This is a genomic window from Flavobacterium cheniae, from assembly GCF_004363695.1.
GTDB classification, from domain to species: Bacteria; Bacteroidota; Bacteroidia; order Flavobacteriales; family Flavobacteriaceae; genus Flavobacterium; species Flavobacterium cheniae.
On sequence record NZ_SNZC01000002.1, the window covers coordinates 1 to 57,671 of the forward strand.

General features: G+C 31.3%; 52 protein-coding genes and 2 tRNA genes (1 of these 54 running past the window's edge). 18 read left to right on the plus strand and 36 right to left on the minus strand.

Annotation, left to right across the window (positions count from 1 at the left end; all coding sequences use genetic code 11):
• From C8D80_RS04935 to C8D80_RS04955, 5 genes are all read left to right on the plus strand, one after another.
• Positions 1-377: T9SS type B sorting domain-containing protein (locus C8D80_RS04935; protein ID WP_133608020.1), on the plus strand; the 377-nt coding region annotated here is incomplete at its 5' end.
• Between the two features lie 105 nt (positions 378-482).
• Positions 483-3,320, plus strand: coding sequence for an AsmA family protein (locus tag C8D80_RS04940; RefSeq protein ID WP_133608022.1), 2,838 nt, complete (start codon positions 483-485; stop codon positions 3,318-3,320).
• Positions 3,321-3,369: 49 nt separating this feature from the next.
• Positions 3,370-4,419: a DUF6340 family protein gene (locus C8D80_RS04945; protein WP_133608024.1), complete on the plus strand. Its 1,050-nt coding sequence runs from the start codon at positions 3,370-3,372 to the stop codon at positions 4,417-4,419.
• 96 nt (positions 4,420-4,515) lie between these two features.
• Positions 4,516-6,273 (plus strand): aromatic amino acid hydroxylase, encoded by a 1,758-nt coding sequence (locus C8D80_RS04950; protein ID WP_133609420.1) that lies wholly within the window; start codon positions 4,516-4,518, stop codon positions 6,271-6,273.
• Between the two features lie 68 nt (positions 6,274-6,341).
• Positions 6,342-6,650, plus strand: coding sequence for a rhodanese-like domain-containing protein (locus C8D80_RS04955; protein ID WP_133608026.1), 309 nt, complete (start codon positions 6,342-6,344; stop codon positions 6,648-6,650).
• A gap of 31 nt (positions 6,651-6,681) precedes the next feature.
• On the opposite strand, the gene C8D80_RS04960 is transcribed toward C8D80_RS04955, so the two are convergent.
• The 20 genes from C8D80_RS04960 to C8D80_RS05055 all read right to left on the minus strand — a co-directional run bounded on the left by C8D80_RS04960 (position 6,682) and on the right by C8D80_RS05055 (position 27,362).
• Positions 6,682-8,349: a hypothetical protein gene (locus C8D80_RS04960; RefSeq protein WP_133608028.1), complete on the minus strand. Its 1,668-nt coding sequence runs from the start codon at positions 8,347-8,349 to the stop codon at positions 6,682-6,684.
• Between the two features lie 6 nt (positions 8,350-8,355).
• Positions 8,356-9,288: an OmpA family protein gene (locus tag C8D80_RS04965; protein WP_133608030.1), complete on the minus strand. Its 933-nt coding sequence runs from the start codon at positions 9,286-9,288 to the stop codon at positions 8,356-8,358.
• A gap of 2 nt (positions 9,289-9,290) precedes the next feature.
• A complete protein-coding gene (locus C8D80_RS04970; RefSeq protein WP_133608032.1) occupies positions 9,291-11,690 on the minus strand; it encodes an ELWxxDGT repeat protein in 2,400 nt (799 codons plus the stop codon).
• 74 nt (positions 11,691-11,764) lie between these two features.
• Positions 11,765-12,412: a response regulator gene (locus tag C8D80_RS04975; RefSeq protein WP_317125872.1), complete on the minus strand. Its 648-nt coding sequence runs from the start codon at positions 12,410-12,412 to the stop codon at positions 11,765-11,767.
• 2 nt (positions 12,413-12,414) lie between these two features.
• Complete coding sequence (locus C8D80_RS04980; protein ID WP_133608036.1) at positions 12,415-14,301, minus strand: tetratricopeptide repeat-containing sensor histidine kinase; 1,887 nt, start codon at positions 14,299-14,301, stop codon at positions 12,415-12,417.
• A 39-nt stretch (positions 14,302-14,340) separates the two neighbouring features.
• Positions 14,341-14,523 (minus strand): hypothetical protein, encoded by a 183-nt coding sequence (locus tag C8D80_RS04985; RefSeq protein ID WP_133608038.1) that lies wholly within the window; start codon positions 14,521-14,523, stop codon positions 14,341-14,343.
• 138 nt (positions 14,524-14,661) lie between these two features.
• A complete protein-coding gene (locus tag C8D80_RS04990) occupies positions 14,662-15,468 on the minus strand; it encodes a hypothetical protein (RefSeq protein ID WP_133608040.1) in 807 nt (268 codons plus the stop codon).
• Between the two features lie 4 nt (positions 15,469-15,472).
• Positions 15,473-16,798 carry a hypothetical protein gene (locus tag C8D80_RS04995; protein WP_133608042.1) on the minus strand — a complete coding sequence of 442 codons (1,326 nt, stop codon included), beginning with the start codon at positions 16,796-16,798 and terminating at the stop codon, positions 15,473-15,475.
• A 94-nt stretch (positions 16,799-16,892) separates the two neighbouring features.
• Positions 16,893-18,245 carry a hypothetical protein gene (locus C8D80_RS05000; RefSeq protein WP_133608044.1) on the minus strand — a complete coding sequence of 451 codons (1,353 nt, stop codon included), beginning with the start codon at positions 18,243-18,245 and terminating at the stop codon, positions 16,893-16,895.
• 11 nt (positions 18,246-18,256) lie between these two features.
• Positions 18,257-18,958: a hypothetical protein gene (locus tag C8D80_RS05005; RefSeq protein ID WP_211341869.1), complete on the minus strand. Its 702-nt coding sequence runs from the start codon at positions 18,956-18,958 to the stop codon at positions 18,257-18,259.
• A gap of 100 nt (positions 18,959-19,058) precedes the next feature.
• Positions 19,059-19,706: a response regulator gene (locus C8D80_RS05010; protein WP_133608048.1), complete on the minus strand. Its 648-nt coding sequence runs from the start codon at positions 19,704-19,706 to the stop codon at positions 19,059-19,061.
• Between the two features lie 3 nt (positions 19,707-19,709).
• A complete protein-coding gene (locus C8D80_RS05015) occupies positions 19,710-21,587 on the minus strand; it encodes a tetratricopeptide repeat-containing sensor histidine kinase (protein WP_133608050.1) in 1,878 nt (625 codons plus the stop codon).
• Positions 21,588-21,618: 31 nt separating this feature from the next.
• Positions 21,619-21,891, minus strand: coding sequence for a hypothetical protein (locus tag C8D80_RS05020; RefSeq protein WP_133608052.1), 273 nt, complete (start codon positions 21,889-21,891; stop codon positions 21,619-21,621).
• Between the two features lie 71 nt (positions 21,892-21,962).
• Positions 21,963-22,610, minus strand: coding sequence for a DUF4230 domain-containing protein (locus C8D80_RS05025; RefSeq protein ID WP_133609422.1), 648 nt, complete (start codon positions 22,608-22,610; stop codon positions 21,963-21,965).
• A gap of 77 nt (positions 22,611-22,687) precedes the next feature.
• Entirely contained in the window at positions 22,688-24,766 is a 2,079-nt protein-coding gene (locus C8D80_RS05030; RefSeq protein ID WP_133608053.1) for an OmpA family protein, read from the minus strand.
• A 78-nt stretch (positions 24,767-24,844) separates the two neighbouring features.
• Positions 24,845-26,014: a GNAT family N-acetyltransferase gene (locus C8D80_RS05035; RefSeq protein WP_249038409.1), complete on the minus strand. Its 1,170-nt coding sequence runs from the start codon at positions 26,012-26,014 to the stop codon at positions 24,845-24,847.
• Positions 26,015-26,055: 41 nt separating this feature from the next.
• Positions 26,056-26,538, minus strand: coding sequence for a DUF1761 domain-containing protein (locus tag C8D80_RS05040; RefSeq protein ID WP_133608055.1), 483 nt, complete (start codon positions 26,536-26,538; stop codon positions 26,056-26,058).
• A gap of 58 nt (positions 26,539-26,596) precedes the next feature.
• A complete protein-coding gene (locus tag C8D80_RS05045; protein ID WP_026724150.1) occupies positions 26,597-27,046 on the minus strand; it encodes a KTSC domain-containing protein in 450 nt (149 codons plus the stop codon).
• A gap of 141 nt (positions 27,047-27,187) precedes the next feature.
• Positions 27,188-27,260 (minus strand) — tRNA-Met (locus C8D80_RS05050).
• A gap of 29 nt (positions 27,261-27,289) precedes the next feature.
• Positions 27,290-27,362: transfer RNA gene (locus C8D80_RS05055), tRNA-Met, on the minus strand.
• 117 nt (positions 27,363-27,479) lie between these two features.
• On the opposite strand from C8D80_RS05055, the gene era reads away from it, so the two are divergent.
• A complete protein-coding gene (gene era, locus C8D80_RS05060) occupies positions 27,480-28,364 on the plus strand; it encodes a GTPase Era (protein WP_133608057.1) in 885 nt (294 codons plus the stop codon).
• A gap of 71 nt (positions 28,365-28,435) precedes the next feature.
• The gene (locus C8D80_RS05065; RefSeq protein WP_133608059.1) at positions 28,436-28,900 is read left to right on the plus strand and encodes a hypothetical protein; all 465 of its coding nucleotides are present in this window, start codon (positions 28,436-28,438) and stop codon (positions 28,898-28,900) included.
• Between the two features lie 14 nt (positions 28,901-28,914).
• Here the strand turns inward: C8D80_RS05065 and C8D80_RS05070 are convergent, their stop codons facing one another.
• A complete protein-coding gene (locus C8D80_RS05070; RefSeq protein WP_242004842.1) occupies positions 28,915-29,436 on the minus strand; it encodes a hypothetical protein in 522 nt (173 codons plus the stop codon).
• A gap of 212 nt (positions 29,437-29,648) precedes the next feature.
• Here C8D80_RS05070 and der point away from each other — a divergent pair, with 212 nt between their 5' ends.
• Together der and C8D80_RS05080 are read left to right on the plus strand one after the other, a co-directional pair.
• Entirely contained in the window at positions 29,649-30,959 is a 1,311-nt protein-coding gene (gene der, locus C8D80_RS05075) for a ribosome biogenesis GTPase Der (protein WP_133608063.1), read from the plus strand.
• A gap of 131 nt (positions 30,960-31,090) precedes the next feature.
• Positions 31,091-33,874 carry an outer membrane beta-barrel protein gene (locus C8D80_RS05080; RefSeq protein WP_133608065.1) on the plus strand — a complete coding sequence of 928 codons (2,784 nt, stop codon included), beginning with the start codon at positions 31,091-31,093 and terminating at the stop codon, positions 33,872-33,874.
• A gap of 84 nt (positions 33,875-33,958) precedes the next feature.
• On the opposite strand, the gene C8D80_RS05085 is transcribed toward C8D80_RS05080, so the two are convergent.
• The 6 genes from C8D80_RS05085 to C8D80_RS05110 form a co-directional block, all read right to left on the minus strand.
• Positions 33,959-34,138 (minus strand): hypothetical protein, encoded by a 180-nt coding sequence (locus tag C8D80_RS05085; protein ID WP_133608067.1) that lies wholly within the window; start codon positions 34,136-34,138, stop codon positions 33,959-33,961.
• A 243-nt stretch (positions 34,139-34,381) separates the two neighbouring features.
• Positions 34,382-35,146 carry a TPM domain-containing protein gene (locus C8D80_RS05090; RefSeq protein WP_133608069.1) on the minus strand — a complete coding sequence of 255 codons (765 nt, stop codon included), beginning with the start codon at positions 35,144-35,146 and terminating at the stop codon, positions 34,382-34,384.
• 1 nt (position 35,147) lies between these two features.
• Positions 35,148-35,585 (minus strand): TPM domain-containing protein, encoded by a 438-nt coding sequence (locus C8D80_RS05095; protein ID WP_133608071.1) that lies wholly within the window; start codon positions 35,583-35,585, stop codon positions 35,148-35,150.
• Entirely contained in the window at positions 35,585-36,187 is a 603-nt protein-coding gene (locus tag C8D80_RS05100) for a LemA family protein (RefSeq protein ID WP_133609426.1), read from the minus strand. The genes C8D80_RS05095 and C8D80_RS05100 overlap by 1 nt, the downstream gene beginning before the upstream one ends.
• 33 nt (positions 36,188-36,220) lie before the next feature.
• Positions 36,221-36,553: a MerR family transcriptional regulator gene (locus C8D80_RS05105; protein ID WP_133608073.1), complete on the minus strand. Its 333-nt coding sequence runs from the start codon at positions 36,551-36,553 to the stop codon at positions 36,221-36,223.
• On the minus strand, positions 36,553-37,530 hold the full coding sequence (locus C8D80_RS05110) for a M23 family metallopeptidase (RefSeq protein WP_133608075.1): 978 nt from the start codon (positions 37,528-37,530) through the stop codon (positions 36,553-36,555). Before C8D80_RS05110 ends, C8D80_RS05105 begins: the two co-directional genes overlap by 1 nt.
• A gap of 176 nt (positions 37,531-37,706) precedes the next feature.
• On the opposite strand from C8D80_RS05110, the gene alaS reads away from it, so the two are divergent.
• Together alaS and C8D80_RS05120 are read left to right on the plus strand one after the other, a co-directional pair.
• Positions 37,707-40,343: an alanine--tRNA ligase gene (gene alaS, locus C8D80_RS05115; protein WP_133608077.1), complete on the plus strand. Its 2,637-nt coding sequence runs from the start codon at positions 37,707-37,709 to the stop codon at positions 40,341-40,343.
• 4 nt (positions 40,344-40,347) lie between these two features.
• Positions 40,348-40,848 carry a hypothetical protein gene (locus tag C8D80_RS05120; protein WP_133608079.1) on the plus strand — a complete coding sequence of 167 codons (501 nt, stop codon included), beginning with the start codon at positions 40,348-40,350 and terminating at the stop codon, positions 40,846-40,848.
• Positions 40,849-40,887: 39 nt separating this feature from the next.
• Here the strand turns inward: C8D80_RS05120 and C8D80_RS05125 are convergent, their stop codons facing one another.
• Complete coding sequence (locus C8D80_RS05125; RefSeq protein ID WP_133608081.1) at positions 40,888-41,259, minus strand: RidA family protein; 372 nt, start codon at positions 41,257-41,259, stop codon at positions 40,888-40,890.
• A gap of 80 nt (positions 41,260-41,339) precedes the next feature.
• On the opposite strand from C8D80_RS05125, the gene C8D80_RS05130 reads away from it, so the two are divergent.
• From C8D80_RS05130 to C8D80_RS05155, 6 genes are all read left to right on the plus strand, one after another.
• Positions 41,340-42,329 carry a GSCFA domain-containing protein gene (locus C8D80_RS05130; protein ID WP_133608083.1) on the plus strand — a complete coding sequence of 330 codons (990 nt, stop codon included), beginning with the start codon at positions 41,340-41,342 and terminating at the stop codon, positions 42,327-42,329.
• 79 nt (positions 42,330-42,408) lie between these two features.
• On the plus strand, positions 42,409-42,888 hold the full coding sequence (locus tag C8D80_RS05135) for a YbjN domain-containing protein (RefSeq protein WP_133608085.1): 480 nt from the start codon (positions 42,409-42,411) through the stop codon (positions 42,886-42,888).
• 8 nt (positions 42,889-42,896) lie between these two features.
• Positions 42,897-43,268, plus strand: a complete 372-nt coding sequence (locus C8D80_RS05140; protein ID WP_133608087.1) for a hypothetical protein — start codon at positions 42,897-42,899, stop codon at positions 43,266-43,268.
• 17 nt (positions 43,269-43,285) lie between these two features.
• A complete protein-coding gene (locus C8D80_RS05145; protein ID WP_133608089.1) occupies positions 43,286-45,100 on the plus strand; it encodes an outer membrane protein assembly factor BamB family protein in 1,815 nt (604 codons plus the stop codon).
• 319 nt (positions 45,101-45,419) lie between these two features.
• Positions 45,420-47,192, plus strand: coding sequence for a tetratricopeptide repeat-containing sensor histidine kinase (locus C8D80_RS05150; RefSeq protein ID WP_133608091.1), 1,773 nt, complete (start codon positions 45,420-45,422; stop codon positions 47,190-47,192).
• Positions 47,193-47,211: 19 nt separating this feature from the next.
• Complete coding sequence (locus C8D80_RS05155; protein ID WP_133608093.1) at positions 47,212-47,868, plus strand: response regulator transcription factor; 657 nt, start codon at positions 47,212-47,214, stop codon at positions 47,866-47,868.
• Positions 47,869-48,051: 183 nt separating this feature from the next.
• Here the strand turns inward: C8D80_RS05155 and C8D80_RS05160 are convergent, their stop codons facing one another.
• Entirely contained in the window at positions 48,052-49,968 is a 1,917-nt protein-coding gene (locus C8D80_RS05160; RefSeq protein WP_133608095.1) for an ABC-F family ATP-binding cassette domain-containing protein, read from the minus strand.
• 144 nt (positions 49,969-50,112) lie between these two features.
• Between C8D80_RS05160 and C8D80_RS05165 the strand changes: the two genes are divergently transcribed.
• Positions 50,113-50,526, plus strand: coding sequence for a DUF983 domain-containing protein (locus C8D80_RS05165; protein WP_133608096.1), 414 nt, complete (start codon positions 50,113-50,115; stop codon positions 50,524-50,526).
• 18 nt (positions 50,527-50,544) lie between these two features.
• Here the strand turns inward: C8D80_RS05165 and C8D80_RS05170 are convergent, their stop codons facing one another.
• The 7 genes from C8D80_RS05170 to topA form a co-directional block, all read right to left on the minus strand.
• On the minus strand, positions 50,545-51,597 hold the full coding sequence (locus tag C8D80_RS05170; protein ID WP_133608098.1) for an NAD(P)/FAD-dependent oxidoreductase: 1,053 nt from the start codon (positions 51,595-51,597) through the stop codon (positions 50,545-50,547).
• 65 nt (positions 51,598-51,662) lie between these two features.
• Positions 51,663-52,583, minus strand: a complete 921-nt coding sequence (gene porN, locus C8D80_RS05175; RefSeq protein WP_162845054.1) for a type IX secretion system ring subunit PorN/GldN — start codon at positions 52,581-52,583, stop codon at positions 51,663-51,665.
• 50 nt (positions 52,584-52,633) lie between these two features.
• Positions 52,634-54,163, minus strand: a complete 1,530-nt coding sequence (gene porM, locus C8D80_RS05180) for a type IX secretion system motor protein PorM/GldM (RefSeq protein ID WP_133608102.1) — start codon at positions 54,161-54,163, stop codon at positions 52,634-52,636.
• A 51-nt stretch (positions 54,164-54,214) separates the two neighbouring features.
• Positions 54,215-54,844, minus strand: a complete 630-nt coding sequence (gene porL / locus C8D80_RS05185) for a type IX secretion system motor protein PorL/GldL (protein ID WP_133608104.1) — start codon at positions 54,842-54,844, stop codon at positions 54,215-54,217.
• A 54-nt stretch (positions 54,845-54,898) separates the two neighbouring features.
• The gene (gene porK, locus C8D80_RS05190; RefSeq protein ID WP_133608106.1) at positions 54,899-56,281 is read right to left on the minus strand and encodes a T9SS ring complex lipoprotein PorK/GldK; all 1,383 of its coding nucleotides are present in this window, start codon (positions 56,279-56,281) and stop codon (positions 54,899-54,901) included.
• Between the two features lie 156 nt (positions 56,282-56,437).
• A complete protein-coding gene (locus tag C8D80_RS05195) occupies positions 56,438-57,586 on the minus strand; it encodes a formimidoylglutamase (RefSeq protein ID WP_133608108.1) in 1,149 nt (382 codons plus the stop codon).
• Positions 57,587-57,589: 3 nt separating this feature from the next.
• Positions 57,590-57,671, minus strand: partial view of a type I DNA topoisomerase gene (gene topA, locus C8D80_RS05200; RefSeq protein WP_133608110.1) — the 3' portion only. The gene runs 2,420 nt beyond the window's last position; only the last 82 of its 2,502 coding nucleotides appear in the window; its start codon lies beyond the right edge, outside the window — the gene reads right to left on this strand; the stop codon is at positions 57,590-57,592.

The following is a 57,671-nucleotide window of genomic DNA, read 5'->3' on the forward strand; positions in this document are numbered from 1 at the left end:
GTCCACTACAGTCTTCTAATGTGTTTACAGGAGTAAGTGCTGGGGAACATTTAGTAACTGTTGTTGATACAGAAGGATGTACATTTATGACACAATTAGTAACCATAATCGACTACCCAAATTACTTCACACCGAATGGAGATGGTATCAATGATATATGGAATATCAGAGGATTAAACCAACCAGGAGCTAAGTTATACATTTTTGACCGCTATGGTAAATTAATAAAACAACTAAGCGCTACAGACGATAGCGAGGGTTGGGATGGAACATATAATCAAGAATTACTTCCATCAACCGATTACTGGTTCTCATTAGATTACATGGAAAATGGTGTGGCGAAACAGTTTAAAGCGCATTTTACGATGAAACGTTAATAAAAAAAGAGTTAGTCGCAACTAGCTCTTTTTTTTTACAAATATTTTAAATCTTACAAATAATAATTTGTAGTAATTTTGCCATATCTCGATACAGCTATAAAAATGGAAAAATCAAAGAAAACAATTCTCTCAAAAATTTTAAAAATAACAGGAATAACTTTTGCAATCTCTTTGCTTGCTTTTGTATTATTACCTATAATTTTTGCCGATACTATTACTGAAAAAGTAAAAGTGTTAGCCAATAAAAATTTAGAAGGAGAACTAAACTTTAACGATTCCGAATTATCATTTTTTAAACACTTTCCTTCCTTAACTTTAACCTTACACGAATTAAATCTTAACGGATCAAAACCATATCAAAACAAATCTTTAGTTTCAGCTAAAGAAATTAGTTTTGGAATTGACGTTTGGAGCGTTGTTTTTGGAAGTCAAACACAAATCGAAGAAATTTATATTGATAATGCTAAAATCAATATTTTGGTTAATCAGAAAGGAGACGCTAATTATAACATTTACAAATCAAATTCAAAAGACACCACAACTTCCTCTGAAAGTGCTTCTTTAAAGTTAGAAAACATACAAATCAGCAACAGTCAATTAGTCTATAATGATAAATCTACAAAGATTTCAATTGAAGCAAAAGGTTTCAATTATAAAGGCAAAGGCGACTTACAAGCATCGAATTTCAACTTAAAAACTTCGGCAAAAATTGACAGCTTAAGCTTTGCTTATGACAAAAAAGAATACTTGAAAAACAAGAAAGTAAAAGCCGATTTAATTACAAAAATCAATACCAACTCGCTTTCGTTTGTTTTTGAAAAGAATGATTTAGTCATCAACAAATTACCTGTTGAATTTACTGGGTTGTTCGATTTCTTGAAAAACGGCTACCAGATGGATTTCAAATTAAAAACGGAAGACAGTAATCTTGACGATTTATTCACGGCTTTACCTGCTGAATATGTTTCATGGATGACTGAAACCAAAATGAAAGGAAAAACTTCTGCTTTCTTAACTTTGAAAGGAAAATATATTGCTTCGGAAAACTTGAGTCCCGAATTAAATTTCAATATAAAAGTACGAGATGGTTATGTAAAACACACGAAAGCGCCTTATCCGGTTGAGAATATTTTCTTGAATTTCGATACAAAATTACCAAATTTAGACATCAATCAACTTAAAGTGCGATTAGACTCTTTGTACTTTGATGTCAATAAGAATAATTTAAGTGCGATTTTAATTTCGGATGGTTTTGGAAAAAAGATAACCATCGACTCAAAAGTGAAATCGAAATTAGATTTGGCTTTTTTGAGTAATGCGCTTCAAATTCCGAATTTAAAATTAGCTGGAAATTTAGATGCAGACATTGTTTCCAAAGGAAATTACAGCAAAGAAGATAAAAAATTCCCTATTACAAAAGGAAATTTTGAAATCAAAAAAGGATTAATTCAAACCTCTTATTATCCGAAACCGATTCAGAATATTAATTTAAAAGCTAATTTGAATAGTCCAACGGGTAATTTCAAAGATGCTTCTTTTATACTTTCACCAGCGAATTTCACTTTTGAAGGCGAACCTTTTAACTTAAATGCTTCGTTTAAAAATTTTGATGATATTAATTACGATGTAAAAGCGAAAGGAACTTTAAACGTTGCTCGAATTTACAAAGTTTTCTCGCAAAAAGGATTGGATGTAGATGGTTTCATCAAAGCTGATTTGAGTTTGGCAGGAAAACAAAGTGATGCTTCCAACGGAAGAATTGGCAACTTAAAAAATAGCGGAACTCTTGAAGTAAAAAACATTAAAACCACAAGTGATTATTTAGCAAAACCATTTTTAATAGAAAACGGATTATTCACGTTCAATCAAGACAAGATGAATTTTTCTAATTTCAATGGAAAATATGGAACGTCAGATATTTCAATGAATGGAAATTTAGAAAACGTAATCAATTTTGTCCTTTCAGAAAATCAAATTTTAAAAGGAAGCTTCAATCTTACATCGAATTTCTTAAACATAAACGAATTTATTCCAACTACAACTTATGAAACTGACGAAGAAACTGAAAAAACAGAAGTTTCAGGAGTAGTTGAAATTCCAACCAATTTGAATGTTGCTATCCAAACTAATGCTGCAAAAACAAAATACGACGATGTTACTATTGAAAATTTAAGAGGAAATATACTCATTAAAAACGGAACCTTACAACTTTCAAACGGAACGCTTGATATCATTGGAGCAACTGCAAAAATGGATGCATTTTATAAAAACGAAGGCACTCAAAAAGCTTATTTTGATTATAAAATTAATGCTTCCGAATTTGATATTAAACGCGCTTACAACGAAATTAAAATGTTTCGAGAAATCGTAACGGCTGCCGAAAGTGCCGAAGGAATTGTTGGTTTAAATTATTCGATAAAAGGTGTTTTAAACAATCAAATGGAACCTGTAATGCCGTCATTAGAAGGAAGCGGAACACTTTCTGTAAAGAAAGTAAAAATGAAAGGCTTTAAATTATTAAATGTAGTTTCATCTAAAACCGAAAATCCTGATATTAAAGATCCAGATATCTCTAAAGTAGATATAAAAACTACTATCAAGAACAACATCGTAACTATTGAACGTTTCAAATTTAAAGTAGCTGGTTTTAGATTGCGTTTCGAAGGACAAACCAGTTTAGACGGAAAATTAAACTTAAAAATGCGAATTGGATTACCACCTTTAGGTATTTTAGGAATTCCAATTAAAGTTTTGGGAACACAAGAAAATCCGGATATCAAATTAGGTAGAAAATCAGAAGATTTAGAAGAAACAGAATATGTTGATGGTGTAACTCCTATTAATACAACAGTTCCTACTACTACAACTCCTACTCCAACGATTCAGAATGATAGTGTTCCAAAAATTGAACCAACTGTTCCAATAGAAAAAGTGGAGTAAAAATATTGAAGTGTTATTTTTATTTCTATTTTTAAACAAAATTGAAATTATGAATAAAAATTACCTCCAAATACTAGTTGTTTCAATTCTACTAACACTATTTGTATCGTGCAGTTCTACCAATGGATTAACACTTCCTGTTACAGAACCAGCACCTGTTTTATTAAACAAACAGACTTCTAAAATTGGAATCGTAAACAGAAGTTTACCTGATAAAAAATATGAAGTTTTTGATGCGGTTGATAAAATTTTGTCTGCTGAAGGAAAAAACTTAGATAAATTAGGAAGCTATACGGCTATTGAAAATTTAAAAAGCGAACTTCTGAAAAACAATAAAATTCAAAGTGTTACTTTAATCGACACTTTGGAATCAAAAAAATACGGAATAGACCAGTTCACTAGTGAATTGTCTTGGGAAAAAGTAAACGAAATTTGCAAAGCCAACAACTTAGATGCCATTTACGAACTTTCTTATTTTGACACCGATTCTAAAATAAGTTATAGAACCATTAAAAGCGAAGCTAAAAACGCATTTGGGCTTACAATTCCAGTAATCGAACACGAAGCTACTGTTACTACTTTAATCAAATCAGGTTGGAGAATATATGACAATAATGATAAAGCAATTGTTGATGTATATTATTCTAATAATACGATTCAATTAAATGGAAGAGGAATTAATCCGCTTAAAGCCTTTGAAACTGTAAAGTCAAGAAAAGATGCAGTACTTTCGGTTGCTAAAGATATTGGCGCTAATTATGCTTCTCAAATTATGCCTTATCGCATAAGAGTAAATAGAGATTACTACGTAAAAGGAACTCAAAACTTTGAAATTGCAAAACGAAGAGCTCAAGCAGGACAATGGGATAGTGCTGCTGAATTATGGCTTTTAGAAACAAAAAATCGCGACCCAAAAATTGCCGGAAGAGCTTGCTACAATATGGGAATCATTAATGAAATTAATGGAAATCTTGATGCTGCGATAGAATGGACAACTAAATCTTACACCGATTATGGTGATAAAATTGCATTACGCTACATCAATATCCTTAAAAACCGAAAAGCAAAAAACGAACAACTAATCAGAGAAACGAATTAGTATTGTTTAAATAAAAAACAAACTATCAAATTCTTAAAAAACTTTCCTGCTTTCTGAAAAATTCGTAATTTTACCTCAAACATGACAAGTAAAATTATGGAAACGCATTTTGAAAGCAATCCGCTGATTGACAGATTACCTAAGCATTTAAAACAATTCATTAAACCTCAAGTTTATGATGATTACACTCCAATAAACCAAGCGGTTTGGCGTTATGTAATGCGCAAAAATGTGTCTTATCTTTCAAAAGTAGCGCATAATTCCTATCTAGAAGGTTTAGAAAAAACGGGGTTAGAAATCGATAACATTCCAAACATGTATGGAATGAATCGTATTTTAAAAGAAATTGGTTGGGCTGCAGTTGCCGTTGACGGATTTATTCCACCCAATGCTTTTATGGAATTCCAAGCGTATAATGTTTTAGTTATTGCTTGTGATATTCGTCAATTAGAACACATAGAATATACACCGGCTCCAGATATTATTCACGAAGGCGCTGGACATGCTCCTATTATTGCTAATCCAGAATATGCAGAATATTTAAGACGTTTTGGTGAAATTGGTTGTAAAGCCATTTCCTCTTCTCGTGATTATGAATTATACGAAGCCATTCGTTTGCTTTCTATTTTGAAAGAAGCAGAAGATACTCCTGAATCTGAAATTAAAAAAGCGGAAGAGCAAGTTGATTTCTTACAGAATAATATGGGCGAATTATCAGAAATGTCGCGCATTAGAAATTTACATTGGTGGACAGTTGAATATGGCTTGATTGGAACGGTTGAAAACCCAAAAATTTATGGTGCAGGACTACTTTCTTCGATTGGAGAAAGTGCTTGGTGTATGACCGATAACGTGAAGAAAATCCCTTATGATATTTCAGCGGCAGACCAAAGTTTTGACATTACAAAACCTCAACCACAATTATATGTTACTCCTGATTTTGCTAAATTAAGTTCAGTTTTAGAAGAATTTGCTAATACTATGGCTTTGAGAACAGGAGGATTATCTGGAGTTCAAAAATTAATCAGTTCAAAATCATTAGGAACAATTGAATTGAGTACCGGAATTCAAATTTCAGGAGTTTTTACTAATGTAATTGAAAATGAAGGAAAACCTGTATATGTTCAAACAACAGGAAAAACGGCGCTTTCTTACAGAGAAAAAGAATTAGTAGGTCACGGAACAGAATATCATGCAGAAGGTTTTGGTTCGCCAATTGGAAAACTAAAAGGCATCAACTTGGCTATTGAGGAAATGAGTCCGAGAGATTTACGTGCGTATGACATTTACGAAGGCGAACAAGTTACTTTAGAATTTGAAGGAAATATCAAAGTCACAGGAGAAATCATCACAGGTTCTCGTAATTTACAAGGTGAAATTTTATTGATTAAATTCAAAAACTGTACGGTTACACATAACGATACTGTTCTTTTCCAACCAGAGTGGGGAATTTATGATATGGCTGTGGGTAAAAAAGTAATTTCTGCTTTTTCAGGACCTGCAGATGTGAATAGTTTTGACATGATTAATCACGTTCCATCATCGCAAACTATTAAACAGAAAAAATCTGTTGAAAGAGAAGAATTAGAAAAACTTTATGCAAGTATTCGTAATATAAGAGAAGGAAAACCTGCGACTACCACTTTAAAAGAAGCATTTGCTTCCGTTTCTGCAGGACATCCTAACGATTGGTTGTTATCAGTTGAGATCGCTGAATTAGCTAAAAAAGAAGGAAATTCAGATTTAGTAGATAAAGCTTTAAATCATTTAGAAAAAGTAAAAAGTAATCGCCCAGAAGTTGCACATTTGATTGACAATGGATTGGAATTAATTTTTGAGAAAGCTAATGCTTAACCTAAGTAACTTTTGTTACTGAATAGATTCACAATCGCCTTTATCTTTGTCAAAAAAAAGAAACAATTATGGGAATATTAGATTTTTTAGGATTAGGAAATAAAACGAACGAAGTTCAAGAATACGTTCAAAAAGGAGCTATCATTTTAGATGTAAGAACACTTGAAGAATATAGAGACGGACACATCAAAGGTTCAAAAAATATTGCCTTACAAGTTTTAAATGGAAACATTGAAACCATCAAAAAATGGAATAAACCAGTAATTGCATGTTGCCGTTCAGGAATGCGAAGTGGTCAAGCGACTTCTATTTTAAAACAACACGGAATTGATTGCATCAATGGTGGTGGTTGGCAAAGTTTAGAAAGTAAATTATAAAAAGAAAGTCCCGATTTAATCGGGACTTTCTTTATTCTATTTTTTTAAAATTCATTCCGTCATGATATTTTTTATTATAACGAAAATGAAACATTTCTAGTTTACGCATTGTTAATTTAGCACTTTCAAACCTTCTTTTTTCAATTTCTGAGAGTGGTTCATAACCATTCCAAATATCTACACCTTGATTAAAAAATACATCATTATATCCTTTTAATCTCCAACTTACTGCAGCCAAATAGTTATAAGCAGACCAAGCATAATTTAAATCAACAGCTTTTTTAAAATAAATGAAGCAATTTATTTCTGGTTCATTTGTTTCTCCCGCAGCAACCATTAAACCGTAGGCATTTAACGCAGATGGTTCATTTTCTTGTACTGCTTGATAAATCAAATCTTTAGCTTTACTACTGCTGTGAGGACTGTAACTAAAACCCTTTGGACTATATTTACCACAAGAGAAGCATTCATAAGATCCTTTACACTCTTTTGAAGCATTAAATTTCCCTATTTCATTTCCATCGATAAACTTAAAAACATCAAATAATTCTAACACTTCAATAAAAGAAAGCCCTTTTATTCTTGCGATATAAACAAAATCTTGATACTCAAATTTTTTAAACTCTTTTGATTTCTTTTTTAAAAAATCAAGCATGACTTGATTTCTATAGACATAATTATTAAAACTTTCATTTTGTTCGTAATATGCTTGTGTTGGACAATTTAATTGTTTTAAAAAATAACTCTCTGCAATATCCTCTTTTTTATCTTTTAAAGCTTGTTTAGCGATAACAACATACGGTGAATTATCAAAATTTATTTTGCCAATTCCTATTTTAAAAGCTTCAGAATAGTCTTTTTCCAAACTCAAAAAATAATTCCTAACTTCAACTTTTCTTTTTAAGAATTCTTTAGGATTATTACAGTAATTTAATTCTGAAAATGTTGGATCATCATTTATTGGTTTAACAAAAACACTATGTTCATAACGCATGCCATTAAAAAAAATAGGCATCACCTCGATGAGTAAAAACCTGTTAAGCTCCTCTTTTTTATCAGGATACATTTTTTTTAATTTTTCAATTGAACTAAAAGCTGTCAATGGAAATTCCTTAAAAGTATAAACATAATAAAGCAATTCACCATAATCAGTTGTATTGATTTCATTATTGAATTTTTCAACATAACCCGCTAATTCAAAGGCTTTAGCTCTAAGAATCCTTTTTCCGTTTGAATTATTATCAGAATCATTAACAAACGAGAAAGAACCTAATAAATTGACTAATGCATCACCTTCTTCAACACCAAAGCCCATAATTTCGGGGATATTTTGTCTAATATATTCATTTTCTCTTTTATCATCTTCAATCCTGATTCTCTTCCATTCTTCTCTCTTTAATCTATCTCGTTCTTCTCTATCTCTTGCTTCTGCAGCTAGCTTTACACGATATGCAATATCATCTTTTTGTTTTTGACTCATCATGTAAGGAAAACTTTTACCTGGTGCATAACTACCAGTTGATCCTTGCTTACTATTAATATTAGCTCTATGTGATGCATTATTAATATTAATACGATCCTGGCGCATTTGCTCCAATTTATAAGTATTAGAAGAATGATAAGCATCTCCATATTGGGCAAAAACACCTTTAAAAGAGAGCATTAAAATCAAAAATGAAATAAATTTACAATAATTCATAACCGCTTATTTTACAATAATAAACTCCACACGTCTATTTTTTTGTCTTCCTTCAAAAGTATCGTTTGAATCTACAGGTTTTTCTTCACCAAATCCTATTGCTGTCATTCTAGTTTCTTCAATTCCATTGGTAACTAAATAACTCATAACTGATTTCGCTCTAGCGTCTGATAATTTTTGATTTGCGGCATCGCTTCCAACATTATCGGTATGACCTGAAATATCAATTTTCTTATCTTTATTACGTTTTAAATAACCTACCAATTCATTTAATTCTGAAAAAGAAGATTCTAAAATCACAGCACTGTTAGTGTCAAAAAGTACATTTCTCAATACCACAGGTTGGTCTTCCACAATTTTTAATTTTACTTCTTGACATTCGTAGAATTTAATTCTATCTAAACCAAAATCATTTCCGTCCCAATCAGGATTTTGACTCACAATTCTAATTTCAATTTCTTCTGTTCCTTCTGAGTTCCAAAGGACAAAAAACTGTTCCCATTTGTTTAATTTTTTTGGACATTTAAAAGGCACATCTAACAATTTTCCATTAATAGAAAATTGTAATACAGCCGGTGGTCCTGTCTTCACATTTAAAGTACTAGTCCAACAAGAGAAAAAATAAGTGGTATTCTTTTTAACTGAAATCTTTTGAGACCAAACCGTCATATTTTCTCCGTTTGCACCATCAACCGTCATGAAGTTTCCTTCTCCTTTTCCTTTAAAATAAATAGGTGAAAACTTGTAAGCATCATCGGTAATTCTGTAATTACCTGCTCCCGCCAACTCTTCTTCATTGTAATCGGAATCAAAAGGCGTGCTTCCTTCTTCAAAATCTCCGTTTTTTACTAAGTTTTGTTCACTTGTAATTAGTCCTTCTGGACATTGTGAAAATACTGCCGATGTGGCCAATATCATCAAATAAATTACTTTTCTCATGCTTATTGAATTATGATTTTTTTAGTACTAACTTGATTTCCTTTTTGAATTTGAAGTAAGTAAACTCCTTTTTCAAGATTGGTATTTTGATTCACCTCATCAATAGAAAATTCTTTGATGGATTGACCTAATAAATTATAAATTATAGCTCTACTTCCGATAAAACTATCTGGAACTTGAATCGTGAAATTACCATTTGATGGATTTGGATAAACCATAAAATCATTCGCGTTTTCAAATTGATTACTAGATAACAATTCTTCATTTACCACGATGAAAGGTGAAAAACTCGAAACATTGTTAGTTTGCAAAGTATAAGGTCCGCTACCAGAAAGGGCGCTTGTTAACATGTCCCAACCAGAACCATTGTAGTGACCAATTTTTGCAGTATTTCTATTAAAGTTTGCTAATTCTTGAGAAGCATTCCATCTAAAAGTTAAAGCCACATCGCTTCCTCCTTGAGTTGTTTCGCCTATATGCCAAGTTGTATTTACCGCTTTTTCAGTTATTGCAGTTCCTTGCGTTTCTCCAACATAATTTGAAGCAACTCCATTTTCAACTCTTACACTAAATGTATCTGAAGTGCCATTATTTAAAATTCCAGTTTCATGAAATGAAGTTCCAGTTCCTATTGGTAACAAAACCGTTCCTCTTGAAGCATTCATTTTTTCAATAGTAACTTTTCCAGTTCCATTAGTAACAACATGACTTGTACTTGAGCCCACTAAAGATGAATTAGCTCCTTTTAAATTTAAATTATTTGTATTTAAAGTTATTTTAGCATTGTTGTTCATTAATGCATAGCCATACAAATCTAAATTTCCTGTTACTAAATTTACATTCCCATTTATCATGGCATTTTTAGCATAAGCATTAGCATTCACATTTACATTTTGACCTACTGGAATAGTAACTTCATCTGTTATTCCTGGCTTTAACATACTATTCCAATTGTTCTTATTATTCCAATCGTTACTTACACTTCCGTTAAAAGTAAAATCTCCTGTGTATTGATATAAATAGTGTGAATTATTATTATTCCCTTTTCCAAAAAAATACAATTTATCATTTAACTCAAAAAACGCATTTGGATTACTACTAAAAGGCGTTCCAGATATAACTGTTGGTTCTAAATCCAACGCTAATTCGGTGTTTACTGTTAATCCATCACTTCTCCAAACTTCTGCATTTGCAGGCGTTCCAATATTCGCCGATCTAAACCACAATGCCCCTTTATAAGTTGTTAAATTTTGTGCATAACTCAGATTAGAAAAAACTTGAGAACTTCCTTCAACAGTTCCATTAGATTTATATAATTGTTGCGTTGCATTACTCCCTGTAAAATTTACAAACCATATATTTTCTGAATCCGTTGTTGAGTAACCTGCATCGCTAATTCCGTTGGTAACATTTGGAATAACTTCAATTGTTCCTGCAATTGTTCCATCGGTTCTCCAAAGCGCATTGTTTGTTCCGTTATTTGCAATGAAATAACAATATTGACCAGCAATTTTCAAATGTAATCCCATTGCTTGGGTGGTTAATGAATTCCCGCTTGGATTAATGTTTTTCAACATAAAAGTTCCAGCTGCAGTTCCATCACTAACATATGGTTCGTAGCCATCAACCGTGTTATGAGCAAAGAAAATTACTTTATCGCCTAACTTTGCCATATCTTGATTTACAATATAGAAAGGTTCTGCTACAGAAATTTGTTCTGTACCAACCGTTGTGCCATTTGTTTTCCACAATTTACTTTCAAAACCTACACTTTGCGCAATAAACAAAGTAGTACTTGGTATTTTACAAAATCCTGACGTTTGACTACTTCCAGTTCCAACTTTTACATCTTTCAACATCATTGTTCCAGCAGCTGTACCATCTGTTTTCCATAATTCTTTTCCATTAGTACTATCATAAGCTGAAAAGTAAAGTATGTTTCCATCAACTGAATAATTTTTTTTATGTGTAGAAACACTATAATAAACACCTACATTTGTTGACCCAGGCGCAGTTTCAAAAGCATAAACTAAAGTTGTTCCTGCTACTGTTCCATCTGACTTCCATATTTTATCTGTTGAAGCTATAGATGGAGTAAATGTTATATCACTAGTAATGACATAAACAAAATCTTGTGCAGGAATTATCGTTGAAATATTAGTAGTTCCTCCTAAAGTAGAAATTCCAATTGTACCTGCGGTTGTTCCATCAGTAACGCAAAGCATATTGCTTCCTGTACCAGCGTAAAATATTTTACCATTCCATTTAGCATAATTCAAATCGGCTTTATCTGAATTACCAGTTGGCTTTAGTGAAGATGTAACATCTTTTATCACAAGAGGATTTTGTGCATTTATTATTACCCCTGATAATAATAAAAATAAAGTGTAGAATTTTTTCATGATTCGTGATTTTTAATACAACAAAGTTGCTTCAAAATCCATCACAAAGAAATAAGCCGTTTGGCGTATTTTAATTAAATGAGTTTATTCTGTTTTGCTTTTTGTAGCATTTCAATTCGATTGTGTGCTTGTAGTTTTCGGTAGATATTTTCGATATGTTTTTTTACTGTTGAAGTAGATAAAAATAAATTATCGGCAATATCCTTATTTTTCAACCCTTTGCTTAAATGCTCTAGAACTTCTATTTCACGAGTAGAAAGTTCAACTAATTCCTTTTCAGTTTCAGTTTCGAAAGGAATTGGATTTTTCAATAATTTTAAAGTCTTCATAGCAATTGAAGGCGACATAGCTGCACCACCCGCTAAGGTTTCTATAATAGCTTCATAGATTTTTTCTGCTTTGGTCTCTTTTAACAAATAACCATCGGCTCCAGCTTTAATTGCATTAAACACATTATCATCGTTATCAAAAACGGTAATCATTACAATTTTAATTTGCGGATATTTCGATTTGATGATTTCGGTTGCTTTAATTCCGTTCATGACTGGCATTTCGATATCCATTAGAATTAAATCTACCACATGATTTTTCTCTAAAATAGCGATGGCTTCTTCTCCGTTTTGAGCCGTATCTTTAATCACAATATCTGAAAAATTAGACAGTTTTTCTTCTAATGTTTTTTGCAGAAAGAAATTGTCTTCCACTAAAATTACTTTTATCATAATTACAATTTAACCGTAATGGAATAATTAGTTCCTTTTGCTTCATTAGATTCAACTTGCAAACTTCCGTTTACTTCTTGAACTCGATTTTGGATATTGGTTAACCCAAATGATTTTTTCTTTTTGGATTCGTAATCAAAACCAATTCCGTTATCTGAAATTTTAATTTGCAATTTGTTTTCTATTTGAGAAATTGAAACCGAAATATCTTTTGCATTAGCGTGTTTAATGGCATTATTTACAATTTCTTGAAGAATACGATATAAATTAATGGCTTGTTTTGAAGACAACTGAACATCATTCTGAATATCAAAATCAAACTGAAAACGAATAGTATCTACCGATTCTCCTGCATCTTTTATAAAATTAAGCATTCTAGATTTTAATTCAGACAAACTCAATTGTTTAGAATTTAAAACCCAAATTGTGTCACGCAACTCGGAAATGGATTTGTTGGCGAAATTAGTAAGTGTGTCTATTTTTTTGTCAATAGCATCATCAAACTGAACCGAAGAGCTTTTTAAATTATCTAAAATCGAAATGATAAATGTTAATTGCGATCCCACATTATCATGCAATTCTCTGGAAATATCCAAACGTTGTTCCTGAATTTTATAATTAGATTGTTCTTCTAATAATTTATTTTCTAATTCTAATTGTTCTTTTTGCAATTTGGCTTTAGCTCTAAAATTTCTAAACAAAATAAAACCAATGATTACAAAACTTGAAATTAAGAGTAACCAAATGTTTTTTTGCTTCACCTCAGCTTGTTGTTGCAAAATTTGCTTTTCTTTTTTTTCGGTTTGGTATTTAACATCCAACTCTTTTACATCTTTGTTGTTCTTCTCATTAATTAATGAATCCTTTTGTTTTAAATACAATTTATGAAAATGCAAAGCTTGCTTGTAATCATTTTTTGATTCATTTAAATAGGAAAGAAGTCGAAAACTCTCTGTCAATTCTCTTTTATTATTTGCTTCAATTGCATACTGCTTAGCTTTGATGATGTTTTCTTCGGCTAACTCGAATTTTTTTAAACCAATGTAAATATTTGCGATATTGTTATAACTAAAAATTAATCCGTTTAAGTCTTTCAATTGTGTTCGTATATCAATTGATTTTTTTAGGTAATTTACCCCTTGAATTGTGTCACCTTTATCTTCGATATAAACGCTACCAATGTTGTTATACACAAAACTTAAATTTTCTAAGTTATTTGTTTTAATGGAAATTTTCTCCGCTTTTTTATAATTGTCAAGTGCATTGTTAGCATCATACTGATTGAAGTAACAATTTCCAACATTAATGTAAGCACCCGCAATTTGCTCATCATCTTTTAAATTAAGAAAAACTTGCAACGCTTTATTTGCATACTCTAAAGCTTCTTTCTGTTTGTCTTGATTTGAGAAAACAACACCGATGTTTTTATAAATTAAACCTGATTGATGGTTGAATTTGTTTTTTTCGGTAATCTTTAATGCTTCAAAATAATTAATCAAAGCGTTTTTGTTATCGCTTTGCCATAAAAACAAATTTCCTTTATTCATTGTTGACAACGCAACTTGTTTCAGATTATTCGCTTTTTTATAATAGCTAATAGACAATTCGATACTTTTTAAAGCTAAATCTCTTTTTAAAAAGTTATTGTAATGATTAAATTTTACTCGATGATATAACCCAAACAATGAATCAACATCTTGCGCTTTAAGTTTTGGCTCTAATGATTCAATTGATTTTAAAGACGTTTGTTCGTTCTCGAATTTTTTCTTACCCAACAAACTTAATTCTTCAAATAACTTTTTATTTTCTTTTGAAAAATCATTGCCCTCTTGTCCAAATGAATGAGAAACAAGAAAAAACAGTATAAGAATTTGATATATTTTAATCATTTTGTAGAATTTAATTTAAAAGTAATAAAATTTCATAAATTATTTAAAATATTTATGAAAGACTAACTTGTGCAAATCGCAAACTTGTTTAAAAATCTGATTTACATGGCCTGATTGCTCTAAAATAGTAATCTTCTTATCTTCAATTAGGTCATTCCTTTTTTTGAATTCCTCAATTTTTTGCTGAATTTCCATTGATTTTTCTCTATAATCTTCTTCCATTTTAAAAAATTTGAAAGTTAAAACTATCACTATTAAAACAACTGGAACCAGAATAAAATACAAATTTTCCATATTCATCTATTTTTAGACAAAAATGGAAAATCGTAACAAGGCAAACAATTAGCCGAAAAGCGTATTTTAATTTGAGATAAATTCAGAGTATGTACTTTTTATTATAATCTCCGAATTCACATACGGATTTTGAGCATTTGAAATGATTATTTTCGTTGGATTTCCTTCTGCATCATATTCGTATTGATAAAATGTTGGCGCTTCGTTATCTTTTTGTTCGGAAATTACATTTCGCTTTTCGTCGTACTGATAAACTACTTTACTTTTTAAATCGAAAATCTGATAATTTCCTTCTATTAATAATCCGTTTTTATAAATTTCGATTGCCAAATTTGCTTCTTTCTTGGCATCTTTGTAATACGAAGTTTTGGTATAACTATCGTCAGACGTGTAATTAGAATATTCGGTAATTTCAGAAAAACCAGTTTCTTTTTCTCTACAAACTGATTTCATCAATCGATTCTGCTTGTCATATGAATATTTCGTTTCCGAAAACAATCTCCCTTGCACAAATTCTTGGGATTTGGTTAATCGCAATTCTTTATCATAGAAAAATAAGGTTTTATCTTGTGTTTCGCTTTGTAGATAATAAGTATATTTTACTTTTAAATTTCCATCGATGTTATAATTACACTCGGTAACTTCTTTTGCATTTCCTAAATCAACCACCATTGTATCTAAATAGGTATTATAAAAAACATAAGTTTCCGTTTTTATCCATTCCTTTTCATTGGTTTCCGAATTAAAACCATAAATTTCTTTTTGAATGGTTTGTGTTTTTGGTGACCAATTAAAATGCGACGTACGAAATTGTTCTTGCGCTTGTACACTCAAACCCAATAAAACAATAATTGAAATTAATAAACTTTTCATTCTGTTACTTTTTAAATAATGGATATAATCTTCCCGCTTCTGAAGTTTCAACATTTTGAATTTGGTAAGTTGTGCCATCAAATGATTTTACAATCAAATGATTTGGATTTTCGTCATCATAGATAGAAAAATTACTGCTTTGTAAATACTTCCCATCTTGGTAAAACGAAATTTTAAACTTGTTATCTTTTACCCAAAATATTCTTGTTGGCGATATCAATTTTATAGCATCATGCCATTCGTGTTTTGAAAAATCGTCCAAATAAAAATCTTTCACAAAATGCACGGATTGATCTACTTCATTAAAAATTACTAAACTGGAATGTTCTGGTGTATCTACTAATTGTACTACTTTTTCAAAATTATTATCATACGAATCTTGGATTTCGATTACATTATCTTCGCCTTTTAAAACCGATAAATAATCTTTTCTTGAATACACTACTTTTTGATATTGTTGCATCAAAGAATCTTTCTCTCTGAACAATTTATCGTGTTTTTTAACGAAGTCTAAATCCAATGATGCACTTCCTGAAGTAGTTCCATCAGCATACGTAATTTTAATAAATGTAAACGAATTATCTTCTGGCTCTGCTTGACTCAACTTTGCAATTTTGATTCGGTTATTTTTGGCGTCGAATTCGTAATTAAAATCAATTCGAGAACTGTCGTCATAAACCTGTGATAATACATTTTTATTCTTATCATAAGTGTAAGTAATAATTGAATTAAAATCACCAGAAACTAATTCTTTGCGTGTAACAATACTGTTTTCAAAGTATTCTTTTGTAAAATCAGCTCCTGTTCCATCGCCATCTTTTTGAATTTTTACATAACTACTTTTCCCTTTGTAATCTTGATAAATAGTCACTTTTACCACTTCATTTTTTACATCTTTTTGAATTTCTTTGATTAGATTTCCCGTTCTATCATATTCGAAATAAGTGGTTGATATACCTTGAATAATCATTTTTACCAACTTCCCTTTTTCGTACTGAAATAAAAATTTCATTGGGTAACCAAAATTTCCTTCCAATGGTTTATAATTGATTTCTTTAAGCGTGAAATCTGAATTATAACTATACGTGTATTCTCCAATTAATCTTTTATCACCAAAATAAGATTCAAGTGTTTGCTTTTGGAAAAAAGTGCTTTTGATTTCGGTTGTATAGGTGTTTTCTCTAACAAATTCTTTTGTTTCAATATTAAATTTATAAAGCGATTCTTCCACTTTTACCACATCATCAGAATAACCAAAATCGGAAGTTCTAAATTGTTGCTGGGCAAAAATATTAGCAAACCAAAAGAGAAAAAGAATAGTAAATTTCATATGTAGATAATTATTTGTTTTTAAAAGGTCATATGTAATCGCCTATCTTCATTGGTGTTGCTTACGCAACTTGTTGTTAGTGGCGATTTCATGTTTAATTATTTAAAAATTCCAATGGATAAAATGTTTCAAAACCTTTTGAATTCAAATCGCGAATGATGTATTTGTCAATTCCTGCTTCTTGTACAATGAAATCATCATCTTTTTTTGTTTTCACCAATTTGTACAAAGATGAATCTAAGATTACTCCGTTTTGAATCACAAAAAACTCTGGTGCTTCTGAAAATATCCAATACATTCCTGTAGGCGAAGACAATTCTTCCATTTCATACCATTCTCCAACTCTTACTTCATCGTTAAAAAAGTTTTTTAGTAATACTGATTTTTTATACAAAATGTCATAAACCAAAATGTCATTTTTACTTCTAACGGCATCTACGCTATTTGTAATTTCTTCCTCTTTTGAATCTTTTATTGTAAAAGAATTATCTTGATTTTTCTTAATCTTATAGGTTGATTTTAATAACGCTTGCAAATCGGCTAAAGCTTTATTTAATTCTTCGTCAGAAGCGCCATGAAAAGATGTGCTCACGTCATAAGAAGCTGAATTTGAATCATACTTTTTAACATAATTTACATCAAAATCTGCTTTTCCTGCAGTTTTACCGTTTGAATATGTAACCTTTGCAAATGTGAAATAGTTAACTTTATCATCAGTATCAAAATCGAGTTGTTGAATTTGCGAACGCACAATATTTCCTTTGCTGTCGTATTCATAACAATTTTTAAAAACCTTATCATCTCTTGTATATTGCGTTTTATTTCTATTTTTATCGTATTGATAGGTTTCGGTTAAAGTTGAATATTTAGTCGTGTTTTTTTCTGAAATCAACAACCCATTCTTGATTATTTGCTCATTAACTTGATCTTCTTCATTGTTAGCATATTTGATTGATTTTTTAGTATATGAATTTGGTGAATTGTAATTAGCATAAGTAATTTTTTCAACCATTGCATCTTTTTCATATACTGTTTCTTTACTCAAATTTCCTTTGGCATCATATTCAAATACACTTTTTTTAGCAGCATCCCTTTTTTCAGCTATTTTACCATTTTTGTGAACGAAGTTTTCAGTGAATTCACCCAATTGTGTTTTAATATGAATCGACTGCAGTAATCCATTTGTATAATTAAATGTATTAGTTGCTTCCATATACATGAAATAATTGGATAGGTTTTCGATTTTTGTCACCAAACCTTTCTCTATATAAATGGTTCTGGTATTTGATAACTTATATTTATTTAATCCGAAATCAAAATAGAATTCTTTCTCTTCGTATTTTGTTACATCAGCAGATAAATTAAAATCTGAAGCTTTATATTTTGCGATTTGAGCATTCGTAAAATTGATTACCAATACTGCTATTAAAGTGATTATTTTTTTCATTTTTATATTTTTTAGAAGTTATATTGAACACCAAAGCCTACGTGGTTGCTTTTAAAAGATGAAGTTCCTCCGCCAGCATTTTTCCAAGAATATTTCCCAAAATCGAAAACTGCATTACACGACCATTTTTCTGAATCGGATTGGAAAATTTGTGGTTGAAAACCCCAGCCGAAGTATTTCATGGTGCGTTTTACCGTTTCGTCTTGAAATCCAATTCCGGCATAATCTGTTTCTAGAATTTTACCTGCTCCAACACCGTAATCAAAATGTAAACTATTAAAAACTGAATAAATACCTATATAAACAGGAATTTCAACTAAAAAAGGCAAACCTTCTGGAAGTAATTGTTCTAATCCATCTTCAATATTTCCGTCGTATGAAAGTGGATAAACTCTTAGCTTTGCACTTGTAACAGCAACTTTTAATTCGGTACTTCTGTCGGCTGCTAAAAAGTTAGCCCAATCTCGACCAAGAACAGCCGCTCCTTTAATACCGAATTTGGTGTTTTTGTTGTAATTTAGATGATAAGAACCTTCTAAACTGGCAAATAATTGCATCGCTTTTCCTTTGTCTGCTACTTCGCCTAAATCGTCTCCAGGTTTTGAGAACGACATTCCCGTATTGAATTTTACGGCTAATTTGTCTAATTGCGCAGTTGCATTTTGAAAAGCAAAAGCCAAAATAAGTATTGAAAATAATTGCATTTTTTTCATAATAATCTTCAGAATTAGTGAAACATTTTTTGTTCTTAATTATGAAGTAAAATTATGCGGTAGCAATACGTAAAGAAATACGTAGAAATTCGTATATTGATTAAATCAACTTATTATTTTTTGCTTTTTGAATGGCTTCTAATTTATTGTGGACTTGAAGTTTAGTATAAATATTCTCCACATGTTTACGAATAGTTCCTGGTGAAAGAAACAAATTTTCGGCAATTGCATTGTATTTTAATCCTTTGCTTAATTGTTCCAACACTTCAATTTCTCTAGTAGTTAAACTGATTTCTTCTTTAGCTATTGAATCATCAAAAACTAAAGGCTCTCGTAATAGTTTAAGTGTTTTTAATGCAATTGAAGGCGTCATTCCTGCGCCACCTGATAAGGTTTCTTGAATGCCATTGTACAATTCTTGTGGATTCACTTCTTTCAGAAAATAACCGTCTGCTCCGGCTTTTATGGCTTTGAAAATATTCTCATCATTATCAAAAACCGTTAGCATAATGATTTTGATTTGCGGAAACTTTGATTTGATAATTGCCGTTGCTTCAATACCATCCATTTTTGGCATTTCGATATCCATTAGAATTAAATCGAGATTGTGATTTTTTTCTAACTTTTCAATGATATCTTGACCGTGAATGGCTTTCATTCGCACCTCAACATCAGCAAAAAAACTCAATTTATCTTGTATCGTTTTTTGCAGAAATGTATTATCGTCAACTATGGCAATTCGAATCATGGATTATTTGTTTAGTGAAATTGTAATTTGAGTTCCTTTTGTAAGTTCTGATTGGATTTTGAAAATACCCCCAATTTCTTCGATACGCTTTTGCATGTTTACAATTCCGTTTCCAAAATCAATTGTTTCCAAATCGAAACCTTTTCCGTTGTCTGAAATATCAATTACAATTCCGTTTTCATTTGGTTGTACTTGAACTGAAACTTCCGTTGCATCGGCATATTTAATGGCGTTATTTACCGCTTCCTGAATCGTTCTATACAAATTAACACCTTCTAAAGATGAAAATTTACTGTTTTTCAAACTATCATCAACCAAAAATTTAAATGCTGTGTTTTCTTTAGCCGATTGCGCTTTTTCAATAAAATTATAAATTCTGGAACTTAAATCGTCAAACGTAAATTCATTAGCATTCATAGCCCAAATCGTATCGCGAAGTTCTACAATTGTGGTTTTCGTAAAATCGCTAATCTTGGTCAAATGATTTTTAATGGAATTCTCCATCGTTGGAAAACCGAATTTTAAATTCTCAACCGAAGAAATAATAAATGTCAATTGTGCACCAATGTTATCATGTAAATCTCTTGAAATCGCCAAACGTTGTTCGTGTAATTTATTTTGATTTTCGATTTGGGTAATAGCTGATTGCAATTCAAATTCTTGCTTTTGTTGCACATTTTTCAGGCGTTGTTGACGGTAAATTAAAAATCCAACAATCGCAATGAAAAAAGCTAACAAGGAAAGAATAATTATGGTTGTGGTTTTCTTTTTAGCTTCTGCTTCTTTTTGTAACAGTTGTTTTTCTTTTTCGGCTGTTTGGTATTTGGTATTGATTTCTTCAACTGCTTTTAAGTTGTCAATATTCAATAAAGAATCTTTTGTTTTTGAATATAATTTATGATAATCGTAAGCTTTTTTAAAATCTTTTTTTGCCGAATTAATCAGCGCATAAGTATCATAAACATTGATTAATTCTTCCAAATTTCCCGATTTAGAAGCCAATTCAAAAGCTTTATCATTGTAACTCAACGCTAAATCGTATTTTCTAATATCTAAATAAACCGCTGCAATATTGTTGTATTGAATAATCAAATCGTTTTGGTTATTCATTTGTTTTTTTATGGCTAAAGCGTCTAATAAATAATCGATTCCTTTGATTGTATCTTGTAAATCGTTGATGTAAACAGAACCAATGTTATTATACAATTTGGCAATAGTTTGATTGTCATTTGTTTCTTTAGACAATTTCAAAGCTTTATTATAATTCAACAAAGCATTTTGAGGTTGGTAATCGTCAAAATAACAATTTCCGATATTGACATAAGTTGCCGCAATATCTTTTTTTGATTTTAATTGATTAAAAATGTCCAAAGCTTTATTGTTGTAAGCCAAAGCTTCTTTAGTTTTTCCTTGTGAATAATAAACGAGTCCTATGTTCTTGTACAAAGCTGCAATTTCGTTTTTATATCCTTTCTTTTCAGCAATTGCTAAAGCATTGACATATTCTTGAGTTGCTTTTTTGGTTTCTCCCTTTTGATACAAAACACCGCCTTTATTCATCATTGATTTTATAATTCCCAATGAATTATTAGCGTTTTTGTAAAAAGCGATGGATTTGTCTAAACTTTTTAAAGCTACATCATGTTCTAATTGACTGATTAAAAATTTAGCCTGAATTCTATAAAAATATCCTTTAATTGTATCGTTTGAACTATTATCGATTATCAATTGTAAAGAATCGATAGACGATTTATTTTTTGAATCGTTCAAGTAATTGATGTCGTCTATTTTTTTTAGAAATTGGTAGGTAGCATTCGGTTCTTTTTGTGCATTTGCAAAATGAAAACATAACGCTAAGATTACAACTAAACATTTATTCATCTCTTGGATTTTATATACTAAAAATACAAATTTATTTCTTTGTAAGTAACTCAAATATTCTTTTTTGCAATACAAAAATTTCTTCACCTAATTTCTTCATATCCGATTTATAATTGGATTGAAAATCAGTTGAAATAGAAGCTTTTTGATTTAATATTTCCTGCTTACTTGACAAGTTTTTGAAAATATCTTTTAGTTGCTTCATCTTCAAATAATGCATTTGCTTAATTCTTTTATTTGCAATTATGAGCTTAATCGCTAAAAGCGATAATAAAACAAGAACTAGTATTATTAATTTATCCATAAAAAAAGTCATTAAATCAATTACAAATTTGACTTAATGACTTGGTTTTTTCAATACGAATAAATGCGTATTTAATCGATTATTTTTAATTCTAAATCTTTATCGTTTTTTACTACATTTCCTTTGTAAGATAACGTCCAACCTAAAGAGTTTGTTACGATCAACATTTTAGAAAGCTCGCTCAATAATCTATTTTGAGCATTAGTTTTTAGCGTAGATTTTTCAATTTTTTTAGCCAAATTTGCTCTTGCAATTTTATTTATCTTATTGTAATCTTCACCTGTAAATTCGTTAAAAGTAGAAGATTCAGTGTCATAATATTTAAAATCGGGACTAATCTTTATTTCTTCTTTTGGAATATTGGTAATGGTTAACATTTTATTTTTTGCATCAATATCATACGTTACTTTGCTCAAATCAAAACCAACCGTAACATCTGCATTTATAACAACCAATGCTTTTTTATCGAAAGACAACCCTGGAATATAAGTTTCTTTTTTGTCTTTATACGTTAAAACTTCGGCAAAATGTCCTTCGGTTACTACTAATTTTCCAACATTTTTAATTTGAACTTGAATCAAATTGGTATCGTATTCAATTGTCGTTGTATTCGATTTTTTTGTAAAAAACTGATACCCCAAAAACCCAACGATCAAAAAAATCAACAAGTAAATTAACTTTCCCGAGCGGCCAATAGCTTGCACTAATGGAATGAGCATATTTTTTATTGCGGTTTCGGTAGAACTTGTTCGTGCCATGTTTTAAATTTTACACGAAGATAGAAAAGTTCCTCGAATTATTTTTCTAAAATCACAAACTCTACTCTTCTGTTTAATTGTTTTCCTTCTTCGGTTGTATTTGGCGCAATAAACTTGGTTTCTCCGTATCCTTTTGCTACAATTCTATCTGAAGAAATACCTTTTCCCAACAAGTATTTTTGAACTGAGTTTGCTCTGTTTTTAGACAATTCCATATTAGCAACATCAGAACCAACTGCATCTGTATGACCTGCAATTTCAATTTTGATATTTTTATTGTCTTTTAATAATCCGAATAAAATATCTAACTCAGCAAATGATTCTGATAATAAATCGTATTTTCCAGAATCGAAAAATATATTATTTAAACGAATAATCGCACCTTTTTCAATTGGTGTTAAATACAAATCCACTTCCATTTCTTTGTATTCTTTCAAATTAGATAAATCAACGTTTTGAGTGATGGCGTAATAGTTTTCTTTATCTGCCATGAAACTATAATTAAATCCGTAAGGCAATACAATTGAGTAACTTCCAGTTTTTGGATCAGAAATAGCTGTTCCAATCATTTTGTTGGTTTTTAAATTGTTGTATTCAATTTTAGCACTTAAAATTTCTTTGGTTTTAGCATCGTAAACTTTTCCTTTTACTAAGACAACCGGATCTTGCTTTACAGTGTTATCAACTTCCCAGATATCTCTTTGTTTTCCTATGTAGGCCTTATCTCCTTTAGCTGAAAGAAAAATACTTAATTCATATAATGGAGAATTGATAATATTACCTAAATTTTCAGGTATTGTCCAATTTGTCCAAGAATCATCTAATCGCTTGGTGACGAATAAATCAAACTGACCATATCCTGGATGTCCTTTACTTGCAAAATATAATGTTTTACCATCTGAAGCTAAGAACGGATTTGCCTCATCTTCAAAAGTATTAACAACATTACCCAAACTTTTAGGTTTAGAAAATGTTCCATCTTCTTTAACGAAACTAACATAGATGTCTTTTAATCCAAGCCCTTCAGGTCGTTCTACCGTCATTAATAAATTTTTATTATCGTTAGAAAGAAAATACCCAACATATCCATTTGTATTTATAAAATCCTCAATAACTACATCTTTCGGAATTTCCCATCCCGATTGTCCTTTTTGAGCAATTGAAACGCCACCTCCATTAGGTGAAACACCATCTGATGCATATTTATTTCCCAACAATAATGTATTATTATCAGGTGAAGATGAAATAACAAAATTGTTGTCGCGATTATTTAATGGTCGACCAATATTTTTAGCTTCTGACCAGTTTCCATTTTTATCTTTTACCGAATACCAAATATCGTCTTTAGGGCTTTCAACATTTAATGGATTTTCTTTTCTATCAAAATATAAGATAGTACCATCTGCCGAAATTACAGGATTTGCTTCTTCTATAGTTGGACTAGATACTGTTTCTGGCAATTTTACCATTTTCAAGTTTGGATTGAATTCTTCAACTACTTTGATTGAAAAAGGCTGTTCTGTTATTTTTAAATCTTCAACTTCAACAGTAACGCCAGCATCTACAATAAATCCAAACGAAGTGCCATAATACGAATTATCACCCGTTTGATGCTCTAAAACACCATTAACATATACCTTAAAAGTATTAGCTCTTTTCTCTACTTTTATCTTATTTTTTTTGCCTTTACCTCCTACATTTTTTGAGGCAGTCCATTTCTTACCATAATGAAATTCTTTACCGTAATAATGATAAATTTGTATTTGATTGTTTGCAGATAATTGCACAACTCTGTAATCAGAATTATCGCTATACATGCCCCAAACCAAACCATAAGTAGCATAATCATTTGGGGTTTTATCTAGAGTTATTGTAGCTTCAATATCAAAATCTACCACTTCGGTATTTTGAGTTATTGAAATGTAGCGCCACTTAGAATTAGTAGCATGCTTATTTTCTAAAATTAGTTTTCCGTCATCAACTTTTGAGTCGAATCCATCTCCATTATATGTCCATTTGTTAGTATCATCTTGAAATGTATCATTGAAAAGTGCTTTTTGAGCAAATCCAAAAGTTGTAACAAGAAAAAAAGTTAAAAGAGTAAAAGTAAATCGCATAATTGTAAAGATTTGATTGTATTAACTTTACAAATATAATTTAATCCTTTTTAGATTATATACGTAATATGCCGTATTTTATTTAAAAGGATGTCGCTGCTGCCAATGTAGTTCTGGCTCTAAATTTTTGAAGATTTTACCAATAAATTTGTTTACCAATTTATTATTGTGATAAATAAAACCCGACATTTGAACGGGTGTTGCTCCTACAGAACTCTTTATTTCCAGAGCCGTTCTTCCGAAAATAATCTTTTTGAATCCGTTTTCAATTCCATATTTCGTCATGTTGTACAACATATTCAAATACAGCATATTTTCTTTTTGAATGGTTTCATCGTAACCTAAGAAATACGTTTCTAAAGTAAACTCGTTTAGCAATAGCGTATGAAAACCAACTAATTTATCATTTAGAAAATAGCCAAAAATTTGAAAACGATTCTCACATTGTCCTTTCAAAGTTGAAAAATGATTTTTAGCTAAAAAGAACGTATTAAAAGGCGCATTTTTAGCAACATAATGATACAAATCGTAAATCGTATTTTCATGCTGAACCACTTCTTCGAAAGAAAGATTTTTAACGATTATTCCGTCATTCTTTTTTCGAGCCCTTTTAAATTGGTCACGATATTTCTTCGAAAGTGCGGCTACATAATCTTCTTCTGATTTCCATTTTTCATCTAAATAGAAAATCATATTGGGTTGAGTATTGAACTCGTACATGTTAGAAAAGCGAAATTTCTTCAGTTGAACTGAACAATTTTCGTAAAAATCTTTAAAGGAAACTAAGTGGATATTTATCCCTTTTTTCTTGAAGTATAATGTAATCTCTTCGGCACTTTGAATTAGAATATCACTAATACATTCAAAATCGATTTCTTTTGTAAAAACATAACCGTTTTGACCCGTAATCATGTTATTTCCAAGAAAAAGTGTGTGAGAAGCGAAATTTTTGAAGATAAAATTACGAATAGCAATTTTAAACGACTTATCTCTTTCTCCAAAAGATTCCAATTTATTCAAATCTAAATATTGAGCTAAAGAGACACCTATTAGTTCCGAATTTTCAAAAATACCAATATAAAAACACTCCATATTTACAGGAGCCGAGCGCTCAAGCACAGATAGATAAGGCGTTTGTAGAAAAACATTACTCTGAGCCACAATGTCCCAAAGTGCTGGTAATTCCTTAACTGAATTGTATATTTTAAATGAAATTCCGTCCAATGTAAAAGTAAAATCGCTCCACAAATGTAGAGCGATTCCTATATAATTAAATGTTAAAATTTATTTTATTTCCAGCCACAAATAATAGCTCCCATTATGGTCATAACTATAACCCAATAACCCGATGTGATTGCTGCATATCTAAATGATTTTTGCTCAAATAAACAATTGGTCGCTATAACGGGTAAAGCAATAAATAATCCTGCCATTAATCCGTGCAATGCTCCATGTTTAAAAGATCTAAAAGCATCTCCATAATCTGCCATAAAAGCTGCATAAGAAGGCTTAGCATGAGCAACATCTCCTCCCACTAATCCCATAACAGAAAACTGGTGAATTGTTAGGGGTTGCATAAAAAAGGCTAACATAAAAGCAAAAACAAAAGTCAATCCAAAGATTTTTGCCATATTTCCTTGTTTGGCTTTTTCCTCGGTCATCCCGATTTCGTTCATCCAAATCGTTCCAAAAACTTTAGGATTATACCAAACAAATCCAACAACAAAACTTGAGAGTGCTGCCACTAGAACAGCTAAAAAATTAATTTCCATAATTGATATAGTTTTTTGGTTAGTATATCAAAAATAGGAATATTTTTTTAACAATTGTTTATTCAGCTACGATTTTGCTTGCACTGCGGTATAAAAACTCATTGTAAATGTGTCGTCTTGCAAAACGACTAGGCGATTCTGCATTAACCATTTTAATGTATGTTACTTTTGGCACACTAAAATACTCGTAATTGCTACCATCTAAAAACGAAATATACAACACTCCATTATCCATATAAAAATCTTGGATATTTACAGTTGAAGTTATTTTTTGATATACTTCTTTGTTTTTTTCTTGTGTTTCAGGAGCAATACTAACCAAAAAATGGTATGCTTCAATAATATTTTTACTTCTTTCCTCAGCAGCTAAACGCTCCACTGGATCAGCAATAGTATCAGGATGATCTTCCTTCATACTGTTTCTGTAAATGGTTTTCAATTCTTTCAGCGTAGCTGTTTTGGTAACATCAAGTAACTTTCTGTACTCGGCAATTTTCTTTGGATTCATAGTTATTTTAAAATAAAGGTGCAAAAGTAGTGTTTTAATATTGAATCAAGCCAAAAAACTAAAACAATAAATAAAAACATAACCATTTATTAATGAATTAATTACATAAAAAAAGCTCCACATTTCTGTGAAGCTTCTTAGTAGCGGGAACAGGACTCGAACCTGTGACCTTCGGGTTATGAGCCCGACGAGCTGCCTACTGCTCTATCCCGCGATGTACGGTTGTAATTCAATAATTCTTTGTAGCGGGAACAGGACTCGAACCTGTGACCTTCGGGTTATGAGCCCGACGAGCTGCCTACTGCTCTATCCCGCGATTTGTGAGTGCAAAGGTACACTCTTTATTTAAAATTACAAGACTTTTTTAAAAATAATGTTTTCTTTCTACTATTTCAGGCGTTATCACTACCTTTGTACCCATAAATATATTGAAATGGAGCACAGAGCAGGTTATGTAAATATTATTGGAAATCCGAATGTAGGAAAATCAACACTTATGAATGCGTTTGTAGGAGAGCGTCTTTCTATTATCACATCGAAAGCACAAACTACAAGACACCGTATTTTGGGAATTGTAAATGGAGATGATTTTCAAGTTTTATTTTCAGATACGCCAGGAATTATAAAACCAGCGTATGAATTACAAAATTCGATGATGGATTTTGTAAAATCGGCTTTTGAAGATGCTGACATTTTGGTATATATGGTGGAGATTGGAGAAAAAGAATTAAAAGACGAAGCGTTTTTTAATAAAATTATCCATTCTAAAATCCCAGTTTTGTTGTTATTGAACAAAATTGACAAATCGAACCAAGAACAACTAGAAGAACAAGTACAAGCTTGGAAAGAAAAAGTGCCAAATGCAGAACTTTTTCCTATTTCAGCTTTAGAGAATTTTAATGTACAAACCGTTTTTGATCGAATTATCGAATTACTTCCGGTTTCTCCTGCGTTTTATCCTAAAGATGCGTTAACCGATAAACCAGAACGTTTCTTTGTAAACGAAACTATTCGTGAGAAAATCTTGTTGAACTACGACAAAGAAATTCCATATGCCGTAGAAATTGAAACGGAAGAATTTATCGAAGACGATAACATTATTAGAATTCGTGCCGTAATTATGGTAGAACGCGATACTCAAAAAGGAATCATCATCGGACATAAAGGCGCTGCTTTGAAACGTGTTGGAATTCAAGCAAGAGAAGATTTAGAAAAGTTCTTTGGTAAACAAATTCACTTAGCAACTTACGTTAAAGTAAACAAAGATTGGAGAAGCAGTGCTTACCAATTAAAACGTTTTGGGTATAACCAGAAATAAAAGTTGGGAGTAGGGAGTCAAAAGTTGGAAGATCTGACGATTGAAGTTAATAAATTGAAAATTGGATAAAATTGAATTGGATAATCAGAGATACTAAGAAATTGTATTGCCATACAAACCTGAACAACCTTTTAAATTCATGGATTGACATTTCCGAATTTGAATGGATTTTATCTGATTTAGATGTAATAAATTTTACAAAGAAAAAATTACCAATCGACTTTAATAAAAGTTTTTCAGTTATCACATCAGATGACTTCAAAAAAATAATTGAAACTGACATTCAAATTGTTTGGGGTGTAATTTCTGCAATTAATAAATCTGAAAATCCAAAATTCGATAAAAACAATTTACCTTTTGTTGAAGGAAACGATAATATCTGGATTAACGATAATTTTCAAGTAGAAAATGCAATTTTTGAAATAACTGCTTGGGATAGTTCTTACACAATAATCAAATTCAAAGATTCTGAATTATCGAAAAAATTCAAACTTTATTTTGACGAGGCAATTGAATTAGATAAATACAAATTTTAATTTCATTAAATTAACTACTCCAAAACTTTATTCATCAAATCTTCTAATTCGTGCATTTGTGGTACACCGCGTTCTCTGTTTAATCGTGCCATAAAATAGAGCGAAAACCAAAAAACCACCATGATTCCCATTATACTGAAATCTAAAACCGTGGATTGTTTTAGTGACCAATGCGTGTAAGCCATCATGGCGAAAACTAAAAACAATCCTGCAATGATAAAATGTAGAAACATAAAAAGCGTCCATAACAATTGCTCTGGACCAAAAAGGCCTTTTACTGTTGTCTTATCTTCATTAGCTTCTAATTCCAAATGTAAAAATGGCGAATAGTATTTACGTTTTTCTTTACTGAAATAGAAATACAAATGCTCGTCGATTATTTTGATTTGATAATCGGCTTTGAGTTCTGTTTTTAGCTGTTTTGCTTTTTCTAAAATTTTATCGACACTATTTTTTGATTCAACTTCAAATTTTGGTCGTAGTGCAATACTTTTTTCAGGCTCCATTTCTTCTGATTTTAAAGCTAATATATACATTTTTAACAAATGTTGAACAAATTTCACACTCTAGCCCAGATAAAAACGGAAACCCCGCAAATTTTTGACCTATTTTTTCTTTTTATTTGGACAGCGACCTTAGAAGCTGACCGAATAAAATTAGAAAAAAAGAGCTAAAATTGTGGAGTTGTAGTGGATAGCTGGAAAAAGCTCCAAAAAAAATCGTACTTTTGCCGATTCAAAATAAGATTATGAATAATATTGTTGCCATTGTAGGAAGACCAAATGTTGGAAAATCCACATTTTTTAACCGTTTAATTCAGCGAAGAGAAGCTATTGTTGACTCGGTAAGCGGTGTTACGCGTGATAGAAATTATGGAAAAAGTGAGTGGAACGGAAAGGAGTTTTCTGTAATTGATACTGGAGGTTATATCAAAGGTTCTGACGATATTTTTGAGGCAGAAATTCGTCGTCAAGTAGAATTAGCTATTGATGAAGCAGATGCTATTATCTTTATTGTGGATGTGGAAGAAGGTATTACACCTATGGATGACGAAGTGGCTAAATTACTTCGTAAGGTTAAAAAACCTGTTTTGTTAGTAATTAACAAAGTAGACAATGCAATGCGTGAAAAAGACGCCGTAGAATTTTACAACTTAGGATTAGGAGAATATTACACGATTTCGGGAATGAGCGGAAGCGGAACAGGAGAACTTTTAGACAAATTAGTAGAAGTGTTACCTGAAATGCCAGAAGTTACCGAAGAAGTGGAACCATTACCACGTTTTTGCGTAGTTGGAAGACCAAATGCAGGAAAATCATCTTTTATCAACGCTTTAATTGGCGAAGATAGATTTGTGGTAACCGACATTGCTGGAACTACTCGTGATGCCATTGATACGAAATACAACCGTTTTGGATTTGAATTCAACTTAGTAGATACTGCCGGAATTAGACGTAAAGCAAAAGTAAAAGAAGATTTAGAATTTTACTCGGTAATGCGTTCGGTTAGAGCTATTGAACACAGTGATGTTTGTTTGTTAGTTATTGATGCGACTCGTGGATTTGAAGGTCAAGATCAAAGTATTTTTTGGTTGGCTGAGAAAAACCGTAAAGGAGTTGTCATTTTAGTAAACAAATGGGATTTGGTTGAAAAAGACACCATGACGACTCGTGATTACGAACGTAAAATTAGAGAAGAATTACAACCATTTACCGATGTGCCTATTCTTTTTATCTCGGCTTTAACGAAACAACGTTTACTAAAAGCATTAGAAACAGCAGTTGAAGTGTTTGAAAACAGAAAACAACGTATTTCGACTTCAAAATTCAACGAGTTGATGTTGCCAATTATTGAAGCAACTCCACCTCCTGCTTTAAAAGGAAAATATGTAAAAATTAAATATTGTATGCAGTTACCAACACCAACACCTCAGTTTGTGTTTTTTGCTAACTTACCACAATATGTAAAAGATCCATACAAACGTTTTATAGAAAACAAATTAAGAGAGCAATACAACTTTAGTGGCGTTCCAATTGATATTTATTTCAGACAGAAATAGTTGAAAACCGAAGTTAACGCTTCGGTTTTTTTAATGGCAATTGTTAAATTTCCGTAAGAAAATTTTTATTTACACAATAAATATTTTAATTCGCAGTTAATTAGAACTTAAACTAAATAATAACTTTTTTCATGTTTCAGAAACTCGCCTACTTTGCCTTGTTTTTATTCTCAATTTTCAGTTTTAGTCAAAATACCATTTCTTTAAAAGGAAAAATTATCGACAAAAACACTTCTGTTCCACTTGAATCAGCAACTATTTATTTGAAATCAGTAAAAGACTCCACTTTGATTGATTATACAATTTCTGATAAGAATGGAAATTTTACTTTCAAGGCAAAAAAAATGGACAATGCTATTTATTTCAAAATTTCATACATTGGTTATAATGACTACACAGAAAAAATTGAAAATTTAAAAGCAGACAAGGATTTTGGCTCAATAAAACTAGAAGAAAATGTAAGTTCTTTAAAAGAAGTAGTCATTCAATCTGAAGCACCACCAGTTACTATAAAAAACGACACTTTAGAATTTAACGCTTCGTCGTTTAAAGTTCGTCCAGATGCCAATGTAGAAGCTTTATTGAAACAACTTCCAGGTGTCGAAATTGATGAAGAAGGTAAAATCACGGTCAATGGAAAAGAAGTCAACAATGTTTTAGTCAACGGAAAACCTTTCTTTGGTAAAGATGGTAAAATTGCCACTCAAAATTTACCAGCCGAAATAATTAGTAAAGTTCAAGTAACCGACACCAAAACAAAAGAAGAAGAATTATCTGGGCAAAATGCTACTTCAGATGAAAAAACCATCAATTTAACAATTCAGGAAGATAAAAATAAAGGTGTTTTTGGAAAAGCAAATGTAGGTTATGGTACCGATGAACGATACGAATCGAGTATGCTTTTCAATTATTTTAAAGACACTCAGAAGATTAGTATTTTAGGTTCTTCTAACAACGTAAACTCTATTGGATTTTCAATGGATGAAATTTTTGACAATATGGGCGGCGGCAGAAATAATTCAATTTGGGTAAACGATAACGGTAGTTTTGGTATTAACGGAATGCAATTTGGAGGCAATAACGGAATTACACAATCTAATATGATTGGAATAAATTTCGCAGATGAATGGGCAAAAAAGAAGATCAATCCAAACGGGAGTTACTATTATTCAAACGCAGAAACTAACAATAACAACAGAACGAATAGAATCAACTTATTACCAACAGGAAACACCAATACTTTAGCCGAATCTAAAACTAAATCCATAACAGATGGACACAATATAGGAATGGATTTTGAAATAAAATTAGATTCAACCACAACCATTTATATGAGTCCCAGTTTTGCCAAAAGCGAAATTAAAAACAAAAACACTGGCTTTGATGCTACATTTGATGAAACAGGAAACGCTTTAAACGAAAATACAAGTGATAATAATTGGTCAAGTCAAAATAACACCTTTAGAAATAATATTTATTTTTATAGAGGTTTAAAGAAAAAAGGCAGAGGAATTAGTGCTTCACTTGAAAACGAAAATAGCAAAAACAAATCTGATTTATTTACTAAAACAACTACTACATTTTTTCAATCAGGAAATACCGATGATGATAGAAATCAATTTAGAATTGATGATTCAAAAAATGATAGTTATAGAATCGAAGTTGGTTATAACGAACCCTTGAAAGATTCGTTAGCTTTAAACTTTAAAGCTACCTACCGATTTAAAAAATCTAACGACGTTAGAGAAACATATGATTTTGATAGTGGATTTAATTCGTTTACAGATTTCAATGACTTACTTTCAAATGAAATTACCTCAACAACTTCTTCAGTTGTACCAATGGTTGGCATTAGTTTGCGAAAAAAGAAAATTAGAGGAAGTATTTCGATGGGAACAGAAATCATTAATTTCAACAATCAGTCTATTTATTTATCAAACAAAACTTCAGTCAACAAAAACTATATGTATCCAAAAGTGAATGGATACATTAATATTACGTTAGGGAAATCAAAATCTATTTACAGTTATTACTCTTACGAAGTAAATTTACCGACTGCTAATCAAATTTTACCTTTCGAAAATTTAGCAAATCCGTTGAATACTATTATTGGAAATGCTGATTTAAAACCTAACGAAAATTATTCGATTTACACCAACTTCAACAATTATGATTATGCTACGAGAAGTGGTTTTTATGCTTATGCAGGAGGAGATTACAATGTAAATCAAATTGTTGCTTCTACTACTTATAATGCCGATTTTAAAGCTACCACTACCTATCAAAATGTTGACAGAGCTTATAATACATATGTTGGTTTTAGTTTAAACAAATCGCTAAAAAAAGAAAAGAGAACCTTTAAATATGGCCTTGGATTACAGTTTGATTACAATTATGACCAAGGATTAACCAATGCCGCATTATTTGAATCTAAAGGATTGACTTTGAGTCCAAGAGCAAATATTTCATGGTCTATTGACGAAATGATTACGATTAACCCATCTTATCGATACACGTATATCACAAATGATTTTACAAATTATGTTATTGATAATACTAAAAACTTTAAGCACAGCGCTAAGTTAGAAATCACGAGTTATTGGCCTAAAAAAGTAGTTTTGGGAAGTGATTTTGGATACAACTACAACTCTAATATTGCAGATGGTTTTCAAAAAGATTTCTATTTATGGAATTTGAGTTTGGGGTATAATTTCTTCCAAGACAAACTATTAGCTAAAGTAAAAGTGTATGATGTTTTAAATCAAAATATCAGCGCAACAAGAACAATTACACCAACCGCCATTACCGATATGGAAAATACAGTTTTACAACAATATGCTATGTTTTCTTTAACCTATAAATTAGAAAAATTTGGTGGTAAGAAAAGTGATGAAGGTATTATCATTATGGACTAAACAAAAAACTCGTTAGTGTTTGCTAACGAGTTTTTTGTTTAATCTATTTATATTTTTTATTAAAAAGCTACTATTTTATATTAACTAATAATTTATTTTTTTTGAGGAAGAGAAAAGTTCTTTTAAAGAAATGAAAACCAAATAGAGTAAAACTACATTAGTACCGATGATAGCGACATTTAAAAATGTCAGGCTCAAAGGATCTAGTTGCTTAAAAACAAAAAAAGCAATCAATAAAAGGACTGAAATAAATAATGCTTTCATACTCTTAATTTTTTGTAAAGATATTGTTTAATCTTTTAATACAAAAACTAAACAAACATAATTTTTTAAAAATTAATAACACAATAAAAAACTCGTTAGCAAACACTAACGAGTTTTTTTATATAAGTATCAAGTACAAGTTCAAAGATAAAGAAGAGTTCGATTTCGCTTTGCTCAAAGTAAGCCTACTTCGTAGGAGATTCCTCTTTCATCGGAATGACAATATTGTGGGTTTAATTTTAACTACCAGCTTCCGCCAGCGCCACCACCTGAAAAACCACCGCCACCGAAGCCGCCGCCAAATCCTCCTGATGAACCACCGCCAAAGCTTCCGCCACCACCAAAACCGCCACCGCTTCTACCTAGGCTACTTAAAATAATAATGTCGCCTAAATCTAAGCCGCCGCCACCTCTAAAATTTCCACCACCTTTATTTCCTCTGGAAGCTAAAACTAACAGAATAATAATAAAAACTACAATTAAGATGAATGGTAAAGGATTACTTGATTCTTTTCTAGAACCTTTGTATTTTCCTTTTAAAACTTCAAAAATAGCATCGGCACCTTTGTCTAAACCGTTGTAATAACTCCCAGCTTTAAATTCTGGAATAATGATGTTTCTAATAAGTTCCCCATTAATTCCAGCGGTTAACCTATCTTCTACTCCATATCCTGGTGCAATCCATATTTTTCTTTCGGTTTTTGCTAAAAGAATTAGAATTCCGTTGTCTTCTTTTTCTTGACCAATTCCCCATTCATGTGCCCATTTTGGAGTTAAAATCCCAATGTCTTCACCTTTTAAATCTTCAACTGAAATTACTACAATTTGAGTGGAAGTTGAATCAGAATAGCGAATTAATTTGTTCTCTAATTCTTTTTCTTCTTGCGGATTTAAAACATCGGCATAATCATAAACACTCGTTTGAAAACTAGGCTTTTCAGGAATGGTAAACTGCGCTTGGACAATCATTCCGCTTAAAGCTAATACAAATAAAAATAACTTTTTCATATTAACTTCTTGAGATTTCGTTAGACAATTCGTTAGTATCATCTGATTGAAATGGGAAATATTTTTTCAATCTTTCGCCTGCTCTAAGAATTCCTTCTACCAAGCCTTTCTTGAAGTTGTCTTCTTTAAAGTTAGCAATTACTGTATCTTTTGTACAATCCCAAAAATCAGATTCTACTGCTTCGTTAATTCCTTTATCGCCAATTATAGCAAACTTTTTATCGGAAACACATATGTAAAACAAAACGCCATTTCGATCTTGTGTTTCGTCCATTTTCAATTCAAAAAAAACCTCCTGAGCTCTCTCAAGAGGTGATTTTTCTGTATGTTCTTCTATGTGCACACGAATTTCTCCCGAAGTGTTTTTTTCGGCTTCAACAATAGCATGAACAATTTCTTGTTCTTCTGCTTTTGATAAGAAATCTTCGGTTTTTGACATTATTTTTTCTCTTTATTGAAATCAAATTCTACATCCACCGGTTTTTCAGCGCCTGCAACTGCATCGAAATATGGTTTCTCTTTGTAGTTTCCTAAGAAAATTGAATTAGGGAAAACCAAAATGTAATTATTGTATTTTTGAACCGATTCATTAAAACGTGTTCTTGCTGTTAAGATTTGATTTTCTGTACTAGCTAACTCATCTTGTAATTTCAAGAAGTTTTGATTTGCTTTTAAATCAGGATATTGCTCGACAGTTACCAATAATCTTGACAAAGAACTATTTAAATTTCCTTGCGCTTGATTGAATTGTGTTAATTGTTCTGGCGTCATATTCGTTGGGTCAATTTTTACAGAAGTCGCTTCAGAACGCGCTTTGATTACTGCTTCTAAAGTTGATTTTTCAAAATCAGCCGAACCTTGAACCGTTTTAACTAAATTCCCAATAAGGTCATTTCTTCTTTGGTACGAAGTTTCTACATTTCCCCATTCTTTATTTACTTCTTGGTTTACACGAACGGCTCCGTTTTTGATACTAAAGAACCAAAATACAAGGATTAACAATAATCCACCACCGATAATAAAAGGCAAAAATTTTCTCATCATTTTTTTAAGTTTAAAAGTTTAATTAATTGTTTATAGTTGATTTTTAATTGTGTTCAATTGAGCTTTAATTGTTTCTAATTTGCTGATAATTTCAAATTTATCTAAGGTTTTTTTCTGACCTTCTTTCAAATGTGTTTTGGCACCTTCTAATGTAAATCCGCGCTCTTTTACCAAATGATAAATCAATTGCAAATTCTTCACGTCTTCTGGTGTAAACATACGATTTCCTTTGGCGTTTTTCTTTGGTTTTAGAATATCAAATTCTTTATCCCAAAAACGAATTAAGGAGGCATTTACGTTAAAAGCTTTGGCTATTTCACCAATGCTGTAATATCTTTTGTCTGGTGCTAATTCTAAATGCATTAGTCTAATGATTGATTTTCTTGATTCGCTAATTTTGAAATCTCTATATATTCTTTTGCTGAAATACTTCCATAATAGAAATTCAGCGGATTTACACGTTCTCCATTTTTAAACACTTCATAATGTAAATGTGGCGCTTGACTTCTTCCTGTACTTCCCACATAACCAATGATATCTCCACGTTTTACTCTTTGACCAGGACGACACTTATATTTGCTTAAATGCGCATACAAGGTTTTGTAGCCATAACCATGTTGAATTTGAATATGATTTCCATACCCTGATAACGAAGCATCTGCTTTATAGACAACTCCATCTCCAGTAGCGTAAATAGGTGTTCCTGTTCTAGCCGTAAAATCCATTCCGTAATGAAACTTTCTAATTTTCGTAAATGGGTCGCTTCGATAACCAAAACCTGATGCCATTTGCTTTAAATCTTCATTCTTAACCGGTTGAATTGCCGGAATTGCCGCTAACAACTTCTCTTTTTGCTTCGCCAAAGCCACGATTTCATCCAACGATTTGGATTGAATTACCAACTCTTTCGTTAAAATATCTACACGTTTTGTTGTGTTTTCCATTAACTCCGAATTATTGTATCCTTGCAAATCTTTGTATCTGTTTACACCTCCAAACCCCGCTTTTCGTTCTTCTTCTGAAATAGGAGTTGTATTAAAATATATTCTGTAAATATTATTGTCTCTATTTTCAATTGCTTCTAAAACCTCATTCATCAAATCCAGTTTCTTATTCAAAACCTTATAATTTAAAGCTAAAGCTTCAATTTCTCTCGCTTGAATTTTATCTTTTGGCGTTTCAAAATAACTAGTGTTAATCAATAGCAAAAAAATCAAGAATCCAAACAAAGCCGAAGACACCAAAAACAACACAACATAGCCAAACTTCTTCCTTTTTCTTGTCTGAATACGCTTGTAGGCTAAATTTTCTGAATCGTAATAATATTTTACCTTCGACATAAATGAAAATATACTATTTTTGTGCCAAATTTATTGATTGACATAGGTTATACGAACAAATTTAAGAAATGTTTCATTCTAAAGCTATTTTATTTTTTAGTTGGGATATTTTTCGAAAATCTAATTCCAAATTCCTACCAAAATCAATAATTAAAATCAGAACTAAATAATTGATAATGAAATCACAAGACATTCGTAAACAGTTTTTACAATTCTTCGAATCTAACGGACACTTAATTGTTCCTTCTGCGCCAATCGTTTTAAAAGACGACCCAACTTTGATGTTTAACAACTCGGGGATGGCCCAATTCAAAGAATATTTCTTAGGCAATGGAACTCCAAAAAGCCCAAGAATAGCCGATACGCAAAAATGTCTTCGTGTTTCAGGAAAACATAATGATTTAGAAGATGTAGGTTTTGATACTTATCATCATACGATGTTCGAAATGTTGGGTAACTGGTCTTTTGGCGATTATTTCAAAAGAGAAGCAATTAATTGGGCTTGGCAATTATTAACGGAAGTTTATAAAATTCCGAAAGAAAATCTATACGTTTCTGTTTTTGAAGGAAATCCAGATGAGAATGTGCCGTTTGATCAAGAAGCATGGGATATTTGGAAAGAATTAATTAGCGAAGACCGCATTATTTTAGGAAATAAAAAAGATAATTTCTGGGAAATGGGCGATCAAGGACCATGTGGACCTTGTTCTGAAATTCACGTTGATTTACGTACCGAAGCTGAAAAAGCCTTAGTTTCTGGAAAAAGTTTAGTGAATAATGACCATCCACAAGTAGTGGAAATTTGGAACAACGTATTCATGGAATTCAACCGTAAAGCCGATGGTTCGTTAGAAAAATTACCTGCACAACACGTAGATACCGGAATGGGATTTGAGCGTTTGTGTATGGCATTACAAGGAAAAACATCCAACTATGATACCGATGTTTTTACACCACTTATTGAAAAAGTAGAACAAATTACAGGTTTAAAATACACTTCAAACGAAGTTAAAAACATATCAGAAGAACAAAACAAAACCAACATTGCGATTCGCGTAATAGTTGACCACGTTCGTGCTGTGGCTTTTGCTATTGCTGACGGACAATTACCTTCAAATACTGGTGCTGGTTATGTAATTCGTAGAATTTTGCGTCGTGCGATTCGTTACGGATTTACGTTTTTAGGTACGAAAGAACCTTTCATTAATAAATTGGTAGAAGTGTTAGCGAATCAAATGGGTGAATTTTTCCCAGAGATTAAATCGCAACAACAATTGGTTACCAATGTAATTCGTGAAGAAGAAGCTTCTTTCTTAAGAACTTTAGAACAAGGATTACAATTATTGGACAAAGTAGTAGCTGAAACCTCTGGAAAAGAAGTTTCTGGCGCAAAAGCTTTTGAATTGTACGATACTTTTGGTTTCCCAATTGACTTAACAGCCTTAATTCTTCGTGAAAAAGGATACGATTTAGATGAAGCTGGTTTCAATGTGGCGATGCAAGAACAAAAAGCGCGTTCACGTGCGGCTTCTGAAGTTTCTACTGAAGATTGGAACGTTTTAATTCCAGGAAATGTAGAAACATTCGTGGGTTATGACAAAATCGAGAATGAAGTAAAAATCACGCGTATTCGTAAAGTTGATTCTAAAAAAGATGGTGTTTTGTACCAAATTGTTTTAGATAACACGCCATTTTATCCTGAAGGTGGTGGACAAGTGGGTGATAAAGGAACATTAGTCTCGGCAAACGAAACTATCGAAATCATTGATACGAAAAAAGAGAACAACTTAATATTACATTTCGCAAAACAACTTCCAGAAAATATTGAAGCTGGATTTGTAGCAAAAGTAAATACTGACTTAAGAACTTCGACTTCTAAAAATCACTCTGCTACGCATTTGATGCATTTAGCTTTGAGAACTATTTTAGGAACACATGTTGAGCAAAAAGGTTCGTTAGTAAACCCAAATTATTTGCGTTTTGACTTTTCGCATTTCAGTAAAGTTTCTGATGAAGAATTACGTCAAGTAGAAGCAAGTGTGAATCAACAAATCGAAGCACAATTACAATTGGTAGAACATAGAAATATTCCAATCAAAGAAGCATTAGATAAAGGTGCAATGGCATTATTTGGGGAAAAATATGGAGACAATGTTCGTATGATTGAATTTGGCGATAGTAAAGAATTATGTGGTGGAATTCACGTGAAAAACACCGCTGAAATCTGGCATTTCAAAATCATTTCTGAAGGAGCAGTTGCAGCTGGAATTCGCCGTATAGAAGCAATTACGGGTGATGCTGTGAAAGATTTTTATACTTCACAAGAAAACACATTGGCAGAAATAAAAGAAGTATTGAAAAACCCACAAGATGTTTTAAAATCAGTTGCTTCATTACAAGATGATAATGCAAAGTTGAAAAAACAACTAGAGCAATTAGTAAAAGAAAAAATCGAAGGATTAAAAAATACGTTGGTTGCCGATTTCCAAGAAATCAACGGAATCAACTTTTTAGCAAAACAAGTAGATTTATCTATGAGTTCGACTAAAGATTTAGCGCAAGCTATAGGAACTTCAAAACCAAATGCATTTGTATTTTTAGCTTCAATTGAAGATAATGCTCCAAATATTCACTGCTATATTTCAAAAGAATTAGTTGCTGAAAAAGGATTAAACGCTGGAAATGTCATCAGAGAATTAGGAAAACTAATCGACGGAAATGGTGGCGGACAACCTTTCTTTGCTTCAGGAAAAGGAAAAAATGTAGGTGGAATTAAAGAGGCGATTGAGAAAGCGGTTGAATTTTTAAAATAAAAAAATGAAATTTATAATAACTTTATTATTGGTCTTACCTTTTTTGGCACATTCACAGAGGTTTCCATCACCTCCTTCAAATAGTCAAATCAATAATCAATTAATGAGTCAACATAATCAAATGATGCAACAGCAGCAAATGATGCGAATGTTACAAAATAGAGTAATTTCTAATGAAGAAAAATTAGTTAATGAAACAACCAAAAGGGAAAAATTCGAACAAAAACAAGAAGAATTAGATATTAAACTAACCGAATTAACTGAGGAGTTAGCTAAAATTGATATTAATAAGAATATTTCTTTGGAAGAGAAAATAAAAAAAACAAATAAAATAGATAAAGAGATTGACAAGACTCTAGACAAAATCGAGAAAAATTCTAAAAAAATTAAAGCTTCTAAAAAACAAATTGAGGAATTAGAACAAAAAATTAAAAATTCTAAAAAAGAACTTGAAGAAGAAGAGAAAAAAGAAGAAGAGAAAAAAGAAGAAGAGAAAAAAGAATAAATTCAAATCCCGACAAGCCAAAAACTTATCGGGATTTTTTTATTCTATAACAGCAATCGCTTCAATTTCAATTAACCATTCTTTTCTTCCAAGACTTTGAATTCCAACTAAAGTACTTGCTGGATAATTTTCATTTCCTAGAAACTGTTTTCTAACCTTTCTAAAAATAGGTAAATCTGCTTCTGGATTGAAATTTACGATATAAGTATTCATTTTTACCACATCTTTAAAAGTAGCATTGCAATTTTGAAGTTGCTTTTCTAAATTTTGAAATGTGGTAATGGTTTGTGCTTCTAAATTTGCACCATCACCTATTTGTCCAGAAATGTAAAGTGTTTTAAAATTTCCTGTTTTTACTACAACCGTTTGAGAAAAACCTTCATTAGGTTCGATATATTCTTTTTCAATCATTTGTATGGTATTAAATCTTGAGTAAAAATACTCGTTTTTTGTAAAAAGTAGTTTAAATTTGAGGTCTAAACCTAAATGATTTGCAATTCACCACCAAAATACCCATTCAAAAAAGCAGCTTTCCAATCGATTACGATTCGAAAATCTTGTTGCTGGGTTCTTGTTTTGCGGAGAATATGGGTGAGAAATTTGACTATTTTAAATTCCAAACAACAATAAATCCGTTTGGGATTATTTTCAATTCCGTTTCAATAGAAAAGTTAATTCGTCGATCTATTGAAAAAAAAAAGTTTGCCGAAAACGATATTTTCTTTCATAATGACTTGTGGCATTGTTTTGAAGTTCATTCCGAATTATCAAATTCGGATAAAGATGCATTTTTAGAATCTTTAAACGATTTAATCAGTTCAACAAATAAACATTTAAGTGATTCAACTCACATCATAATTACATTAGGGACTTCGTGGGTGTATCGACTTCGACAAGCTCAGTCTGACAGTGATGGTGTTGTTGCTAATTGTCATAAAGTACTACAAAAGCAGTTTACAAAAGAATTACTTTCTATACTGCAGATTGAAGAAAGTTTAGAAAGCATTATTTCGTTAGTACATTCGGTTAACCCAAATTGTAAATTTATTTTTACTGTTTCTCCTGTTCGTCATATTAAAGATGGATTTGTTGAAAACACATTGAGTAAAGCGCACTTGATTGCTGCTATTCATTCGGTATTAAATCGGAAATTCTCGACTTCGCTCGAACTGACAACTCAGAACAATATCTATTTCCCAGCCTACGAAATCATGATGGATGAATTGCGCGACTATCGTTTTTATACTGAAGACATGTTACATCCAAATCAAACAGCTGTTGATTATATTTGGATTCAATTCTTTGAAAACTACATTTCGGAATCACAATTTGGTTTGATGAATGACATTTGCTCCATTCAAAAAGGATTAAAGCACCGACCTTTTAATCCAAATACCGAAAGTCATCAAAAATTTCTTCATCAGCTTGAATTAAAAATTAAAACCATTCAAAATCAGCACCCTTTTATAAAATTTTGTTAAAATACGGCAATTGTCGTATTTCCTATATTTCCTTTTTTTGTGAATTTTGATTTATCAATAATTATAAAAATTCACACTCATGAAAACTTTAAAAAATTCAACACTATTTTATTTACTTGTTTTATTAATTTCTGTTCAATTTGCAACAGCTCAAAAGTTAGTAACTGCCGCTGAAGTAACTCCTGCTTTTTTAAAAGAAACTTTTGATAATGCTTATATTGAAGTTTTAGAAGTTAAAGACACGTACATTAAAATTAAAAACACGTATAATATTTATTTGGACATTGATTCAAATAAAAGATATGTTACATTAAGTAGCGTTTACAATCTTGTTGACGGCGCTCCTAAAAGAGATGTTTTAGAATTAATAAACAAATTAAACGCCGAAGTTGCATTAATTAAAACGTACTATTCAGAAAGCACAAATACAATAACGTACTATTATTATTTTTGGACTGATGGTGGATTTACTCAAAAATCATTAATCAATTCAATGCGCCTTTATAAGACTGCTTTAGATTTAACATTAGAAAAAGACACTGGTAAACTTATTAAATAAAATTGTTTATGAAAATAAGAATCGCCTTTGTATTGCTTGTAATTACACTTTTTTACAGCGAATCCATCTGGTCTCAAAGACCAGTTCTTACTGACGAAGAAACTGTTTCTGAAATGGTTACAACTGAAATGCATGAAGTGTTTCAATCCCCTGATTTTATTAAAAAGAAAAACAAGAAATTTTCTGAAATAACTGGCGATATGACAATTGATATTACGGTAATTCAGAGCGGAAAAGTAGCTACATTTTTTAAAGTAGATAGCACTATAAAAGACATCGATTTTATCAACTTCATGTCGGAATACATTCTTACTCATAAATTTAAATTCAAATTAGAGAAGAAAAAAAGATATAAAATTAGATACAACATATCATTTTAACATTAAAAACAAAACTCATGAAAAAATCATTTATTATGTATTCCCTTCTTATAGCAATAGTAGGAACTACTCCTGCAACTGCTCAATTTGGGAAATTACTAGACAAAGTCAAAGGAAGTGGAGGTTCTAAAAAATCGGGAAGTTTTGCTACTGTATGGGAATCAGAATTTGGCAATAAAGCAACAAGATTGGCTGTAAACAATCATGATGGTTCTTATATTTTAGGTACAGATGACAACTCGGCTTCTGTATTAAACGGTGAAGGAAAACTGATTTGGAATGGTGATTATAAAAACATCACAACAAATAAAACCAACAAATGCGAATATCAATATGTTATTTGGAAAGACAATGGCGGTTATTTATTCTTGTTTGACGAAAGAAAAATGGGTACAGATCGTGTTGCCGTAATTGATATTGCATCAGGAAAAGAATTATGGAATTCAGAATTGTATCAAAATTTACTTCCAAAAGGAACAAAATCGGAAGACGGTGCTGATCAAGGTGAATTAGAAACAGTAAAATACATTTACGAATTAGATGCCTTTTTAATTTCTCAAAAAGCTTCAGTTATTTTAGTAAAAGCAAATACAGGAGAGAAAATTTGGGAAACCAATCGTTTTAAAGGTGGTGTAGGAAAATATATTTACGATGCGAAAAAGAATGAAATTATCATGGTGAATTTTAAACCAACTGCCTTAGGTGCTTTGTTTGCAGGATTTAAAAATCAAATGGTAAAATTAAATGCTAACAATGGAGAAATCATTTGGGAAAATACATTTTTTGGAACTGTAGAAAAAGAATTAGTTACAAGAAGAGCAATCTTGGATTTATGGATTAAAGGTGACAAAGTTTTTATGTACTTGAATGGATTACAAGTTTACAACATTAATTCAGGACAAAAACTTTGGGAATCAGTGTATGAAAACGACATGGATGGTGGCGGCGGAGGCATGTTCTCTAATACCACTCAAAAAAAATATTATAGAACTATTGCCGATCCATTATTTACAGACAATGCTGTGTATATTGTAATGTTAGGCGGAAGAGATCGAGCTAAATACGTTCAAAAACACGACTTAGAAAGTGGTAAAATTATGTGGACTTCTGAGAAAATTACAGGCGCATTCTCTATGCCAAATATTTTCAGAACAGGCGACAAAGTAATTGTGCAAGTGGGTGGTAAAGTACAAGTTCAAGAATATAGAAAAGAACAACAACAAAGTTTGTATGGTGGAGCTTACACGTCTCTTGTTCCTTATATTTATTGGGATTACAAAGCGCAAAAAAATAGCTTAATAGCAATAGATGATAAAACAGGAACAACTTCTTGGCGCTCTGAAAAGTTTGACAAACGCATTACCGATTTTATTATTCATGAAAACAAAAATGTATTTGTTGGAGATGGAGATCAATTCTACTGTTATGATATTGCATCTGGAAAACAAATTTTTGATGTAAAACACAACGATGCTGGTGTTGGTAAAGCTACTGACGTAATTGATTTTGGAGAAACTGTAGTCGTATTATCTGAAAAAGGATTAGCGTCTTACAATAAAAAAGATGGTTCAAGAGCATATGCAACAGAGAAAATCAGAGGTGTAGATTATTTCTACGATGTAAATGGAAATTACTTTTTACGTGATCAAAGAAACAGTAAAAATATCCTTCACGCAATTGATATGACGAATGGAGAAACAAAAGGTTCAGTTCAATCAAAAGGAAAAGGCGGAAGTCCTAAATATGGTGATGGTCTAGACATTACAGATGATGGAGAATTCATCTTTGCTTTCAAAGGCAAAAAAGTAGAAAAGATAAAAGTGAACAATTAATTTGTTTTTATAGTTTGATTAGTTTGAGTGGATTGATAACATATCAATCCACTCTTTTTTTGCAAATACGTCAAATGTCGTATAGGAAAACGCCTTATTTTAAACGAATTTTACGTAATTAATAAACCTGAATTATGTCTAAATTATTTCTTTCAATCGAATCATTGAGCCACAAGAAAGATTTGCTTGTCATTCTTTTTAGACTATTCGTTTTACTTTGTTTGCTATTAAATATTTATAATCTTATTTACGTATTACATTAATTTAAACGTACTTTAAATTTGATTTTTATACTTTTATAGTAACAATAAATTTAATAATGAAAAACACTATAACATACATAATCGTCTTACTTCTTTCTCAACTATTTACTTTTAGTTGGAGTCAAACCTATACGAAAAAACAAATCGACTCCATTAACAACATGCCTTTTGATGATATTATTGCAAATAGTACTAAATCATTACAGCTGTTTAATAAAGTACTAGCCGATTCAAAAAAACAAAACTATAAATTAGGAATTGCCACCAGTTATGAAAAAATGGCGCTTTGCTATTTTTACCAAAGCAAGTATGATTTGCACTCAAAATATACTTTTATTGCCATTGAAAACTTTAATCAATTAAAGCAAAATGGCAAAGTAGCTTCACTTTATGCCAGTTACGGTTATCATTTAAGAAAACGTAATTTGGATTCTGGTATCATGTACATGCAAAAAGGGCTAAAAATTGGCGAAAAATACAATACTGAATACGAACTTAGAGGTATTTATGACAACTATGGCGTTTTAAAAGAAATGAAAAAAGAGTACGATAGTGCTTTTTTATTCTATAATAAATCCTTGACTTTAAAAGAAAAAGCAAATGATAAAATTGGGATTCCATATAGTTTGAATAAGATTGGAATGCTTCAATTAACGTTAAAAGACTTTGCAAAAGCAAAACAAAATTTAGACAAAGCCTATCAAATACGACTTGAAATTGATGACAAAATTGGAATTGCAGAAAATTTAAATTTTTATGGATATTACTTTTTTGAAACTAAAAACAATCAAAAATCAATTGAATATTTCACCAAAGCATTAGATGAAAGTAAAGCCTACAATTACAATTATTTAACTCAAGATAATTATCAAAAACTTTCGGAATTATATGAATTAAATTCAGATTACAAAACCGCTTTAGACAATTTCAAAAACTATACGACTTATAAAGATAGTATCTCAAATATTAATCTTAGAATCAAACAAGCGGAGTTAGATACGGAATTTGATACGGAACGAAAAGAGAAAGAAATTTTAGAACAAAAAGCCAATTTAGCTGTAAAAAACACTTACATAGTAATCATTATTTCACTCCTAATTTTATCCATAATTGTTGGCTATTTTATGCTTAAAAATCAAAAAATGAAAACCCTTCAATTGCAAAAAGAAAACGAATTAAAAGATGCTTTGCTGAAAATCGAAACTCAAAATCGCCTTCAGGAACAAAGACTTCAAATTTCGAGAGATTTGCATGATAACATTGGTGCGCAGCTTACGTTTATTATTTCGTCTGTAGATTCCTTAAAATATGCTTTTGCCGATGGCAATCCAAAGTTAGAAGACAAACTAAACAATATTAGTTCGTTTACAAAAGAGACTATCTATGAATTAAGAGATACGATTTGGGCCATGAACAAAGAAGAAATTACTATTGAAGATTTGAAAACAAGAATTTCAAATTTTATTGATAATGCCCAACTTTCATTAAATGGTATTCGATTTAATTTTAACTTTGATACAAAATCGTTTCAATCTTTCACTTCTAGAGATGGAATGAATATTTATCGTTTAATACAGGAAGCAGTTAATAATGCAATTAAACATGCGGATGCTTCACAGATTGATGTTTCATTTATCGAATCTGACAACAAAATAACTATTGTGGTTTCTGACAACGGAAAAGGATTTGATTTAACTACAACCGAAATTGGCAACGGACTTAATACAATGAAAAAAAGAGCTTCCGAATTAAAAGGAAATTTCAATATTGAAGCTAGCGAAAAAGGAACTAAAATTTATCTAAGCTTACCTAATCAAAACGAAGTTTAATCTGACTAATCATCAAAAAATGCAAAAAATTATCAAAACGGTTATCGTAGACGACAATACTTTCCTAATAAAAGCTATTCAGGAAAAACTTTCTTTTTTTGATGAAATTCAGATAAAATTTACAGCTTTAGATGGTTCTGATTTACTGACTAAAATAAGTAACAATCATAATATCGATGTGATTTTAATGGATATCGATATGCCTATTCTAAACGGAATTGAAGCCACTGAAATCATAAAAAACAAATATCCACACATTAAAGTCATCATGTTAACTGTTTTTGATAATGATGAAAATATTTTCAATGCTATTAAAGCTGGAGCTGATGGTTATTTACTAAAAGAAGTAGAACCAAAAACCCTTTACGAAGGCATTATTGATACTTTAAACGGAGGTGCTGCGATGAATCCTTCCATTGCATTGAAAACTCTAAAATTACTTCGTAATCCAATTGATTTAGACAATAAAAAAGAAGAAGAAATCATTAAATTATCAGGAAGAGAAATCGATGTTTTAGAGCAACTTAGCAAAGGATTGAATTATATTAATATTGCCGAAAACTTATTTTTATCTCCAGCAACGGTCAGGAAACATATTGAAAATATTTACACAAAACTTCAAGTTCACAATAAGCTAGAAGCCGTTCAAAAAGCCAAGAAGAACAATCTTATTTAAAAAAATACGCTAAATAGCGTATTGATTCATGAATCAAATTATTTCAATTTTACCACATTATAAATTTGACAAAATGAAGCGGAATGTTGGTGCATTTATAAGAAAAAACAAAATGACCATGATTATCATAATCATAGTCATTTTATTCTTGTTGCTTAACTGCTATTATATTTTGTATTGCAATTAACTATTTACCATTTCAATTTCTAACTGTACGTTTTCCCAATCTTCTAATAATTGTTCCAACTCTTTTTTCTTTTTTTCGTAAGCAGCAAAAAAAGTAGCATCTTCAATATGTTTGTCATAATTTGAAGCCAATGCTTTATCGTCTAATTGAATATCTTTTTCTAGTTGTTGAATTTGGCTTTCAATTTTACTCAATTTATTTTGTAATGATTTTGCTTTCTTTTGGTCTTCGTAAGAAATGTTTTTAACTGCTTTATTTGTGTTTGCATTTGAAATCACCTCTTTCTTTTCAATTTCACGCATATTCATGGCGTTTTTCTGCTCTAAGAAGAAATTGATATCGCCTAAATATTCTCTAATTTTCTGATCTTTGAATTCGTACACAATATTGGACATCCCTTGCAAGAAATCACGATCGTGAGACACCAACAACAAAGTTCCTTCAAACTGCTTTAAAGCGGCTTTTAAAACGTTTTTAGACTTAATATCCAAGTGATTTGTTGGCTCATCCATTACCAAGACGTTAATCGGTTGTAAAAGCAATTTACAAAGTGCCAAACGATTTCGTTCACCACCCGAAAGTACTTTTACTTTTTTCTCTACATCATCACCACGGAATAAAAACGAACCCAACATATCGCGAACTTTTGAACGGTTCGTATCAGTTGCAGCTTCTTCCATGGTTTGTAACAGCGTAATTTCGCCATCTAAATATTCCGCTTGATTTTGAGCGAAATATCCCAATTGTACATTATGACCTAATTTAATAGAACCTTCGTACTCAAATTCGTTTACGATTGCTTTCATAAACGTTGATTTTCCTTGACCATTTTGCCCAACGAAAGCTACTTTACTTCCTCGTTCTACTAAAAGCGAAATGTCTTTTAAAATGGTTTTATCACCATAGGCTTTGGTAACATGTTCTGCTTCTACAACAACTCTACCTGGCGTTTGCGAAACAGGAAACGAAATATTCATTACCGAATTGTCATCTTCATCGACTTCAATTCGTTCTACTTTATCTAATTTTTTAATCAAAGATTGCGCCATCGATGCTTTAGAAGCTTTTGCTCTAAACTTTTCAATTAACTTTTCAGTCTCTTCAATTTTCTTAGCTTGATTTTTTTGCGTTGCCAATTGCTTTTCGCGAATTTCCTGACGCAATACTAAATATTCAGAATATGGTTTGTTGAAATCGTATGCTTTACCTAATGAAATTTCAATAGTACGATTCGTCACATTATCCAAAAACATTTTATCATGCGAAACAATTACGACTACTCCGGGGAAATTTCGTAGAAAACCTTCTAACCAAATGATACTTTCAATATCTAAGTGGTTTGTTGGCTCATCTAAAAGTAAAATATCATTTGACTGCAATAATAATTTTGCTAATTCAATACGCATTCTCCAACCTCCTGAAAAAGTATCAGTTTGATTGTCGAAATCTTCTCTCTTAAATCCAAGTCCTAAAAGAATTTTTTCAGTATCACCAACATAATTATAACCTCCAAGAACTTCATAATGATGTGTCACATCGCTCAATTCTTCAATCAAATCCGAATATTCTTGACTTTCATAATCGGTACGAGTAACTAATTGGTGATTGATTTCATCTATTCGAAATTCAGCACGTTTGATTTCTTCAAAAGCTTGATAAGCTTCTTCCAAAACGGTTCTTCCTTTTACAAAATCGATATCCTGACGAAGAAATCCCATTTTGACTTCCTTCTCTGTCGCAATTTGACCAGAATCGGGAGCAAAATCTTTGGCTAAAATTTTCAACATGGTTGATTTTCCAGCACCATTTTTTCCGACAAGTCCAACTCTATCGCCAGAACCCAATCTAAAAGTTACTTCTTCAAAAAGATACGTTCCACCAAATGAAACCGATAAATTATGTATGTTTAGCATTTAATAAGTTTAACTGTTTAATTGTTTATGTGTTTAAAAGTTACTATCGGTTAAACTCAAAATTCATCAAACAAATTGTTATATGTAATAATTGTTACACATCAGAAAGTTAGTTATTGTACCTTTGTGTAAAATATTTTGCAAATGTTAAAAAAAGGATCCAAATTAAATAGTATTTTAACAGGAAGTTGTCCAACTTGCAATGAAGAAAGCATGTATTTAGACAAAAATCCTTACAATGTTCTAAATGTGTACAAAATGCACGAAAATTGTAGCCATTGTGGAACCAAATATAAAATTGAGCCTTCATTTTTTTATGGTGCTATGTATGTGAGTTATGCCTTAGGAATTGCATTTGGTGTAGCGGCTTTTATCATCACCTATTTCTTTGTTGGAGAAAAGAATTTGGTAAACAATTTTATTGCTATAATCATTACTCTAATTGTTTTTATGCCCGTAATCATGAGACTATCAAGAAACATATGGATCAATATGTTTATGAGTTACGACAAAGATTGGAAACAACATAAAGGCGAAAAGAAAGCCACACTCAGATAAACAAAAAACCGAAACAAATTAGTTTCGGTTTTTTTTATAACATCTTATTATATCTATTTCTTTTTCCAAAGGAATATCGTTTTCAATATGCTGAAATAATTGATTGGCTAAATATGGACCAAGCATTACACCACGAGTTCCTAAGCCATTTAACACATGCAGTTGTTTAAACTCAGGATGCGTTCCAACTAATGGTCTTCTGTCTTTAACTGTAGGTCGTACGCTGCCAAAATGTTCAACAATTTCAAAATCACAAGAAATAATTTCTTTTAACTTGTCAACCAATTCTTGTTTTCCTTCCTCAGTTGGAGTATTTGTTTTGTCTTTCCAATCGTAAGTAGCTCCTACTTTATACAAATCATTACCAATCGGAAGTATAAATACACTTGACTTTATCACAACATCTAAATCTAAATTTGGAGCTTTGATGATTAACAATTCACCTTTTGTACCATCTAATGGCAAATCATTAAAATAAGGATTAGCGTGTAATCCAAAACCTTCAGCAAAGATGATGTGCTTGGCTTGTATGTTTTTATATTGGATACCATTATCTAAAAATTCAATTTCAGTATAATTGAAACCTTCATTTGAAAAACTATTTAGTGATTTTAAATAATTAGAATAGGCTTCAATCAAAGTTGAAATTTCTAAATAACCGGTATGATTCACTTTTCCATAGTGAAATGGAGATTGAATGCTTTCATAAGAACTTGTAACTAATTTAGCATCTAAAAAAGGAGCTAAATTTGGTTTATCAGCAGCTTGGAACCAATTGTTTTGTTCTTCAACTGAGTACAATTTACGAAGTATGGGTAATTCAAAATCGAAAACGACATTCAATTTGGATTGAATTTCATGGTATAAAGGAAAAGCAAAATCAATTTGTTCCTTTGCTTTCCATACTTCACTGAAACGCTTTAACACCACAGGATTATATAATCCTCCGGCCACACGTGATGAAGGTTGCGAATTATTATCAAAAACAAAAATTGATTTATTGTTTTGCAAAGCTATTTCCGCAAATGAAATTCCGGCTAAACCATTTCCTACGATTATAAAATCTATCATGGTGTAAAATTAAAAAACTCTTACCAATGGTAAGAGTTTTTTTAAATGAAATTGGAGAAATATTATTAATAATTCCACATATCTTGTTCGAAGTCACGAATCTTTTCTTTTACACGATCCGATTCTAACAATTGCATTTGAGAGTTTTCTTTCATGTAATCAGCAATCTTACGATCACCATATACATTCTCTTCTAAATAAATCATCCCGTTGAAACGACGAGCGTTTAACAAATGATCAAAAGAAAACGGCATTGCAGAGTTTCTATTATTGAAAGCTTTTGCTTCATGTAATATATCTCTTGTTGAAGGGAAATAAACCCAAAACAAATCAATATATTCTAATTCAGCATCATTATTCTTCTTAGAGAAAACATCAGGAACCACTGGACAAATACCTAATAATCTGTATTTTAACTCACCTTGTCTTTTATCAAAATACCAATATCCAACAATACGATAAGCACTTACATCATAAGCTTCAATCTCAGTTTTTCTAATAAACTCCTCATCGATTTTCTTGGTACCTTTACGGTAAGCTTCCATATCCTCATTCATTTGTTCACGACCTACATCAGTAGTATCAACAGTATATAATGAAGACTCGATATCTTTTAAAGTTTTCTTAGTTGTGAAATAACTTGAGTCATAAACTTCAGTTATTTTACCTTCTTTAATTCCATTAATTAATACATTATAAAGAGGTCTTCTATCAGGTGAAGACATAACATCACCTTCAACTGGGAAATAAAGTGGAAAGTTTACTCTCTCATCAAGATCAACAAATTCCCAAATACGTTTTCCCATTAAGATATCTCTATCATGAACATAGCCGTAAGGCAACGGTTTATCATTGTCAGCACTTAATTCAGCTTCAGTTTTTTTCCCGATTTGATCAGGTGTCTTAGCATTTAATAAGTTTGACTGAGCAAAAGTAGTAGCACTTAAACCTAATACTAAAATTGCAATACTATTTCTCCAATTCATTTTATTCATTTTTTATTTGGTTTAAAAAGATAAACTCAAATTAATTTAAATTATTGTATTTCGTAAGTACAAATTGATACTTTCTTAGCCATTTGATCAATACCAGTAAAACTAGCTTTGATTTCAGAAATAACTACAACATCACCTTTTTGTGCTTTTGCAATTGCAGATCTAGCTCTAGTATCCATTCTATTACCAGAAACTACAATTGTAGGTTGTCCAGGAACTTTAACGTTAAATTGAGTAACGTTTACTGTTACAGGGAAATCAAAATCTTCCATAACAGCAGTAATAGAACAAACTTCTAAGTTAGATTTTGGTCCTTTATTCTTTTCAGAACCACCAACTTTTCCAGTTGGAGCAGGTAATCCTTTAATTCTAAATACTTGAGAACTAGACATTGATTTACCGTCAGGCATTGTAGCGTTTACGTTAATTTTAACTTCACTACCTGAACCTGGTTTTAACATGAATTTACCATCTCCTACTTTAGACATTCCAGGAGCACTAGCATTAACTTTATTAGAAGCAATACCAGGAACTGAAATAGAGATAGGGTTAGGAACTCCACGGTAAACAACATTCATTTTATCAGCAGAAATAATTGCTTGGTTAGGACGAGGTACAACAACGTACTTACCTTCGAATTTTAATGGAATTTCTTTTCCATCTTCTAAGAAACCAAATTCTCCAGAGATATTTTGTTCACCGATACCACCAGCTGTCATAGAGATAACTGCTTGACCGTTTTCAATTTTTCCAGGACCTTTGAATGATGTAGGTACAGTATTAGCATCATAACGACCTAAAACAACTTTACCTGTAACTTGCTCACCAGCAAAATATGCATTTTTATCTAATACAACAATTGCTTGGAAGTTTTTCATAGATGCAGCAGATTGTAATGCATTACCTAAGAATAAGTTGTAAGCTCCAGCTTCAGTATTTTTAACGTCATTTTGCATAGCAGTAATGAATGTTAATGTAGATACTGCAGGGAAACCTTTGGTTTTATAATCTAAAAACTTTTGTTTTACACCTTCTCTGTTTGTGATATCAGCAGTTGAGAATTTTTTCTCAATTTCTTTGATAAAAGGAATATACTTTACGTCATTACCTAATACTTTTTTAACATCAGCAACATACTTGTCAATTTTAGAAACAATTTCTGTTTCTCTTGGGCTATATCCATCACCAGCAAACCATTTTTCGTCGATAGTAGATTTGTCCATAGATTCGAAAGGTAATTTACCAGTTTCATCTGGCTCAATACCTTCAGTAACTTCAGCTTTAACCGTCTCTAAGAAAGCAACAAAATCTTTAGAGATTTTTGCAACTTCTTTAGCTTTTCTAGATGGTTCAGCATATTTAGCTGGCTCATCAGTTGCTTTAGTATCTAATGCAGATAATAAAGTAGCGTTAGATTGCTCAGTTAATTTATTAGATTCTGAAAACTTGTCATTAAAATTACCAAAAGCTGTTAATACTTCTTTTGACATATTTAATGCCAACATTGCGATGAAAACCAAGTACATTAGGTTAATCATCTTCTGTCTAGGGGTTAATTTTCCTCCTGCCATTTTTTCTTTAAATTAGTTTTAATTAATAATTCTTTAATTTGATAAAACTAATTATCTGTTACTCATAGCAGTAAGCATACCTCCGTAAACAGCATTTAAAGATGCAATGTTTGAAGTCATTGATTGCATTTGCTCTTTTAATTTAGCTGCGTTATCAGCAATTTCTTGATTTGCAGTAGCATTTCTAGAAGCGCTATCTAATTGTAATTTGTATAAGTTATTTAAAGCTTCCATTTGAGCTGCAGCTGTAGACATTTCTTCAGCATATTTCTTTTGACCAGCCATAGCATCAACAGTTGGAGAAATTGATTTAGCAGCACCTTCGAAATTTTTAATACTGTTTCCTAAGCTTGCCATTAATTCACCATCAATTTTAGCTTCTTTCAACATATTATCTAATTTTTGAGATAATAAACCTTGAGCGTCAGCTGGATTTTCTTTTTTATCTTTTGCTTTAGCTTCACCACCTGCTAATTCAGGGTATACTAAAGACCAATCTAATTCATGTTCTACTGGTTCAAATGCCGATAATGCGAAAATTAATGCTTCAGTTAATAAACCGATTACAAGCATTGGTCCTGCACCTGGCCAGTGCATTAATTTGAATAATGCTCCAACGATTACTACTGCCGCTCCCATTCCGTAAAGGAATCCCATCATTTTTTTGCTTAATAATGCCATAATAAATAAATTTTTAGTTAGTTAAGTTAATTATATAATAAAATTGGTTAAATACTATTTAGGACTAGTTCCTGTTGCTGCTGTACCCATATAATCTTGTACAGTTCTGAATCCGATGTAACTTCTTGCAGAATCAGCATATTCATAATCACGAGTTGAAACTTGTAAGAAGTAAGCAACATCTTTCCATGAACCACCACGAACAACTTTTCTTTGGTTTTTCTTATCAGCAACATGTGGATTCATTGTAGAAACGAATTCGTAAGCTTCAGCATAGTAAGAAGACTCTGTCCACTCTGAAACGTTACCCGCCATGTTATATAAGTTATAATCATTTGGCTCGTATGATTTAGCTTCAACAGTGTACAAAGCACCATCTGCAGCATAATCTCCACGATTTGGCTTGAAGTTAGCCATAAAACAACCTCTGTCATTTTTAGCATAAGGACCTCCCCAAGGATAAGTTCCGCCTTCAATTCCACCTCTAGCAGCATATTCCCATTCTGCCTCTGTTGGTAAGCGGAATGAATTTACTTGATCTCTTCCTTTTTTCTTTTTAATAAATGCATTTTTATACATTGTTCTCCAAGCACAAAATGCTTTTGCTTGATTCCAAGAAACACCTACTACAGGATATTCTCCATAAGCTTGATGCCAGAAATAGTCATTATGCATTGGCTCATTATAAGAATAAGCAAAATCTTTTATCCAAGCAGTTGTATCAGGATAAATTTCAATAGGTGGCGCATCCTCATAAAAGTTTTTACGACCTTTTTTCTTTACCGCTTTATTCAAATCTACTTGATTGTATTTGAATTTCAATTTAGAAGCATCAATAGTTTTTAAACCATTGTACGATTCAGACTCAGGTAAATACATTGAGTCCATAACTTCCACATAAAATTCATCTGGATATTTAGCAGGCTCTTTAATAACCTTGATTTTCTTATTTAATTTTCTTCCAGCATAAATATCATCATCAGTACCAACACTGTAATAATTTTCATACATATACTTGTCGTATGGAGTCATTTTCTCAGGATCAACGTCTGCAAAGGCAAAATCACCAATGCTTCCACCTTTTCCTCCACCAGTACCAGGCTTTTGACCTTGTTCATCTGCAAGAATAGCTAGACGAGTTCTGATAGTTGAATCTTTTACCCATTCAACAAACTGACGGTACTCACTGTTAGTAATTTCCGTTTCATCCATATAGAATGAACGAACCGTAACTGTTTTAGTAGGCGCGTCTTGAATGTTAGCTAAATCATCATCGGCTTTACCCATAATAAAAGCTCCTCCAGGGATTAACGTCATTCCGTAAGGTTTCTCGGGATGCCATTTTCTCCCTTTAACTCCTACTAATTCTCCTTTATCGCCTTTACCACAACTGATAAATAATGACAAAATTGCTGAAAATGCAACAAACTTCTTCATATAAACTTGGGTTAAATGTAATTTCTATTTAAGGGCGTAAACCTATTCAATAATTTTGAAAAAAACAACATTTTTTTAAAAAACGTGCAAAAAATATTGAATTTTGGCATTACACCTGCGTTAACATTGCTTTAACACTTTGAAAAATAACAACTTTTACAAAATATTCCTTCTTTGGGCTTTCCACCATCTTTCTGGAATTTCCTGCTCGCAAGCTGCTAAATAATCTTCATGTGTGCAAGGTAATAACGTATTTCTTTTTAATTTATTATTAACATTTGTTAAAAACGGTATTTCTATCCACCATCTTTCGGTTTTATTACTCTTATAAAAGATTAATTCTTCATCTTCTATTGGAACAATATACTTAATGTAATGCTCTTTTGTTCCAAATGGATACTCATTTGAGCGAAAACAGAAACCTTCAATAAAATACCACAGCATCTGAGCTGCCAAAACAACTTCATGACTATTTGGATTAAAATTAAAAATTCCAAACGAAGTCACTTTATCACTAATTCCAGCATATCGTGCCAAAGCACATATTTCTTTCCCTGTAAATCCATTCGGATTAAACTCTTCAAAATTACCAGAATAAGAAGATTGCACTGAATTCATATCGACACTAACTAAATCCGCATCTCTAAAAACGGGCTCTGCAACCGATATATTATTTGAAACTTCTCCTAAACGATAAGCTTCAAAGTATAATTTTTCAATTAAATCTATTTCCTCTTGTGAATTAAAATAGGTTTGATACCCTAAATTACTAAAATTAAATAGATTATTCGGTTCTTCAACTATTATTTTTGATAAATAAGCATCCTTATCTAATTTATTTTCTTTTGAAAAGTCAAATTGGTTATCTACTGAAACCAAATTCACCATCTGATCTAAATTATCATAAGCTCGATACATCGGATAAGTCAAATCCTGAGTTCCGCCAATAATAACTGGAATAATTTGTTTCTTGATTAGCTCTGTCATCAAACTTTTTACCACAAAATAAGTATCTTCAATGCTGGCTCCTGCTTCAATAGTTCCCAAATCTACAATTGAAGTATTCCAATTCCCTGGAAACATTCCATAGAATTTCTTTCTGAAGGCTTCAAAAGAATAATCCTCATTATCTTTATCATTACCTCTATGTTCATTAACTGTAAAAATAGCAATAGAAACACCTTCTAGAATAGGAAAATCGGTTTGTGTATGAAATACAACTTTTTTACCCAATGATTGATTGGATAAAGTTTGAAGATGTTTTTCAAAAGATTCGCTTATCGGTTGTAGAAAATCGAATACCATTTACTATTTCTTTTTTGCTGTTGTTTTTTTTGTAGGTGCTTTTTTAGCTGCAGTCTTTTTTGCTGGAGCTTTCTTTTCAATCATT

Bases quoted from the DNA above. Each gene is read 5' to 3' on its own strand.
- C8D80_RS04940 (WP_133608022.1), top strand. From the start codon at position 483: ATGGAAAAATCAAAGAAAACAATTCTCTCAAAAATTTTAAAAATAACA.
- C8D80_RS04945 (WP_133608024.1), top strand. From the start codon at position 3,370: ATGAATAAAAATTACCTCCAAATACTAGTTGTTTCAATTCTACTAACA.
- C8D80_RS04950 (WP_133609420.1), top strand. From the start codon at position 4,516: ATGGAAACGCATTTTGAAAGCAATCCGCTGATTGACAGATTACCTAAG.
- C8D80_RS04955 (WP_133608026.1), top strand. From the start codon at position 6,342: ATGGGAATATTAGATTTTTTAGGATTAGGAAATAAAACGAACGAAGTT.
- C8D80_RS04960 (WP_133608028.1), bottom strand. From the start codon at position 8,349: ATGAATTATTGTAAATTTATTTCATTTTTGATTTTAATGCTCTCTTTT.
- C8D80_RS04965 (WP_133608030.1), bottom strand. From the start codon at position 9,288: ATGAGAAAAGTAATTTATTTGATGATATTGGCCACATCGGCAGTATTT.
- C8D80_RS04970 (WP_133608032.1), bottom strand. From the start codon at position 11,690: ATGAAAAAATTCTACACTTTATTTTTATTATTATCAGGGGTAATAATA.
- C8D80_RS04975 (WP_317125872.1), bottom strand. From the start codon at position 12,412: ATGATAAAAGTAATTTTAGTGGAAGACAATTTCTTTCTGCAAAAAACA.
- C8D80_RS04980 (WP_133608036.1), bottom strand. From the start codon at position 14,301: ATGATTAAAATATATCAAATTCTTATACTGTTTTTTCTTGTTTCTCAT.
- C8D80_RS04985 (WP_133608038.1), bottom strand. From the start codon at position 14,523: ATGGAAGAAGATTATAGAGAAAAATCAATGGAAATTCAGCAAAAAATT.
- C8D80_RS04990 (WP_133608040.1), bottom strand. From the start codon at position 15,468: ATGAAAAGTTTATTAATTTCAATTATTGTTTTATTGGGTTTGAGTGTA.
- C8D80_RS04995 (WP_133608042.1), bottom strand. From the start codon at position 16,798: ATGAAATTTACTATTCTTTTTCTCTTTTGGTTTGCTAATATTTTTGCC.
- C8D80_RS05000 (WP_133608044.1), bottom strand. From the start codon at position 18,245: ATGAAAAAAATAATCACTTTAATAGCAGTATTGGTAATCAATTTTACG.
- C8D80_RS05005 (WP_211341869.1), bottom strand. From the start codon at position 18,958: ATGAAAAAAATGCAATTATTTTCAATACTTATTTTGGCTTTTGCTTTT.
- C8D80_RS05010 (WP_133608048.1), bottom strand. From the start codon at position 19,706: ATGATTCGAATTGCCATAGTTGACGATAATACATTTCTGCAAAAAACG.
- C8D80_RS05015 (WP_133608050.1), bottom strand. From the start codon at position 21,587: ATGAATAAATGTTTAGTTGTAATCTTAGCGTTATGTTTTCATTTTGCA.
- C8D80_RS05020 (WP_133608052.1), bottom strand. From the start codon at position 21,891: ATGGATAAATTAATAATACTAGTTCTTGTTTTATTATCGCTTTTAGCG.
- C8D80_RS05025 (WP_133609422.1), bottom strand. From the start codon at position 22,610: ATGCTCATTCCATTAGTGCAAGCTATTGGCCGCTCGGGAAAGTTAATT.
- C8D80_RS05030 (WP_133608053.1), bottom strand. From the start codon at position 24,766: ATGCGATTTACTTTTACTCTTTTAACTTTTTTTCTTGTTACAACTTTT.
- C8D80_RS05040 (WP_133608055.1), bottom strand. From the start codon at position 26,538: ATGGAAATTAATTTTTTAGCTGTTCTAGTGGCAGCACTCTCAAGTTTT.
- C8D80_RS05045 (WP_026724150.1), bottom strand. From the start codon at position 27,046: ATGAATCCAAAGAAAATTGCCGAGTACAGAAAGTTACTTGATGTTACC.
- era (WP_133608057.1), top strand. From the start codon at position 27,480: ATGGAGCACAGAGCAGGTTATGTAAATATTATTGGAAATCCGAATGTA.
- C8D80_RS05070 (WP_242004842.1), bottom strand. From the start codon at position 29,436: ATGTATATATTAGCTTTAAAATCAGAAGAAATGGAGCCTGAAAAAAGT.
- der (WP_133608063.1), top strand. From the start codon at position 29,649: ATGAATAATATTGTTGCCATTGTAGGAAGACCAAATGTTGGAAAATCC.
- C8D80_RS05080 (WP_133608065.1), top strand. From the start codon at position 31,091: ATGTTTCAGAAACTCGCCTACTTTGCCTTGTTTTTATTCTCAATTTTC.
- C8D80_RS05085 (WP_133608067.1), bottom strand. From the start codon at position 34,138: ATGAAAGCATTATTTATTTCAGTCCTTTTATTGATTGCTTTTTTTGTT.
- C8D80_RS05090 (WP_133608069.1), bottom strand. From the start codon at position 35,146: ATGAAAAAGTTATTTTTATTTGTATTAGCTTTAAGCGGAATGATTGTC.
- C8D80_RS05095 (WP_133608071.1), bottom strand. From the start codon at position 35,585: ATGTCAAAAACCGAAGATTTCTTATCAAAAGCAGAAGAACAAGAAATT.
- C8D80_RS05100 (WP_133609426.1), bottom strand. From the start codon at position 36,187: ATGAGAAAATTTTTGCCTTTTATTATCGGTGGTGGATTATTGTTAATC.
- C8D80_RS05105 (WP_133608073.1), bottom strand. From the start codon at position 36,553: ATGCATTTAGAATTAGCACCAGACAAAAGATATTACAGCATTGGTGAA.
- C8D80_RS05110 (WP_133608075.1), bottom strand. From the start codon at position 37,530: ATGTCGAAGGTAAAATATTATTACGATTCAGAAAATTTAGCCTACAAG.
- alaS (WP_133608077.1), top strand. From the start codon at position 37,707: ATGAAATCACAAGACATTCGTAAACAGTTTTTACAATTCTTCGAATCT.
- C8D80_RS05120 (WP_133608079.1), top strand. From the start codon at position 40,348: ATGAAATTTATAATAACTTTATTATTGGTCTTACCTTTTTTGGCACAT.
- C8D80_RS05125 (WP_133608081.1), bottom strand. From the start codon at position 41,259: ATGATTGAAAAAGAATATATCGAACCTAATGAAGGTTTTTCTCAAACG.
- C8D80_RS05135 (WP_133608085.1), top strand. From the start codon at position 42,409: ATGAAAACTTTAAAAAATTCAACACTATTTTATTTACTTGTTTTATTA.
- C8D80_RS05140 (WP_133608087.1), top strand. From the start codon at position 42,897: ATGAAAATAAGAATCGCCTTTGTATTGCTTGTAATTACACTTTTTTAC.
- C8D80_RS05145 (WP_133608089.1), top strand. From the start codon at position 43,286: ATGAAAAAATCATTTATTATGTATTCCCTTCTTATAGCAATAGTAGGA.
- C8D80_RS05150 (WP_133608091.1), top strand. From the start codon at position 45,420: ATGAAAAACACTATAACATACATAATCGTCTTACTTCTTTCTCAACTA.
- C8D80_RS05155 (WP_133608093.1), top strand. From the start codon at position 47,212: ATGCAAAAAATTATCAAAACGGTTATCGTAGACGACAATACTTTCCTA.
- C8D80_RS05160 (WP_133608095.1), bottom strand. From the start codon at position 49,968: ATGCTAAACATACATAATTTATCGGTTTCATTTGGTGGAACGTATCTT.
- C8D80_RS05165 (WP_133608096.1), top strand. From the start codon at position 50,113: ATGTTAAAAAAAGGATCCAAATTAAATAGTATTTTAACAGGAAGTTGT.
- C8D80_RS05170 (WP_133608098.1), bottom strand. From the start codon at position 51,597: ATGATAGATTTTATAATCGTAGGAAATGGTTTAGCCGGAATTTCATTT.
- porN (WP_162845054.1), bottom strand. From the start codon at position 52,583: ATGAATTGGAGAAATAGTATTGCAATTTTAGTATTAGGTTTAAGTGCT.
- porM (WP_133608102.1), bottom strand. From the start codon at position 54,163: ATGGCAGGAGGAAAATTAACCCCTAGACAGAAGATGATTAACCTAATG.
- porL (WP_133608104.1), bottom strand. From the start codon at position 54,844: ATGGCATTATTAAGCAAAAAAATGATGGGATTCCTTTACGGAATGGGA.
- porK (WP_133608106.1), bottom strand. From the start codon at position 56,281: ATGAAGAAGTTTGTTGCATTTTCAGCAATTTTGTCATTATTTATCAGT.
- C8D80_RS05195 (WP_133608108.1), bottom strand. From the start codon at position 57,586: ATGGTATTCGATTTTCTACAACCGATAAGCGAATCTTTTGAAAAACAT.